Source organism: Lapillicoccus sp. (assembly GCF_039935575.1).
GTDB lineage: Bacteria > Actinomycetota > Actinomycetes > Actinomycetales > Dermatophilaceae > Lapillicoccus.
Genome location: NZ_JBDTKA010000111.1, coordinates 1 through 57362 on the forward strand (window position 1 = coordinate 1; position 57362 = coordinate 57362).

At 69.2% G+C, this 57362-nt stretch carries 56 protein-coding genes (1 of these 56 running past the window's edge); 37 read left to right on the forward strand and 19 right to left on the reverse strand.

The window, feature by feature from the left end; genetic code table 11:
- Nucleotides 1-705 precede the first annotated feature (705 nt).
- Nucleotides 706-1161 (reverse strand): ester cyclase, encoded by a 456-nt coding sequence (locus tag ABI385_RS13165; RefSeq protein WP_348104205.1) that lies wholly within the window; start codon nucleotides 1159-1161, stop codon nucleotides 706-708.
- 239 nt (nucleotides 1162-1400) lie between these two features.
- Between ABI385_RS13165 and ABI385_RS13170 the strand changes: the two genes are divergently transcribed.
- The 5 genes from ABI385_RS13170 to argF all read left to right on the forward strand — a co-directional run bounded on the left by ABI385_RS13170 (nucleotide 1401) and on the right by argF (nucleotide 8335).
- On the forward strand, nucleotides 1401-2378 hold the full coding sequence (locus tag ABI385_RS13170; protein WP_348104206.1) for a hypothetical protein: 978 nt from the start codon (nucleotides 1401-1403) through the stop codon (nucleotides 2376-2378).
- 68 nt (nucleotides 2379-2446) lie between these two features.
- Nucleotides 2447-4237, forward strand: coding sequence for a hypothetical protein (locus tag ABI385_RS13175; RefSeq protein ID WP_348104207.1), 1791 nt, complete (start codon nucleotides 2447-2449; stop codon nucleotides 4235-4237).
- Nucleotides 4234-5865, forward strand: a complete 1632-nt coding sequence (locus tag ABI385_RS13180; RefSeq protein WP_348104208.1) for a hypothetical protein — start codon at nucleotides 4234-4236, stop codon at nucleotides 5863-5865. The genes ABI385_RS13175 and ABI385_RS13180 overlap by 4 nt, the downstream gene beginning before the upstream one ends.
- Nucleotides 5862-6944, forward strand: coding sequence for a response regulator transcription factor (locus tag ABI385_RS13185; protein WP_348104209.1), 1083 nt, complete (start codon nucleotides 5862-5864; stop codon nucleotides 6942-6944). Before ABI385_RS13180 ends, ABI385_RS13185 begins: the two co-directional genes overlap by 4 nt.
- Before the next feature lie 389 nt (nucleotides 6945-7333).
- A complete protein-coding gene (gene argF / locus ABI385_RS13190; RefSeq protein ID WP_348104267.1) occupies nucleotides 7334-8335 on the forward strand; it encodes an ornithine carbamoyltransferase in 1002 nt (333 codons plus the stop codon).
- Nucleotides 8336-8388: 53 nt separating this feature from the next.
- On the opposite strand, the gene ABI385_RS13195 is transcribed toward argF, so the two are convergent.
- The gene (locus ABI385_RS13195; protein WP_348104210.1) at nucleotides 8389-9117 is read right to left on the reverse strand and encodes a VIT family protein; all 729 of its coding nucleotides are present in this window, start codon (nucleotides 9115-9117) and stop codon (nucleotides 8389-8391) included.
- Between the two features lie 73 nt (nucleotides 9118-9190).
- Here ABI385_RS13195 and ABI385_RS13200 point away from each other — a divergent pair, with 73 nt between their 5' ends.
- The 12 genes from ABI385_RS13200 (at nucleotide 9191) to ABI385_RS13255 (ending at nucleotide 22269) form a co-directional block, all read left to right on the forward strand.
- Complete coding sequence (locus ABI385_RS13200) at nucleotides 9191-9643, forward strand: (deoxy)nucleoside triphosphate pyrophosphohydrolase (RefSeq protein WP_348104211.1); 453 nt, start codon at nucleotides 9191-9193, stop codon at nucleotides 9641-9643.
- Nucleotides 9644-9655: 12 nt separating this feature from the next.
- Entirely contained in the window at nucleotides 9656-11566 is a 1911-nt protein-coding gene (gene typA / locus ABI385_RS13205; protein WP_348104212.1) for a translational GTPase TypA, read from the forward strand.
- 19 nt (nucleotides 11567-11585) lie between these two features.
- Complete coding sequence (locus ABI385_RS13210; RefSeq protein ID WP_348104213.1) at nucleotides 11586-13295, forward strand: ABC transporter substrate-binding protein; 1710 nt, start codon at nucleotides 11586-11588, stop codon at nucleotides 13293-13295.
- A gap of 179 nt (nucleotides 13296-13474) precedes the next feature.
- A complete protein-coding gene (locus tag ABI385_RS13215) occupies nucleotides 13475-14491 on the forward strand; it encodes an ABC transporter permease (RefSeq protein ID WP_348104214.1) in 1017 nt (338 codons plus the stop codon).
- Nucleotides 14488-14628, forward strand: a complete 141-nt coding sequence (locus ABI385_RS13220) for a hypothetical protein (protein WP_348104215.1) — start codon at nucleotides 14488-14490, stop codon at nucleotides 14626-14628. The genes ABI385_RS13215 and ABI385_RS13220 overlap by 4 nt, the downstream gene beginning before the upstream one ends.
- Nucleotides 14625-16364 (forward strand): ABC transporter substrate-binding protein, encoded by a 1740-nt coding sequence (locus ABI385_RS13225; protein WP_348104216.1) that lies wholly within the window; start codon nucleotides 14625-14627, stop codon nucleotides 16362-16364. The genes ABI385_RS13220 and ABI385_RS13225 overlap by 4 nt, the downstream gene beginning before the upstream one ends.
- 150 nt (nucleotides 16365-16514) lie before the next feature.
- Complete coding sequence (locus tag ABI385_RS13230; protein ID WP_348104217.1) at nucleotides 16515-17528, forward strand: ABC transporter permease; 1014 nt, start codon at nucleotides 16515-16517, stop codon at nucleotides 17526-17528.
- 19 nt (nucleotides 17529-17547) lie between these two features.
- Nucleotides 17548-18642 (forward strand): ABC transporter ATP-binding protein, encoded by a 1095-nt coding sequence (locus ABI385_RS13235; protein ID WP_348104218.1) that lies wholly within the window; start codon nucleotides 17548-17550, stop codon nucleotides 18640-18642.
- A 16-nt stretch (nucleotides 18643-18658) separates the two neighbouring features.
- Nucleotides 18659-19912, forward strand: coding sequence for an ABC transporter ATP-binding protein (locus tag ABI385_RS13240; RefSeq protein WP_407068275.1), 1254 nt, complete (start codon nucleotides 18659-18661; stop codon nucleotides 19910-19912).
- Nucleotides 19912-20793: an N-acetyl-1-D-myo-inositol-2-amino-2-deoxy-alpha-D-glucopyranoside deacetylase gene (mshB, locus tag ABI385_RS13245; RefSeq protein WP_348104219.1), complete on the forward strand. Its 882-nt coding sequence runs from the start codon at nucleotides 19912-19914 to the stop codon at nucleotides 20791-20793. The genes ABI385_RS13240 and mshB overlap by 1 nt, the downstream gene beginning before the upstream one ends.
- Nucleotides 20794-20887: 94 nt before the next feature.
- A complete protein-coding gene (locus ABI385_RS13250) occupies nucleotides 20888-21412 on the forward strand; it encodes a flavin reductase family protein (protein WP_348104220.1) in 525 nt (174 codons plus the stop codon).
- Nucleotides 21409-22269 carry an AlkA N-terminal domain-containing protein gene (locus ABI385_RS13255; RefSeq protein WP_348104221.1) on the forward strand — a complete coding sequence of 287 codons (861 nt, stop codon included), beginning with the start codon at nucleotides 21409-21411 and terminating at the stop codon, nucleotides 22267-22269. Before ABI385_RS13250 ends, ABI385_RS13255 begins: the two co-directional genes overlap by 4 nt.
- A 177-nt stretch (nucleotides 22270-22446) precedes the next feature.
- On the opposite strand, the gene ABI385_RS13260 is transcribed toward ABI385_RS13255, so the two are convergent.
- Both ABI385_RS13260 and ABI385_RS13265 read right to left on the reverse strand, forming a co-directional pair.
- Nucleotides 22447-23346, reverse strand: a complete 900-nt coding sequence (locus ABI385_RS13260) for a hypothetical protein (RefSeq protein WP_348104222.1) — start codon at nucleotides 23344-23346, stop codon at nucleotides 22447-22449.
- 290 nt (nucleotides 23347-23636) lie between these two features.
- A complete protein-coding gene (locus ABI385_RS13265; protein ID WP_348104223.1) occupies nucleotides 23637-24671 on the reverse strand; it encodes a GNAT family N-acetyltransferase in 1035 nt (344 codons plus the stop codon).
- A 128-nt stretch (nucleotides 24672-24799) separates the two neighbouring features.
- Between ABI385_RS13265 and fdxA the strand changes: the two genes are divergently transcribed.
- The 3 genes from fdxA (at nucleotide 24800) to ABI385_RS13280 (ending at nucleotide 27632) form a co-directional block, all read left to right on the forward strand.
- The gene (gene fdxA / locus ABI385_RS13270) at nucleotides 24800-25123 is read left to right on the forward strand and encodes a ferredoxin (protein WP_348104224.1); all 324 of its coding nucleotides are present in this window, start codon (nucleotides 24800-24802) and stop codon (nucleotides 25121-25123) included.
- A gap of 21 nt (nucleotides 25124-25144) precedes the next feature.
- On the forward strand, nucleotides 25145-26242 hold the full coding sequence (gene dapC, locus ABI385_RS13275; protein WP_348104225.1) for a succinyldiaminopimelate transaminase: 1098 nt from the start codon (nucleotides 25145-25147) through the stop codon (nucleotides 26240-26242).
- A 94-nt stretch (nucleotides 26243-26336) separates the two neighbouring features.
- Complete coding sequence (locus ABI385_RS13280; RefSeq protein ID WP_348104226.1) at nucleotides 26337-27632, forward strand: citrate synthase; 1296 nt, start codon at nucleotides 26337-26339, stop codon at nucleotides 27630-27632.
- 13 nt (nucleotides 27633-27645) lie between these two features.
- On the opposite strand, the gene ABI385_RS13285 is transcribed toward ABI385_RS13280, so the two are convergent.
- On the reverse strand, nucleotides 27646-28479 hold the full coding sequence (locus ABI385_RS13285; RefSeq protein WP_348104227.1) for a hypothetical protein: 834 nt from the start codon (nucleotides 28477-28479) through the stop codon (nucleotides 27646-27648).
- A gap of 91 nt (nucleotides 28480-28570) precedes the next feature.
- Entirely contained in the window at nucleotides 28571-29539 is a 969-nt protein-coding gene (dapD, locus tag ABI385_RS13290; protein WP_348104228.1) for a 2,3,4,5-tetrahydropyridine-2,6-dicarboxylate N-succinyltransferase, read from the reverse strand.
- 96 nt (nucleotides 29540-29635) lie between these two features.
- On the opposite strand from dapD, the gene dapE reads away from it, so the two are divergent.
- The 6 genes from dapE to ABI385_RS13320 are packed head-to-tail and all read left to right on the forward strand — an operon-like array spanning nucleotide 29636 to nucleotide 34124.
- On the forward strand, nucleotides 29636-30718 hold the full coding sequence (dapE, locus tag ABI385_RS13295; protein WP_348104229.1) for a succinyl-diaminopimelate desuccinylase: 1083 nt from the start codon (nucleotides 29636-29638) through the stop codon (nucleotides 30716-30718).
- Complete coding sequence (locus ABI385_RS13300; RefSeq protein WP_348104230.1) at nucleotides 30715-31524, forward strand: TIGR00730 family Rossman fold protein; 810 nt, start codon at nucleotides 30715-30717, stop codon at nucleotides 31522-31524. Before dapE ends, ABI385_RS13300 begins: the two co-directional genes overlap by 4 nt.
- Nucleotides 31521-31829: a DivIVA domain-containing protein gene (locus tag ABI385_RS13305; RefSeq protein WP_348104231.1), complete on the forward strand. Its 309-nt coding sequence runs from the start codon at nucleotides 31521-31523 to the stop codon at nucleotides 31827-31829. Before ABI385_RS13300 ends, ABI385_RS13305 begins: the two co-directional genes overlap by 4 nt.
- 5 nt (nucleotides 31830-31834) lie before the next feature.
- Nucleotides 31835-32293, forward strand: a complete 459-nt coding sequence (locus ABI385_RS13310) for an SRPBCC family protein (protein WP_348104232.1) — start codon at nucleotides 31835-31837, stop codon at nucleotides 32291-32293.
- A complete protein-coding gene (locus tag ABI385_RS13315; RefSeq protein WP_348104233.1) occupies nucleotides 32290-32880 on the forward strand; it encodes a DNA-3-methyladenine glycosylase I in 591 nt (196 codons plus the stop codon). The genes ABI385_RS13310 and ABI385_RS13315 overlap by 4 nt, the downstream gene beginning before the upstream one ends.
- A complete protein-coding gene (locus ABI385_RS13320) occupies nucleotides 32847-34124 on the forward strand; it encodes a hypothetical protein (RefSeq protein ID WP_348104234.1) in 1278 nt (425 codons plus the stop codon). Before ABI385_RS13315 ends, ABI385_RS13320 begins: the two co-directional genes overlap by 34 nt.
- A gap of 6 nt (nucleotides 34125-34130) precedes the next feature.
- Here the strand turns inward: ABI385_RS13320 and ABI385_RS13325 are convergent, their stop codons facing one another.
- A complete protein-coding gene (locus tag ABI385_RS13325; protein ID WP_348104235.1) occupies nucleotides 34131-34952 on the reverse strand; it encodes an enoyl-CoA hydratase-related protein in 822 nt (273 codons plus the stop codon).
- Between the two features lie 166 nt (nucleotides 34953-35118).
- Between ABI385_RS13325 and ABI385_RS13330 the strand changes: the two genes are divergently transcribed.
- The gene (locus ABI385_RS13330; protein WP_348104236.1) at nucleotides 35119-35292 is read left to right on the forward strand and encodes a DUF3117 domain-containing protein; all 174 of its coding nucleotides are present in this window, start codon (nucleotides 35119-35121) and stop codon (nucleotides 35290-35292) included.
- 90 nt (nucleotides 35293-35382) lie between these two features.
- On the opposite strand, the gene ABI385_RS13335 is transcribed toward ABI385_RS13330, so the two are convergent.
- Complete coding sequence (locus tag ABI385_RS13335; protein WP_348104237.1) at nucleotides 35383-36015, reverse strand: O-methyltransferase; 633 nt, start codon at nucleotides 36013-36015, stop codon at nucleotides 35383-35385.
- A 171-nt stretch (nucleotides 36016-36186) separates the two neighbouring features.
- Between ABI385_RS13335 and sigE the strand changes: the two genes are divergently transcribed.
- The 4 genes from sigE to ABI385_RS13355 all read left to right on the forward strand — a co-directional run bounded on the left by sigE (nucleotide 36187) and on the right by ABI385_RS13355 (nucleotide 39337).
- Nucleotides 36187-36855: an RNA polymerase sigma factor SigE gene (gene sigE / locus ABI385_RS13340; protein ID WP_407068276.1), complete on the forward strand. Its 669-nt coding sequence runs from the start codon at nucleotides 36187-36189 to the stop codon at nucleotides 36853-36855.
- Nucleotides 36852-37439, forward strand: coding sequence for a zf-HC2 domain-containing protein (locus tag ABI385_RS13345; RefSeq protein ID WP_348104238.1), 588 nt, complete (start codon nucleotides 36852-36854; stop codon nucleotides 37437-37439). Before sigE ends, ABI385_RS13345 begins: the two co-directional genes overlap by 4 nt.
- Nucleotides 37436-38884 carry a trypsin-like peptidase domain-containing protein gene (locus ABI385_RS13350; RefSeq protein WP_348104239.1) on the forward strand — a complete coding sequence of 483 codons (1449 nt, stop codon included), beginning with the start codon at nucleotides 37436-37438 and terminating at the stop codon, nucleotides 38882-38884. The genes ABI385_RS13345 and ABI385_RS13350 overlap by 4 nt, the downstream gene beginning before the upstream one ends.
- 78 nt (nucleotides 38885-38962) lie before the next feature.
- Nucleotides 38963-39337, forward strand: a complete 375-nt coding sequence (locus tag ABI385_RS13355) for a twin-arginine translocase TatA/TatE family subunit (protein WP_348104240.1) — start codon at nucleotides 38963-38965, stop codon at nucleotides 39335-39337.
- Nucleotides 39338-39376: 39 nt separating this feature from the next.
- Here the strand turns inward: ABI385_RS13355 and ABI385_RS13360 are convergent, their stop codons facing one another.
- Nucleotides 39377-40252: an LLM class flavin-dependent oxidoreductase gene (locus ABI385_RS13360; RefSeq protein ID WP_348104241.1), complete on the reverse strand. Its 876-nt coding sequence runs from the start codon at nucleotides 40250-40252 to the stop codon at nucleotides 39377-39379.
- On the opposite strand from ABI385_RS13360, the gene ABI385_RS13365 reads away from it, so the two are divergent.
- The gene (locus ABI385_RS13365; RefSeq protein WP_348104242.1) at nucleotides 40246-40758 is read left to right on the forward strand and encodes a TetR family transcriptional regulator; all 513 of its coding nucleotides are present in this window, start codon (nucleotides 40246-40248) and stop codon (nucleotides 40756-40758) included. The genes ABI385_RS13360 and ABI385_RS13365 overlap by 7 nt on opposite strands.
- Here the strand turns inward: ABI385_RS13365 and ABI385_RS13370 are convergent.
- From ABI385_RS13370 to ABI385_RS13405, 8 genes are all read right to left on the reverse strand, one after another.
- A complete protein-coding gene (locus tag ABI385_RS13370; protein WP_348104243.1) occupies nucleotides 40675-41817 on the reverse strand; it encodes an Mrp/NBP35 family ATP-binding protein in 1143 nt (380 codons plus the stop codon). The genes ABI385_RS13365 and ABI385_RS13370 overlap by 84 nt on opposite strands.
- 75 nt (nucleotides 41818-41892) lie before the next feature.
- Nucleotides 41893-43350: a sugar porter family MFS transporter gene (locus ABI385_RS13375; RefSeq protein WP_348104244.1), complete on the reverse strand. Its 1458-nt coding sequence runs from the start codon at nucleotides 43348-43350 to the stop codon at nucleotides 41893-41895.
- Between the two features lie 93 nt (nucleotides 43351-43443).
- On the reverse strand, nucleotides 43444-44013 hold the full coding sequence (locus ABI385_RS13380; RefSeq protein ID WP_348104245.1) for a DUF1003 domain-containing protein: 570 nt from the start codon (nucleotides 44011-44013) through the stop codon (nucleotides 43444-43446).
- Nucleotides 44006-45298, reverse strand: a complete 1293-nt coding sequence (locus ABI385_RS13385; protein ID WP_348104246.1) for a magnesium transporter MgtE N-terminal domain-containing protein — start codon at nucleotides 45296-45298, stop codon at nucleotides 44006-44008. Before ABI385_RS13385 ends, ABI385_RS13380 begins: the two co-directional genes overlap by 8 nt.
- A gap of 76 nt (nucleotides 45299-45374) precedes the next feature.
- A complete protein-coding gene (locus tag ABI385_RS13390) occupies nucleotides 45375-45914 on the reverse strand; it encodes a hypothetical protein (protein WP_348104247.1) in 540 nt (179 codons plus the stop codon).
- A 21-nt stretch (nucleotides 45915-45935) separates the two neighbouring features.
- Nucleotides 45936-46754: an alpha/beta hydrolase-fold protein gene (locus ABI385_RS13395; RefSeq protein ID WP_348104248.1), complete on the reverse strand. Its 819-nt coding sequence runs from the start codon at nucleotides 46752-46754 to the stop codon at nucleotides 45936-45938.
- A 45-nt stretch (nucleotides 46755-46799) separates the two neighbouring features.
- Nucleotides 46800-47009, reverse strand: coding sequence for a DUF664 domain-containing protein (locus ABI385_RS13400; protein ID WP_348104270.1), 210 nt, complete (start codon nucleotides 47007-47009; stop codon nucleotides 46800-46802).
- 53 nt (nucleotides 47010-47062) lie between these two features.
- Entirely contained in the window at nucleotides 47063-47911 is an 849-nt protein-coding gene (locus ABI385_RS13405) for an RIO1 family regulatory kinase/ATPase (protein WP_348104249.1), read from the reverse strand.
- Nucleotides 47912-48178: 267 nt separating this feature from the next.
- Between ABI385_RS13405 and ABI385_RS13410 the strand changes: the two genes are divergently transcribed.
- From ABI385_RS13410 to ABI385_RS13430, 5 genes are all read left to right on the forward strand, one after another.
- Complete coding sequence (locus tag ABI385_RS13410) at nucleotides 48179-51487, forward strand: CHAT domain-containing protein (protein ID WP_348104250.1); 3309 nt, start codon at nucleotides 48179-48181, stop codon at nucleotides 51485-51487.
- A gap of 87 nt (nucleotides 51488-51574) precedes the next feature.
- The gene (locus ABI385_RS13415; RefSeq protein WP_348104251.1) at nucleotides 51575-52426 is read left to right on the forward strand and encodes a caspase family protein; all 852 of its coding nucleotides are present in this window, start codon (nucleotides 51575-51577) and stop codon (nucleotides 52424-52426) included.
- Between the two features lie 4 nt (nucleotides 52427-52430).
- The gene (locus ABI385_RS13420) at nucleotides 52431-53282 is read left to right on the forward strand and encodes a uracil-DNA glycosylase family protein (RefSeq protein WP_348104252.1); all 852 of its coding nucleotides are present in this window, start codon (nucleotides 52431-52433) and stop codon (nucleotides 53280-53282) included.
- 4 nt (nucleotides 53283-53286) lie between these two features.
- On the forward strand, nucleotides 53287-54657 hold the full coding sequence (locus tag ABI385_RS13425; RefSeq protein WP_348104253.1) for an amidohydrolase family protein: 1371 nt from the start codon (nucleotides 53287-53289) through the stop codon (nucleotides 54655-54657).
- 96 nt (nucleotides 54658-54753) lie between these two features.
- Nucleotides 54754-55329 (forward strand): general stress protein, encoded by a 576-nt coding sequence (locus ABI385_RS13430; RefSeq protein WP_348104254.1) that lies wholly within the window; start codon nucleotides 54754-54756, stop codon nucleotides 55327-55329.
- A gap of 10 nt (nucleotides 55330-55339) precedes the next feature.
- Here ABI385_RS13430 and ABI385_RS13435 read toward each other — a convergent pair whose 3' ends face one another.
- Nucleotides 55340-56854, reverse strand: coding sequence for an aminopeptidase P family protein (locus ABI385_RS13435; protein WP_348104255.1), 1515 nt, complete (start codon nucleotides 56852-56854; stop codon nucleotides 55340-55342).
- 17 nt (nucleotides 56855-56871) lie between these two features.
- Nucleotides 56872-57362: the 3' portion of a hypothetical protein gene (locus ABI385_RS13440; protein WP_348104256.1), read on the reverse strand. It continues 1276 nt past the right edge of the window; only the last 491 of its 1767 coding nucleotides appear in the window; the start codon falls outside the window, past its right edge; its stop codon occupies nucleotides 56872-56874.

Here is a 57362-nt window from a genome sequence, read left to right on the forward strand (position 1 = left end):
GACCTGACCACCCGGACCTGACCAACCGGACCAGGCGTCGCGACCGAGCCGGAGTGTCGATGTGCGAGGGCATGGCGACCGCCCTGATTCCTGAGACCCCCGCAGTGCCCCCCGGGCCAGCTCCAGGGTCAACACCAGCAGACTGTTGGCCCGGGTAGCAACTTGCCATAGAGGGCGTTAGGGATCCTGTGCTTGCGACCACCATCGCCCGCGAGCTTGGTGGCTGGTGCTGGTCCCTGGCCGACCGCGGCAGAACCCTCGAAGCGACCGGTTGACAACAGAACGGGAGCCGATAGCCCGCGCCCGCACATCAGCATGAGGGGGGCGGTCGCCGGGTCGGGGTGAGTGGCTCTCACGAGGCGGTCTGGAGCACCTTCGAGACGCGCGCCCTATCTGGGCGGAGTGGGGCACGTCGACGCTGACTGATCCGCGCTGTGCGGCGGCAGGTGGAGCTCGGGGTAGTCCGGCCAGCTTTGTGACGTCTCCGAGAGGCCGGCAGGGAGGATCGCTGCCCTCAATCTGCCCAGACCAGCACGAGAATAGACCGCAACTGACCGCAGCGCACTCGGGTCGACCCCACACTGTTTCCGCAGTTCAGAGTCCATTTGGGGCAAAGAACAGCCGTGGGTCGGAGTGCATGTCAACGTTCCGCTTCAACGTCTAAAGCCCCAGGTCAGACACTGAGCCATAACAAGCCTCGGCAGTTCAGGGTGACGACTGGTTGGGTGTCGGAAACGCGCCTAGCTGCACCAGTAGGCCGAGGTCGTCACGACAGGCCCAATGCTCGGCAATCACCCCGTTGCTGACCCGGAACAGGTGCATAAAGGTCCAGACGATCGGCTTGCCGGTTGCCGGAACAGCACTCAACAGCGGAGAAGTCGACGCGGCGTGGGTCCCGACCAGATCAAGGTGGACCGACACCAGATCTCCAGAGGCGACCACGTGGTGGATGCGGATGTCCGGATTCCCGAGGTCGTGGTCGAGAACGAGCGCGATCTGCCGCATTCCTGCCCGGCCCTGAGGCGCCGCAGCATGTTGAATGAAATCCTCGGCCACCAGGTCGAAGGCCGCTTCCTCCCGTCGATGAAGGCGGGCGAAATACTCCTCGACAACGGCCTGTGGGTTGCGGATCTCCGAAGCGGATTCGGTGCTCAGACTCATACAGTCACCTTTTCCATGGATGGGCGAGCAAGAGGGACGCGGTGTCCCCGTTCGGACGGGCCTCGAACGCTATCGGAGGCAATGGCCAGGTAACAGAAGTTCGTCATCTGCCGCTCAACCCGCCGACGTGCCCTGCCCGACACGGTCAGTGCCACCCCCCCGTCGCATGGGCCGAGTCTGGAAAATGTTCAGTGCCAGCGCTCAGGTTCGGGGAACGACCGATCCCTAGTTTCGTTGGTATGACAACGAACCTGCAGCGCATCGCCTTCGTCAGCATGGGCCTGGTCGCCGCCGGATCGCTCACCGGGTGCGGCGGCGGATCCGGTGCGACGCCTGCGGGGACCTCCACCATCGCAGTCGGCGTGCCGTCCCCGGCCAGTCAGCAGATCCCGACCCCGATGCCTGGAGTCACCCCGTCGTCGTCCAGCACAGCAGCGGCGATCGCGCAGTCGGTCACTCTCGACGCGACCGGTTGGCTCGCCGGGTTCAAGGTGACGGTGAAGGTGGCGAGCCTCGACCCGAGGTCCAACCTCATCACCGTCGGGGTCACGCTGACGAACACCTCTCAGGTCGACCAGCGGCTCGGCCAGGTCGACCAGGAGATCAGCATCGACCCAGGAGACGGGTCCGGGCTGGTCCCGATCCAGCTGGTGACCCCCAATGCTCAGGTCGTCGCCGGAACCACGGCCACCTCGACCCTTTCCTTCGCGGCCCCGTCCAGAGCCTCACTGGGCAACGCGGTCCTCGTGCTCGGTAAGTCGGCGAACCACCAGTGGCTCATCCCGCTCCGGGCGGGCGCGTCCGGGTCGGGCGAGAGCCCCGTCACGCTGACGCCGCCCGTTCGGCTGACGACTCCCGGTCACGCCTATTACGAGATCACCTCGGCTCAGCTGCTGCCGTGGTCGTGCTCGGGTGTCCCAACGTTGACGGCCTTCATCCCGTCGGCGAAGTCGACCTCGGTCATCGCCGTGAACGGGACGGCAGGCGCCGGGTCGGTGGTCGCGGGCGGCAACACCATCGAGCAGCTGAGCATCACCGCCCCCGACGGCACGACGGCAGCGGTCATCACCCCGCCCCTCAGGGTCTGGCACACCGACCAGTCCACCGCGAACGAGCTGATGTGCGTACCGGTGCCCACGGGCCTCCCGGGGCGCTACCGTCTCGAGATCACCGACGCCCTCCGCACCTCCGCCACGGCAATGATCACCGTCCCGTGACCACCCGCACCGCGCTTCCGGGACGCACCAGCACACACGAGACGTCCGAAGCAGAAGGAGGTGCAGGTATGCGTCGTCTTCTGGACACCCGCCGGAACCCCGCCCTGCTCCCCGCACTGGCGGTCGTCGCAGTCGCCCTGATCGTCACCGGAACCGTTCTCATCGAGCGAAACTGGATGCGCGGCGCCACCTGGGAGGGCTACGACGCAGCCCTCGTCATCGTGCGTATGGTCGGCGGGGCTCTCGGACTTGGTGTCGGCTGGTGGTGGTGGTGGCGCGCTCCGGCCAACCCGACCGGCCGCCTGCTCTACCTGGCGGCCGCGTCGGACTGGCTCTTCCTCATCGGCTACTGCTGGCCGGGATCGCGCTGGGCCAACGACCTCACGTGGGTCTCCTTCCTCACCGAGCCCCTCGTCGCCGTCATCGTCCTCAGCTGGCCAACCGGGCGCCCGAGCCGACGCCTCGTGCGCATCGTGACCTGGTGGACCGTGGCCGGCGCCGTGCTCGTCCTCGTGGTGAAAGTCTTCAGCCGGCAACCGAACCCATCCGCGGACTGGCCAGGCCCGTTCGAGGCCCTCTTCGCCATCCCGACGGTGTGGCACGTCCTCGACCCCGTCCAGGCACTGGCCACCCAGGCTCTTCCGGCCGCCATCGTCCTGGTCGTCCTGGTGCGCCGGCGCCGGGCCGTGCCTCCCGCCGTCCGGCCGCTGATCACGCCCATCACGACGTCCGGCGTGCTCATCTGCGGTTCGCTGCTCATCGTGCACCTCGGCTTCCAGGTTTTCGGCGCCCTGCTCCGCTACGGTCCCGCCCTGACCGTGTGGCCGTTCCTCACACTCCTCGGCGGCTACTTCATGATCGGGTTCGTCGCGCTCGGGGTGCTGGTCGGGGCGCGTCGTCGACGCCGAGCCGTCTCCATGGGTCGTCAGCACCGCGAGGTGGATCTGCGGTCCGCACCGGCCGTCATCACTCCTTCCGCGGCTGCAGCGGCCATTACCGGCGATCCGACGGCGCTGGTCCGCTACCGGCGCCCGGACGGCACCTGGATCGATGCGGCGGGCGTCACCTTGCCCGAGGCCGCCGCCAGCCGCCGACTCCTGCCCGTCCTGGACGAGACGGGTTCGACGACGGCCGCGCTGGAGGTCGCCGCGTCAACACCGCTGTCGCCGTTACTCGCCGACCTGGCGGTCAGTCTCATCGCCGCGCGGTCAGCCAACGAGCGGGCCACCGCATTCGCGGACGCGCGGCGAGCCGAGGTACGGTCCCGTTCTCGTGAGCTGGTTGCGGCAACCGACAGCGGCCGACGCCAGCTGGAGCGCGACCTCCATGACGGGGCTCAGCAGCTGCTCGTCGGGCTCGCGCTGGTGGCGGGGCTGTCGGTCCGACGTCGTGCGCCCGGGGCGGACACACTCATCGATCAGATCGCTGGGGTGCGTCGCGAGATCCTCGCCCTCGTGGACCGGGCCACACCAGCGGCACTGGCGGACGGGCTCGCCGGCGCGCTGCACGCCCTCGCCGCGGTCTGCCCGATCCCCGTCCTCGTTGACGCCGATGGTGACCTGCCGGCCGATGACCCACTCGCGCTGACCCTCTACCTCGCCGCCGGCGAGGCGATCACGAACGCGGTCAAGCACTCCGGGGCGGGCTTGATCCGGGTACACCTGGGCATCTACGCGGGGGACGCAGACCTGCGCGTCAGCGATGACGGCATCGGTGATGTCGCCGACGTGCCTCCCAGCATCGCGAGCCGGTTGGCTGCCGTCGACGGCTCCGTCCGCGTAACGAGCCCACCCCTTGGCGGCACGGTGCTGGACATCCATATGCGTCGGTCGACCGATCCCGCGGCGGTCACGGCATGATTCGCCGACGCCTCGAAGTAGCAGCGCTGTGGGTCGGCGCCGTCATGGCCGTCAGTGCAGGCTGGTCCGGGATCGTCACGCGCGTCGGCATCGACCGGATCGACGGTGGGCAAGCGGTCTTCCTATCCCTGTGCGCTCTCGCCGCCCCCGCGCTGGCCACGGCCCTGGTGGTCCGGCATCCCGATGAGCCCATCGGTCTGCTGCTCGGCCTCACCGTACTCGCCACGATGCTCGCCGCCTGCCGCACCACGGACCTCGGGCCGGTGGCACCGATCGCCGGCTGCACCGCTCTTCTGACGGCGCCACTGCCAGCGGTCGTCGTATCCCGCTACTCCGCACTGACCTTCCCCCCGCGCGCCGTGCGCCTCGTGTCCCGCTGCTTCTGGGCATCGGCATCGCTCGGGGTCGTGCTGGTCCTCGTACTGGTCCTCGGAGGGTCCGTCCCGACCGCGCAGTGGTTCACGACGTCGCCCGGCCCCGTTGGAGGTCCGACGACGGTCCTGCTCGTCGTTCAAGCAGCACTGGTGTGCACGGGACCGCTCGTGCTCGCCGGCACCTCCGTGATCCGCCGGATGCCACGAGCCTCGAGAGTCGCGGCGCGCCCCATCATGTGGCCCGTCGCCTGTTGGGCACTCACCCTCACCGCCAGCGAGGTCTGGGGGGTCGCCAGCACCGTGGGTTCACCGACACGCGACCTGTCCGACGGCCTCGACGCAACGCTCTTCGTCATCCTGCCCGCCTTCCTGGTCGGGGCTCTCGCCGCTGGCATCGGCTGGATCGACCTGACCGTTCGCATACCGACGTCACCGTCCGGCACTCCCGCCCCCCGCACGACGACCATCGACGTTGAGCAGTACCTCTCACGGGCGCTCGCCGACCCGTCGATCCGGGTCCGCTATCCGGTCGACGGCGCGCAGAGCTGGGTGAGCGCCGCCGGTAGACGGGCCTCTCGCGAGACCGGAATCGTCGACCGCGCCACCACGGTCATCGTCCGCGGATCGCGAGTCATCGGACTCATCGACCAGGACGCAGCCAGCACCGCTCACCCCGACGCCGTCGAGCTCATTGCGACCGGCGCGGGGCTCATCATGGAGACCGAGCGCCTGCGGGCATCCGCCGCCAGCGACCTCGAACAGGCCCGGATACTGGCGGAGCGGCTGCTCGTCGCCTCGGACGAACCGCGATCGGACCTGCGCACGACGCTCGTGAACGGCCCGTTGGCCGAGCTCGACTCGATCGCACATGCCCTGGCGCGTGGTACGCCCGTTGCGGACGTCGTGGCGCGGCTCACCGCTGTCGCCGCCGAGGTGAGAGCCCTCTCGCACGGGGTTCTTTCCGCGTCCCTGGCGACCGGTGGGCTGCGCGCTTCGCTGGGCGGCCACCTGGTGCCGGATCGTCGCTACGCTCCGGTCATCGAGATGACGACCTATCTGGCAGCGCAGGCTGACCCGGCCTCGACGGTCGAGGAGACGATGGGTGACGATGGACCGTGTCTGGTGATCTCCACCGGCCCCGCGCCCGCTGCTGACGTGCGTGACCGCGTGACGGCCCTCGGTGGCACGGTGTCAAGCCAGGACGGTCGCTGGATCATCCGCGTCCCCCTCGGAGCCGGGCCGGACCACCCATGACGACGACGACCCTGCTGGCCTGGCCACGCGTCGCTCCCGGGCCGACACCGGCTGTACGCGCGCGGGTCGAGGAGCACGGCGGTCGGTTCCCGCACCGGGCCGGGCTGGCCCTGTTCACCGGGACGGCGGACGCCGTGGCGACGGCCATCGACTGGCAGCAGGCCGAGCAGGACCAGCCCGCGACATCGCTCGCGCTCCACGTGGCCGAGGTGACCTACCGGGCCGATGCCCCAGAACCCGCGTGTGTCGGGCTGGTTCGCGCGCTCGCCGAGCGCGGGCACCCGGGGGACATCCTGGCCACCGAGGTCGTCCGGATGCTCCTGCCAGCGCCGACCCCTGCCCACTGGTCGGACGATCTGGCCACGTCGATCGGGGAGCCCGCTCAGCTGGTCCATGCCATCAGGTGGCCGCGGAACGCCGATGCCGCGCCCATCACGGTCGTCGTCGCGGAAGACGTGGCGCTCATCCGTGCCGGACTGGTCAGCCTGCTGCGCGACGACGGATTCAGCGTCGTCGGTGAGGCCGGTGACTACGACTCGGTGCTGGCCACCGTGCGGGCCACGCGCCCGCGCCTGCTCATCACCGACGTCCGGATGCCACCCGAGCAGGGCGACGAGGGACTGCGCGCGGCGTCGTTGCTGCGGACCGAGCAACCAGGGCTGGCCGTGCTCGTGCTCAGTCAGTCGGTGCGGGCCAGCGCCGCCGCCAACCTGCTGACCGAACAGACCTCGGGCCTGGGGTACCTGCTCAAGGAGAGGGTCACAGCACTGGACGAGTTCCTCGACGCCGCCCGGGCGGTGGCCGCCGGTGGGACGGTCATCGACCCGCTCATTACCGACGAGCTCCTGGCCCGCCACCGCAACTGCGACCAGCTCGCTGCCCTCGCCGACCGGGAACGGTCCGTCCTGGAGCTCATGGCACAGGGGCTGTCCAACAGCGCGATCGCCGACCGGCTCACCCTGTCGGCGCGCACGGTGGAGTCCCACGTTCGCTCCATCATGACCAAGCTCGACCTCTGGGAGGACCCGGCCGGCAATCGCCGCGTCCAGGCGGTCATCCGGTGGCTTGACCAGTCCTGAGCCGCATCTCACGCTCCCAAGTGCGTGTGAACGTTCCGCCTCAATGTCTAACGGGTTCACAGTGGTGTAGCACCCAGTGCTGACGACTTCCACGGTCAGCGCGCACCATCACCGAGACGGCGCCCGGGACACCGAAAAGCCCGGTCCCACCGGGACCGGGCGTGGTGGCGGTTCACGTACCACAACGGGCCAACCGCCAAAGTTTTCGGGTGAAGCACTCCAGTTCGCGTCTTCAGTTCAAAGGAGCAACTTCAGTCTGAGGTGATACGTCGCCGCAGCGCGCGAGGATTGGCGCAACACGCCGCAGATATTGCGAAATTGTGACAACGCCGTGACTTCGGGGCGTCAGGCGTGGACCTTCTAGCATGGGCGACGTGACCGACACCGCCATCTCCATCGCTCTCCGCGGCCGGTCGTTCCTAAGGGAGCTGGACTTCACCCCACCGGAATGGGCCCACCTGGTCGACCTGACCCTGGACCTCAAGGCAGCCAAGCGGGAGCGCCGCGAGGAGCAGCGGCTGGTGGGCAGGTCGATCGTGCTGATCTTCGAGAAGACGTCGACCCGGACCCGATGCGCCTTCGAGGTGGCCGCCTACGACCAGGGTGCCCACGTCACGGTCCTCGACCCGTCGGGTAGCCAGATGGGGCACAAGGAGTCGATCGCCGACACGGCGCGCGTCCTCGGCCGGTTCTATGACGGCATCGAGTACCGCGGGGCCGACCAGTCGACGGTGGACACCCTCGCCGCGTATGCCGGGGTGCCGGTCTGGAACGGTCTCACCGACGACTGGCACCCGACCCAGGCGCTCTGCGACGCCGCGACGATGGTCGAGCACTGCGGGAAACTCGCACCGGAGATCTCCTTCGCCTACGTGGGGGACGCCCGGTTCAACGTGGGCAACTCGCTGCTCGCGCTCGGAGCGCTGATGGGCATGGACGTGCGGATCGTCGCCCCGGCGGCGCTGCAGCCGCGACCGGAGGTGGTCGCCGAGGCGCGCGCCGTCGCGGCCACGACCGGGGCCCGGGTGAGCGTCACCGACGATATCGACTCCGGTGTGCAGGGGGTCGACTTCGTCCACACCGACGTCTGGGTCTCGATGGGGGAGCCCAAGCAGGTTTGGGCCGAACGCATCACCCAGCTGTCGGCATACCAGGTCAACGCGGAGCTGTTGCGCCGCACGGGAAACCCGGATGTGCGGTTCATGCACTGCCTGCCTGCCTACCACGACCTCGGCACCCAAATCGGCCGCGACGTGTATGCGGCGCACGGGCTCACGGCGCTGGAGGTGACCGACGAGGCCTTCGAGGGCCCAGCATCGATCGTCTTCGACCAGGCCGAGAACCGGCTGCACAGCATCAAGGCGGTCCTCGTGGCGACCCTCGCCGACTGACCCGTCGCAACGCCCACATGTGAGGTTGTCGAGGCCCGCGGAACGGGCGTACCTCAGAGCTGGGTGCCTACCAGTGCGCCGATGGCGTAGGTCACGACCATGGCGAGCATCCCGCCGGCGACGTTGCGCGCCACCTGTCGTCCGGGTGTCGTCCCTCCGAGCCGAGCGCTGAGCAGGCCGGTGAGCGTCAGCGCGATGACCACGAAGAGGACGATCACCGGCACATGCCAGCTCGGCGAGCTGATCAGGGCGGCGACAAGCGGTAAGAGCGCGCCGACGAAGAAGGACCCCGTCGAGGCGAAGGCCGCATGCCACGGGCTGGTCAGGTTGTCGGGGTCGATCTGCAGCTCGATCTCGGCGTGTGCGGCGAGCGCGTCCTTGGCGCTCAGCTGCACCGCCACCTCGTGGGCCAGCTCCGGGTCGAGACCTCTGTTGCGGTAGAACCCGGCGAGCTCGGCCAGCTCGAGCTCCGGTGTCTCGGCGAGCTCCCGGCGCTCCTTGTCGAGCAGCGCCTTCTCGGTGTCGCGCTGGGTGCTCACGGAGACGTACTCGCCGACTCCCATGCTCAGGGCGCCGGCGACGAGGGCGGCGATGCCCGCTGTCAAGATGGCCCCAGGGGCGGTGGTCGCGCCGGCCACGCCCACGATCACGCCCGCTGTGGAGACGACGCCGTCGTTCGCGCCGAGCACACCGGCACGAAGCCAGTTCAGCCGAGCGCCCGAGTCGCCATGGGGCTCGTGCTGCGCCGCGATCTCCGCGAGGTCGGGGGTGTCGCCGTCCATGACCTCACTGTGGCGGTCCGACGGGGGATTGTCATCGAAGGACAGGCTCACCAAACCGCATACGGTGCAAGGCGTGCCTTTCGAACCCGAGCCGCGGCCGGTACGCGTGGTGGCGGCGGCGATCGTCGACGACCTTGCGCACCCGATCCGGCTGCTCGCCGCGAGGCGCACCGAACCGCCGACGCTCGCGGGCGGGTGGGAGTTCCCCGGCGGCAAGGTCGACCCGGGCGAGACCCGCGTGGACGCACTGCACCGCGAGATCCACGAGGAGCTCGGGGTGACGGTGGTGCTCGGCGACCCGATCCCGGCCGAGAGCGACGACGGGAGCTGGCCGCTCGGCGACCGCTACCGCATGGACATCTGGTTCGCCGTGGTGACGGAGGGCACACCACGGCCCCTCGAGGACCACGACGAGCTGCGTTGGCTGCAGGCCGGCGACCTGTATGCCGTCGGCTGGCTCGCCGCGGACCTGCCGATCGTGCGTCTGCTGGAGCGCCGGATGGTCGGGGACCGCCCGAAACCCTGAGAGAATTAGGGCATGGCTCCACGCACTCGCGACGACATCAGGAACGTCGCCATCATCGCGCACGTCGACCACGGCAAGACCACCCTGGTCGACAAGATGCTGTGGCAGTCGGGGGCGTTCGGCGAGCACCAGCACGTCGACGAACGCGCCATGGACTCCGGTGACCTCGAGCGTGAAAAGGGCATCACGATCCTCGCGAAGAACACCGCCGTCCACTACCAGGGCAAGGCGGCGGCCGACGCGGGTCTCGCCAGTGGCGTGACGATCAACATCATCGACACCCCCGGCCACGCCGACTTCGGTGGCGAGGTCGAGCGCGGGCTCTCCATGGTCGACGGGGTCGTGCTACTCGTGGACGCGTCCGAGGGGCCGCTGCCCCAGACTCGTTTCGTCCTGCGCAAGGCGCTCGCGGCGCACCTGCCGGTGATCCTGTGCATCAACAAGGTCGACCGTCCCGACTCCCGCATCGCCGAGGTCGTCGACGAGACCTATGAGCTCTTCCTCGACCTCGACGCCGACGAGCACCAGATCGAGTTTCCCATCGTCTACACGTCCGCCAGGGCCGGCCGTGCGTCGACGAACCGCCCGGAGAACGGCGAGATGCCGGACCAGCCTGATCTCGAATTGCTTTTCTCGACCATCCTCGACACCATCCCGGCGCCGGTCTACGACGACGAGCTCCCCCTGCAGGCGCACGTCACCAACCTCGACTCCTCCAACTTCCTCGGCCGCCTCGCGCTGCTGCGGGTGTTCAACGGCACGATCTCCAAGGGCCAGCAGGTCACCTGGTGCCGTCACGACGGCAGCCAGCAGAAGGTCAAGATCACCGAGCTGCTGATGACCGAGGCCCTGGAGCGCAAGCCGGCCGAGAGCGCCGGTCCCGGCGACATCATCGCGGTCGCCGGTATCCCGGAGATCACCATCGGCGAGACCCTGGCCGACGCCGACAACCCGGTCCCGCTGCCGCTGATCACCGTGGACGAGCCGGCCATCTCGATGACGATCGGCACCAACACCAGCCCCATGGTCGGTCGCGTCCGCGGTGCCAAGGTCACGGCCAGGATGGTCAAGGACCGGCTCGACCGCGAGCTCGTCGGCAACGTGTCCTTGAGGATCCTCACGACCGAGCGCCCCGACACCTGGGAGGTCCAGGGGCGCGGGGAGCTGGCCCTCGCGATCCTCGTGGAGCAGATGCGCCGCGAGGGCCACGAGCTGACCGTCGGCAAGCCGCAGGTGGTCACCCGGGAGGTCGACGGCAAGGTCGAGGAGCCAGTCGAGCGCCTCACCATCGACACCCCGGAGGAGTTCCTCGGGCCGATCACCCAGATCCTCGCGGCCCGCAAGGGTCGATTGGAGCAGATGACCAACCACGGCACCGGTTGGATCCGGATGGAGTTCCTCGTGCCGTCTCGCGGGCTGATCGGCTTCCGCACCGAGTTCCTCACCGAGACAAGGGGGACCGGCATCGCCCACCACGTCTTCGAGGACTACGAGCCCTGGTACGGCGCCATCACCACCCGGACCAGCGGCTCGCTCGTGTCCGACCGCAAGGGGGTGGTGACCGCCTACGCGATGGTCAACCTCCAGGAGCGCGGCACGTTGTTCACCGAGCCGACGACCGAGGTCTACGAGGGCATGATCGTGGGCGAGAACTCCCGGGCCGACGATATGGACGTCAACATCACCAAGGAGAAGAAGCTCACCAACGTGCGTGCCTCCTCCTCGGACAACTTCGAGAAGATCGTGCCGCCGCGCAACCTCAGCCTCGAGCAGTCGCTGGAGTTCTGCCGGGAGGACGAGTGCGTCGAGGTCACGCCCGAGGCGGTGCGGATCCGCAAGGTCGTCCTGGACGCCACCGAGCGTGCGCGCACAGCCGCCCGGGCGCGGTCGGCGGCGAAGTCCGAGCTGGCCGCGCGAGTCTGAGCGCGCCGGGTTGGCTCTGATGTCGCGGTCCAGAGCTCTGCGAGCGGATGGGGCGGCCGCCACCGCTCTCCTGCTCTGCGTCAGCTTCTTTCTCACCGGGTGCTCCACCAAACAGCTGGCCTCCACCTCGCCCACGGCGCGCGGCGGGACCCTCCACCTGCTGCTGGACCAGGACGTGGGCGCCTGGGACCCACAACGCATCGGCTCTGGCCCCGAGGGCTCGTTCGCGATCCGCACCTACCTGCGCACCCTGACGACCCACGCCCCGGCCGGGGTGGGGTTCCTCCCAGGACTCGTCGGAGACCTGGCGACGACCACCGGGACAGTTCAGGACGACGGGCGCACCTGGTCCTTCCCCATCGTTTCGGACGCCACCTGGCAGGACGGGCGGTTCGTCACCTGTGCCGACGTGAAGTACGGGGTGTCCCGCAGCTTTGCCAGGGACCGGATGACGGGTGGTTCGACGCAGGCCGTCCAGCTGCTCGACATCTCTGCGACGACCGCGTCCGACGGGACCCGCGTATCGGCATACCAGGGTCCCTGGTCGGGGGTCGGCCAGGACCTCTACGACAAGGCGGTCACCTGCACCGCTCAACAGATCACGTTCCACCTCAACAGCCCTCGGTACGACTTCGACGAGATCGTCTCGCTGCCCGCCTTCGGTCCGGTGCGCAAGGACCAGGACACCGACCGCTCGGACCGCTTTTCGGTGTTCTCCAACGGGCCGTACATGCTCGAAGGCGTCTGGCACCCGGGGGAGGGGGGCCGGTTCGTGCGCAACCGCAAGTGGGTCGGCCGCGACGACCCGGTCCGGTTGGCCTGGCCGGACGTCATCGAGGTCGAGGTCCTGCCCGCCGGCACGTCCGTCGTGCAGCAGATCGTCGACGACACCGGAGACGCGCATACGGCGGTCACCTGGGTGGAGGTGCCACCGGCGGTCTACCCGCAGCTCGAGGAGCCGAGCCTCGCCGCCCGGACCACGCGACCCGACTCCGGAGAGGTGGACGCGCTGCTGCCCAACCCTGCGTCTCCGGTGGGCTCGAACCCCCAGGTACGCCGGGCGCTGGCCCTGTCGACCGACCGGCAGGCCTATGTCGCCGCCGACGGGTCGGCCATGCAGCCGGTCACCTCCGCGCTCCCGCGCAGCGTCCCGGGACGGGCCGAAGACGGTTCGGTCGACGTGCCGACCTCCCCCGACGCCGCAGCCGCGAAGTCCGTGCTGCAGGCAGCCGGGCTGACCCTCCCAGTCCCTTTGCGGGTCGCCTATCCCGCGTCGGGAGCCACCGACCGGGCCGTACGCGCGCTCGCCACGACGTGGGCCAAGGCCGGCTTCGTCGTCTCACTCGTCCCAGTGGGGGCTGGAGTCACACCCGCAGCTACAGGGACGAGCAGCTACGACCTCACCTGGACCAGTCTGAGTGCCGCGTGGCCGAGCGGTGGAGCCGTGTTGCCGGAGATGGTCACGCGAGACGCGGCACCCGGTCGCGGTCCGGACCCCGCGCTCGTCGCCGAGGCGGCGGCCGCCGCAGGGACGCCGGACCTGGTCGCCCGCAACACGGCCTGGTCCGCGCTCGACATGCGGCTGGTGGCCGCCGGCGACGTCCTGCCGCTCGCGGCCCGCCAGCGGGTGCTCGTGCACGGGTCCGGCGTGGACGCGTATCAGGACAACGTGCTGCTCGGCGGCCGCGTCGACCTCGCCGCCATCCAGGTCGAGCACGGCGGGGACTGAACCGGGTTCAAGACCGAGAGACTTTTCACAGAGATGTCTCAGGACAGAGATGCTTCGGTCACGATCCGGCGACGTATCCGATACCGCGTCCACGCACTGGCGCCGCTGGTCTATGGTTTCGACGTTCGGGCACGGTGCGGGACCGTCCCACTCCACACTCAGGTGAGGTTGGTCGACGTATGACGGTTGCCCCCGGTCAAGAGGACCTCATCGAGGGGGTTCCCCTCGACCTCTCGGCCACGGATGGCGCGGTGGCCATCAAGGGGCGTTCACCGTGGCAGATCTTCGGGGCGCGGCTGCGGCGCGACAAGGTGACGATGATCGCGCTCGTGCTGTCGATCCTGTTTCTCGTCGTCGGAGCCATCTCCCCTCTGCTCGTGCGGTGGGGTCTTCTCAAGCCCGACGACCAGCACCCCGACCTCGTGCAGGACCTGGGCTCGATCCCTGGTGGTTTCGCTGGCGGGATGAGCGGGTCCCACCCGCTCGGTGTCGAGCCGGGAACCGGACGCGACCTGTTCTCCCGGATCATCACGGGAATGACGACGTCACTGTTGGTGGCCGTCCTCGCCACGTTGTTCGCGATCATCCTCGGCACGGCGATAGGGTTGATCTCCGGCTTCAGCGGCGGGGTTGTCGACACGATCCTCAGCCGCTTCATGGACCTCGTCCTCAGTTTTCCCAGCACCTTGATGCTGCTGTCGCTGCAGGCCGTCCTCGTGCACCGCATCGCGGTCGTCATGGGACAGGCGGACAGCGCGCCGGGCCCCAAGATCGCCTTCATGATCATCGTACTTGGCTTCTTCGGGTGGCCGTTCTTCGCCCGCATCATCCGTGGTCAGGTGCTGTCGCTGCGAGAACGCGAGTTCGTCGAGGCGGCCCGGTCGCTCGGCGCCCGTCGCGGACGGATCTATGTCAAGGAGCTGCTACCGCACCTCTGGGCGCCCATCCTGGTCTACACGACGCTGATCATGCCTCAGTTCATCTCGGCCGAGGCGGCCCTGGGTTTCCTTGGTGTCGGGATCAACCCGCCGACCGCGTCCCTGGGCGCGATCCTCAACGACTCGGTCAGCTACGCCTTGGCCGACCCTGCCTACTTCCTCTTCCCGGGCCTCACCGTTGTCATCCTGGTGCTGGCCTTCAACCTGCTCGGTGACGGCCTGCGCGACGCCCTCGACCCCAAGTCGGGTCGTTCATGATCAGCGTCCAGGCATCCCGGTCAGCCCCCCAGCCCGACGTCGCCGAACCCGGCTACGTCGTCACCTCCGCAGCAATCGCTGCGGGAATCACTGCCGCGTTGCTCGTGGTGGTCAGTGCATACAAGGAGAACGCATGATGCGCACGAAGAAGGGGGCGACAGCCGTCGCTCTCGGCGCCGTTGTGGCTGTTACTGCGGCTGCGTGCAGCAGCAGCGGCGGCGGCTCGACCACCTCGCCGAGCTCGGCTGCTGAAGGGGCCAAGGGCGGGACCTTGACCATGCTCAACCTCGGTCCCACCGAGCACCTGGACCCACAGCGGGTCTACATCGGCGCGGACATCCAGTTCGCCAGCCGCACCTACGCGCGCACCCTGACGACGTACTCGCCCGGTAAGGACGCGAAGCTGGTCCCCGACCTGGCGACCGACATGGGCACCATGTCCGACCAGGGCAAGACCTGGAAGTTCACCCTCGGCGACACCGCGAAGTGGCAGGACGGAAAGCCGGTCACCTGCGCGGACCTCAAGTACGGGGTGTCGCGAACGTTCGCCCAGGACGTCATCACTGGCGGCCCGAACTACATGATCACCTTCTTGGACATCCCCACCAAAAAGGACGACAAGGGCAACGACGTCTCTGCCTACGCCGGGCCTTACACCAAGGATGGTCAGGACCTGTTCGACAAGGCGGTGACCTGCGACGGTCAGACCATCACCTTCAAGTTCAGCAAGCCATGGGCGGACTTCAACGTCCAGACGGCTGCGCTGCTTGCGGTTGCCCCCTTCCGCCAGGACCAGGACAAGGGTGACAAGAGCGACTTCACGCCGTTCTCCGACGGTCCGTACATGCTCGAGGGCACCTATGACCCCAACAAGGGCGGCAAGTGGGTGCGCAACCCGAACTGGGACGCCGGCAGCGACAAGGTCCGCAAGGCCCTGCCGGACATCATTCAGTACACCAACGGCGTGCAGACGGAAACGATCTTCCAGCGCCTGATCGCCAACTCGGGCGACGACAAGAATGCGATCAGCGCTATCCAGGCGACTCCCTCCACGCTCCCACAGCTGGCCGGCAGCCCCGACGCGGTCAAGCGGTCCGCTACCGTCCCTGCCCCGTACACGGACTACGTCCAGCCCAACTTCAAGTCCAAGGTCATGTCCAACGAGAAGGTCCGTCAGGCGTTCGCCATGTCGACCAACCGCGATGCCTACGTCACCGCGTACGGCGGCTCGCAGGCCGAGACCCCGACCTATGCGATGTGCAACCCGACGCTGAAGTGCTTCAAGAAGTTCAACCCGTTCAACGCCCCGACAGCCGGAGACCCGGATGCGGCCAAGAAGGTCCTGGCGGACGCCGGCGTGGCCACCCCGGTCGCCATCACGGTTGCTTACCGGAAGCGGCCCACCGCGGACAAGGCGTTCGCGGCGATGAAGGAGACCTGGGACAAGGCCGGCTTCAACGTGACGCTCGAGGGCATCACCGACAAGTACTACGCGACGATCCAGGGCCCGGCCTATGCCACCAGGGACGTCTTCTGGGCTGGCTGGGGTGCTGACTGGCCGTCCGGATCTGCCGTGCTGCCCCCGCTGTTCGACGGCCGGGTCAACATCAGCGCGGGTGGCTCCGGTCAGGACTACGGGTACTTCAACGACGACGAGGTCAACAAGGCGATCGACGCTGCCTACCTCATCGCCGACGCCGATGCCCGTGAGAAGGCCTGGGGTGACATCGACGAGATGATCAGCAAGAAGGGCGGCGTGATCCCGCTCATCAACCAGAAGTTCACCTTCGCCTGGGGTTCGAATGTCAAGAACTTCGAGACCAACCCCCTCATGGGTGGCTACGTCGACCTGGCCAACATCTCGGTCAAGTAGTCCGGTAGCTCATAGGTAGCTCATAGGTAGTGCGGTAGCTCAGCGCAGGACGACCGTCGGCTGGTGCCGGGCGGGGAGGCAAATCCCCGTCCGGCACCAGCCGCACACCCCTGATCGAGAGGTAGGTGAAGCACCGACTGGTGCGAGCACATGTTCTTCTACATCGTCCGGCGGCTGATCTCCGTGGTGATCATGCTGATCGTCATCAGCATCACCACCTTTCTCATCTTCTTCGCCTCACCGGAGGACCCGGCGCGGCTCACCTGCGCGAAGAACTGCACGCCGGCTGTCATCGAAGGCAACCGCAAGGCCCTCGGCTTCGACAAACCCATCACCGTGCAGTACGCGTCCTTCATCAAGGGCCTTTTCGTCCCGCGCGACTTCCCCGACGACCCCGCTCTCAAAGCGTCCAACCCCGAGCTCGTCGTCACCTGCTCCGCCCCCTGCCTCGGCTACTCGAGGTTCAAGAACCAGTTCGTCACCGACATCATCAAGACCGGCCTTCCCGTCACCGCCTCGATCGCGCTCGGAGCCTTCGTGCTGTGGATGGTGTTCGGCATCGCGGGTGGCATCGTGGCCGCTCTGCGACGCGGCACGTGGGCCGACCGGCTCATCGTCGGGCTCGCGCTGATCGGGTTCTCGTTGCCGAGCTTTTTCATCGGGCAGATCCTGCTGTCCTTCGTCGCCATCAAGTGGCAGTTCGTCCCCGTGCCGGAGTTCACCGCGCTGACCGATAACCCGTTGCTCTGGGCCCAGGGGATATTCCTGCCCTCAGTGACCCTCGCCGTGATCTTCATGGCCAGCTATGTCCGCCTGACGCGCGCCTACATGCTCGAGACGATGGCGGAGGACTACATCCGCACGGCCCGCGCCAAGGGGGTGAAGAACTTCACCGTGATCCGCCGCCATGGTCTGCGAGCGGCGCTGACCCCGATCGTCACAGCCGCGGGCCTCGACCTCGGCGGTCTGCTCGGAGGCGCCATCATCAGCGAGCAGGTCTTCAACTTCCAAGGCCTGGGCTGGACCGCCATCCGGGCCATCACCGACACAGACCTACCGGTGATCGTGGGGATCGTCATTGTGGCGTCGTTCTTCATCGTGGTCGCCAACCTCATCGTCGACGTCCTCTACGGTGTCATCGATCCTCGGGTTCGCCTGAGCTGAGCGTGGAGGAGAACACCAGATGACGCCATTGCGAACGCGCAGCGGGCACACGCAGGTTGCCCAGGAGGTCGCTGCGCCCGGCGATACCCAGGGCAGCTATCTGCGGGTCGTCGACCTGAAGGTGCACTTCCCCACGGACGACGGTCTGGTCAAGGCCGTCGACGGGTTGACCTTCGACCTGGAAAAGGGGCAGACGATCGGAATCGTCGGCGAGTCCGGGTCCGGGAAGTCGGTGACCAGCCAGGCGATTCTCGGCCTGCACCGCAACACGAGGGCGCGTACCTCCGGCTCGATCTTCCTCGACGGGGAAGACCTCATGGGGGTGAGCAACGAACGGATCCGCACGCTGCGCGGCAACAAGATGGCGATGATCTTCCAGGATCCCCTCTCCGCGCTGCACCCCTATTACACCGTCGGCGCCCAGATCGTCGAGGGCATCAGGGTCCATCACAGCGATATGTCCAAGGCGGCGGCCAAGTCACGAACGGTCGACCTGCTCGGCCGGGTCGGGATACCCAACCCGAAGAAGCGTGCCGACCAGTACCCGCACGAGTTCTCTGGTGGCATGAGGCAACGCGCCATGATCGCCATGGCGCTGGCCAACGACCCCTCGCTACTGATTGCCGACGAGCCGACCACGGCGCTCGACGTCACGGTGCAAGCCCAGATCCTCGATCTCATGCGTGATCTGCAGGCCGAGTTCGGCTCGGCGATCATCATGATCACCCACGACCTCGGCGTAGTTGCCGAGATGGCCAACGAGATCCTGGTGATGTACGCCGGGAAGGCCGTCGAGCACGGCCAGGTCAACGACGTCTTCTACCAACCCGAGCATCCGTATGCGTGGGGCCTGCTCTCGTCGATGCCCCGGCTCGACCGGGTCCGGCAGAGCCGGCTGGACCCCGTGCCCGGCAACCCTCCCTCGCTGATCAACGTGCCGTCCGGTTGTGCGTTCCACCCGCGCTGTGCCTTCCGGGCCGAGGTGCCCGGTGACGCCTGCAAAACGGTCGTCCCCGGCCTGGAAGAAGCAAGACCAGGGCATCTGGCGAGGTGCCACATCCCCACTGAGCGCCGTGCGGAGCTCTTCGAGACCGTCGTCAAACCCCGGCTGTGAGAAGAGAGTCAACGCCATGACAGACCGTCCCTACTCCGACGGGCCGATCATCGGGCCCCAGTCAGGTCCGATCGACCGGGGCAACAACGAGTTCCGCGGACCCGGCGAGCAGGCCGAACGCCTCGTTGAGAACTCCAACGAGATTTCTGTGGATCTGACAGAACCCACGGCTCCAGTGTCCGGTTCGCAGGGCGGTGGCGCGACTGTGACACGGCCCGTCGCCTCCACCCGCCAAGACGGAAGCGTGGCCGGGGAGCTTCGCGACTCGCCGTTGCGGACAGGAACGCCGCTGCTGCGCCTGACCGGTCTGGAGAAGTACTTCCCGCAGTGGCGGCAGACACTGGTGCGGCGAGCGGAAGCGCCGGTTAAGGCCGTGGACGGGATCTCGTTCGAACTGTACCCGGGGGAGACAGTCGGTCTCGTGGGTGAGTCCGGGTGTGGCAAGTCCACGGCCGGGCGTACCCTGCTGCGCCTCCTGGAGCCGACGGGTGGGACGATCGAGTTCGCCGGCAACGACATCACCAAGGTCAGCGGTCCCGATCTGCGCCGGCTGCGCCGGGAGATGCAGATGGTCTTCCAGGACCCCTACGGATCGCTGAACCCGCGGCAGACCATCGGGTCCATCATCGCTGCCCCGTTCGATATTCAGCGTATCCACCCGGAGGGCGGGACGCGCAAGACAGTGCAGGGCCTGATGGAGCGGGTCGGCCTCAATCCGGAGCACTACAACCGCTACCCTCACGAGTTCTCCGGGGGTCAGCGACAGCGCATCGGGGTGGCCCGGGCCATCGCGCTCAAGCCGCAGCTGGTCGTCTGCGACGAGCCAGTCTCCGCGCTCGACGTCTCCATCCAGGCGCAGGTCATCAACCTGCTGGAGGACATCCAGGACGAGCAGAACCTCGCCTACGTCTTCATCGCGCACGACCTCTCGGTCGTGCGTCACATCTCCGACCGCGTCGTGGTGATGTATCTCGGTAAGCTCATGGAGGAGGCTCCGCGCGACACCCTCTACGAGCACCCACTGCACCCCTACACGCACGCGCTACTCTCGGCGGTGCCGACTCCCGATCCGAGGAAGGAGGCGAAGAAGAACCGAATCCTGCTCAAGGGTGACCTCCCCTCGCCGCAGAACCCCCCGAGCGGGTGCGTCTTCCGCACCCGGTGCCCGAAGGCCCAGCAGCGGTGCGCCGACGAGATACCCCTGCCGCTCGAAGTCGCACCCGGCCACCGGGTGGCCTGCCACTTCCCTGAGGAGCGCCAGGTCATCTGATGGCCCGGCTGCTCTTCGTCCACGCACACCCGGACGACGAGACGCTCACCTGCGGCATCACCATGGCGCACCACGTCGCGATTGGTGACGACGTGCATACCCTCACCTGCACGCTCGGTGAGGAGGGCGAAGTCGTCCCGCCGGAGCTCGCCCACCTGCAGGGCGCCGAGGGCGACCCGCTCGGGCCGTGGCGCCGCGAGGAGCTGCGCACAGCGATGGACCGGCTCGGTGTGCAGCACGGGGTGCTCGGCGAGGAGCGGGCCGACGGGGGCGACGGCGGCGGCACCTGGCGAGACAGTGGGATGGCCGGTATGCCGTCGTGGAACCATCCGCGAGCGTTCGCCCGGGCGGACGTCGAACGGGTCGGGTTCCAGGTGGCGGAGCACCTGCGCCGGCTTCGGCCCGACGTCGTCGTCACCTATGACGCCACCGGGGGGTACGAGCACCCCGACCACATCCAGACCCACCGGGTGACCATGGCTGCGCTGCGCCAGCTCGGGCCTGAGGAGCGGCCCGCCTCCACCTTCCACATCCACACCCCGCGGTCCTGGGTCGCCCAGGACCGGGCCTGGCTGCGCGACCACGTGCCCGAGAACCTGGGCATCGCCGTCCCGGCTGCCGACGACCCGCTGATCGCCTCGACGGTGGACGACGACGTGGTCACGCACGCGGTCGACGACCCGGTGCATGTTCCCACCCAGATCGCGGCGCTCGACGCCCACCGCACCCAGCTGCGGGTCTGGGACGGCTGGTACTACGCCCTGACCAACGACGTCGCCGCACGGCTCGCCGGTCGCGAGGCGTTCGTGCGCGTCGACCCTCTCACGGGCGCTCGCGCGCACACCGGCCCCCTGGCCTACGAGCTGATGTCGCGTAGTTAGGCTCGACGGTCGTGCATGACTATCCCGAGCTGAGGCTGAGGCTGAACGGTGATCTCGACGTGGGCTCTGGGACGGCGCTCGAGCAGGTCGCCGCGTGACCTTCGACGATGCGGACTCCTTCGGGTCCCTCGCGCTGCCCACGTCCGACGAGTACCGGCAGGCCATGGGGCGTCTGGTGAGCGGCGTGACCATCGTGACCACCAGAGCGGGCGGCCTCGACCATGCGATGACCGCCAACGCCGTGACCTCGGTGTCCCTCGAACCCCTGCTGCTGTTGGTCTGCGTCGAGCGCGAGGCCCGCTTCCACGACGCGATCATCGAGTCGGGCGTGTGGGCCGTGAACATCCTGCCCGGTTCGGCTCGGCCCGCGGCCGACTGGCTGGCCACCCGAGGCCGACCGCTGCATGGGCAGCTGGACCGCGTGGCCCATCACGCCGGCCCGCGCACCGGCGTACCCCTTCTCGACGTCGTCCTCTCGACCGTCGAGTGCCGAACCACCGAGCTGATAGTGGCGGGCGACCATACGATCGTCGTGGGGGAGGTCCTGTCGGTGGACCTCGCCGAGCACCCGGGAGATGCGCTCGTGTACTACCGCGGCAGGTACGACACTCTCTCGTGAACCGGCTGGGTGTGCAGGTACCCGAGTGTCTGACGCTGCCGGTGCCGTATGACGCGGCCTGGATGCGCTGGTACCTCGAGGCACACGCGGTGCCAGGCGTCGAACGGTACGACGCGGACGGCTACACCCGCACCGTGCTGCTGACCGGTGGCCCGGCCCTGGTGTCCCTGCGTCTCGGCGATGACGTCGGGGTGGGGCTGCGGTTGACGCAGCAGACCGACCGCGCCGAGGCGATCGCCACCGTTCGGCGACTGCTCGACCTCGACAGTGACGGCCGGGCCGCAGACCTCGCCCTCGGTGCCGACCCAGCTCTGGCCGTGACGGTCGCGCAGGCGCCGGGAGTTCGGGTCCCGGGTGTCGTCGACGGGTGGGAGCTGCTGCTGCGCACGATGGTGGGCCAGCAGATCTCCCTGGCGGCGGTGCGTACCCACCTCGGCCGGCTGGTGGTTTCGCTCGGACGGGCCGTCGGTGACCCCGCCGAGGGGTGGCGGCTGATGCCGACCGCGGAGGCGGTGGCCGAGCACGGCGCAGAGGTGCTGACGGGGCCGGGGCGCCGGGTGGCGGCGGTGGTTGGGGCCGCGGCGGCCGTGGCTGGAGAAGACCTCGTCCTCGAGCCTGACAGCGACCCGGTTGCGTTGCGGCGCAGCCTGATCGCGCTGCCCGGGATCGGACCGTGGACGGCCGACTACGTCGTCATGCGCCTCTGCCGAGACCCCGACGTCCTACTGTCGAGCGACCTCGTGGCTCGGCAGGGCGCCGCGGTGCTGGGAGTCGATCTGGCGGCGTCCGCCCGGTGGTCGCCGCACCGGTCGGTGGCGACGATGCACCTGTGGCGGGCGGCGCTCGCAGCCCGCTGAACCGCGGTCGCCTTGTGCACCGCCCGGGGTTGCGTCCGACCAAGTGGTGGCCAGGGCGACCGAAACGTCGGACGCAGCGCGCGCCTTCGGGGTTGCGTCCGACCAAGTGGTGGCCAGGGCGACCGAAACGTCGGACGCAACGCGCGCCTTCAACAGCGGCAACGCGCCTCTGCAGCACTACCGATCGCGTACGCCTGACCATCCTCGTGCTCGCAGGACGGCACCGACCCGGGCCATCGCTTCGTCGGGCCGAGCCCTCAGCGTGAGCACCGAGAGCTCGATGACCGTCTCGCCACGCAGCTGCAGGTCGATCGCGCGGAAGTTGTCCTTGAGGATCTGTTCCACTCGTCCGTGGCCGATCCCGTTGACCTCGAGGGCCACGCCGTACCGATCCCACGAGACGTCGAGATAGCACCGCCCCTCGGGCGTGCGGGCCACCAGCTGCCGAGTGGGCTCCGGCAGTCCGTGTGATCGGCACAGCGCGGCGAAGTCGAGCTCGTTGAGCGACTGTGCGCCGTCGATCACATCGCCCAGTGCTGCTCGAAGAACGGCCGCGTACCGGTGACGCTTCACGCGGCTCAGCTCGACTGCGACATCGGCGGCTCGGGCGATGCGCTGCTGGACGGGCATGACCAAAGCGAGTACCGCCTGTCGGGGGGTGGACGCCCACAAAGCCGCCTGGATGGTGGCAACCGAAGACGTCGACCTGCGAATGCCCGCCGGCATCACGTCGACCTCGTTCCACCGCCGCGTCTCGTGGACGACGATCCCGTTGGTCCGAACGACCCTGGACGACTTGCGAACCCAGATGTGCATCCGCTCCTCGCAGTACCCCTCCAACCCTGCTGCGTGCAGCGCCGTGATCCCTCCCAGTGCGGCATCGGTCCCGCTCACCGCGACGGCGGACCACCATCGCGAAAGCTGTTCGTCGTCGTGGGCCAGGAGCACACCCCGGTATGGCACGCAAGACCAGCGCCCGCCGGCCACCTGCGCGCGCTGACGACCTCGCGAGACGCCGAGCTCGCGTAGCTGGGCTACCCGGACCAGGCCTCCCTGTATATCGGCGAGTTCGGACACGGCTGAGTCGCGTCGCCGCTGACTCGCTTCTTTTCGTTGACCCATGAGGGCGATCGTGCTGGTTCATCGAGAGCGGCGCGGGTGGCGTCGTCGGCGCTGTGGACTGTGGGACAAACGCGTTGTGGGATGTGGAAAACGACCGCGTCCGGCAAAGTGGTGGCCAGGACTACCGAAACGTCGGACGCAACGCACCGACCGTTGGGTTGCGTCCGACGAAGTGGCGGCCAGGGCTACCGAAACGTCGGACGCAACAGGCGCGCTCGTGGGGCCTCCGCGCGGAGACGTGGGCCTCAGCGCGACAGGTAGACGTACGTGTGGTGGGTCGTGAACCCCACCGAGCGGTACAGCGCGATGGCCGCGTCGTTGTCCTGCTCTACCTGGAGGAACATCGACGGCATCCGGTTGTCCCGGGCCAGGGCCGCCAGGGCCTGGACCAGGGTCCGTCCCGTGCCGCGGCCCCGCCGATCCGGGTCGACCCACAGTGCCTGGAGGCCGCCCCAGCCGGGGTGCACCGACATCCTGGCGACGGCGACGACGCGCCCACCCTTGGCGGTGACCGACGCGAACAGCTGGCCGGCCGAGCTCGTGAGCAGCTGCTCCGTCACGCCCGGCACGATCGTTCGCTGCCGCGCGTATGCCTCGAGCCAGGGCATCGTCAGGCTCGCGTCGACGGTCACGAGGACGGACGACTCCGTCAGCGCGGTCACGTCGGAGCTTGCGCCGGTCATGACGAGGGTGGGCAGCCGGACGGTGTAACCGCGGCTCATCAGCTGCGCGCCCAGCGCCCCCTCTGCGGCCTCGCCACCGGCCGGGAGGGGCAACTGCCACTTCGGGGGAAGATCGCGGGCAGCATACCAGCGCTCGGCCGAACTGATCGCGGCGTCGAGGGTGCCGCCTGGCTCACCCAGGGACAGAACCGAGTTGCCGCGGTGCGTGAACCCGCTGGACGCGCGCAGCAGCCAGCCTCCCTGCCACTCCTCCTCGACCGCGCGCCACCCGTCGGACATCACGCGTTCGAGGTCGGTGGCCCCGATCGCCTGGTGCGGCCGCCCGCGTCGGACTGGAGCGGGCGGCACCGCCTTGACGGCGACGAAGTCGGCCCGGGCGACCACCACCTCGCCTCTCACGGTGGCGACCGTCACCGAGATGTCGTCGAGCGCAACGACCGTGCCGACGACGTCGGTCAGCGGGGGATGCGACCCGGCGGGTCGGCGGTGTCGGACGACCACCCGCTGGCCCACCCGCAGCGGGTTGTCCGAAGCGACGTGGCGGCCGCGCGAAGGGCCGTAGCGGTCCGCCGGGCCGCCGGTCGGTGGGGTGCTCATCGACGCTCCAGGTGGGGTCGGGAAGGCGGGGGACGACGCCCGCCGAAGCGGCCCCGCCCGCCGCGGACAGCGACGAGTCGGCATACTAGGTGGTGACACCGATCGCCCGGCAGGAGGACCACCGTTCCATGACCTACGTCATCGCCCAACCGTGCGTCGACCTCAAGGACAAGGCGTGCATCGACGAGTGCCCGGTCGACTGCATCTACGAAGGTGAGCGCTCGCTCTACATCCACCCCGACGAGTGCGTCGACTGTGGTGCCTGCGAACCGGTCTGTCCTGTCGAGGCGATCTACTACGAGGACGACGTCCCCGAGCAGTGGGCCGACTACTACAAGGCCAACGTCGAGTTCTTCGACGACCTGGGCAGTCCCGGTGGAGCCGCAAAGATGGGCGTCATCGCCAAGGACCACCCGATCATCGAGGCGCTGCCGCCGCAGGAGCACGAGTGACCCGATGACCGTGCTCGTCAGGTGATCTCGGCCCTTCCTGACTTCCCCTGGGACTCGCTCGCGGCATACAAGCAGATCGCCTCGCGGCACCCGGGCGGGATCGTGGACCTCTCGGTCGGTACCCCGGTCGACCCCACTCCGCTCGTCGTCCAGGAGGCGCTCGCGGCTGCCTCCGACGCGCCCGGCTACCCCCAGACCTGGGGTACGCCGACGCTCCGTGAGGCTGTCGCCGCCTGGTTCGCCCGGCGGCGCGGGGTGCCCGACGTCGACCCGGACGGGGTGCTGCCGACGATCGGCAGCAAGGAGCTCGTGGCGTGGCTGCCGACGTTGCTGGGGCTGGGTTCCGGTGACGTGGTGGGCATTCCCGCGGTGGCGTACCCGACCTACGACGTCGGCGCACGCCTCGCCGGGGCGCGGCCGGTCGTGGTCGATGGGTTCGCGGCATACGGTCCGCAGACCACGGCCACCCGTCCTCGGCTGCTTTGGGTCAACAGCCCGAGCAACCCCACCGGTCAGGTGCTCGGTGTCGCGCACCTCGCCAAGGTGGTCGCCTGGGCACGCCAGAACGGCGTCGTGGTCGCGTCCGACGAGTGTTACGCCGAGCTCGGCTGGGACGGCGAACCCGTCCCAAGCATCCTCGACCCGCGCGTCTGCGGCGGGAGCCACGAAGGGCTGCTCGCGGTCTACTCGCTGTCCAAACAGTCCAACCTCGCGGGTTACCGGGCAGCGTTCGCCGCCGGCGACCCTGCCCTGGTGGCCCGCCTGCTCGAGGTCCGCAGGCACGCGGGGATGATCGTCCCCTGGCCGGTGCAGTGCGCGATGGTCGCGGCGCTGGGCGACGACGGGCACGTGGTCGAACAACGGACCCGGTATGCGTCGCGGCGCGAGATCCTGCGAGATGCGTTGCAGCGCGCGGGCTTTCGGATCGACCTGTCGAGTGCCGGTCTCTACCTGTGGGCGACGCAGGGGGATGGCTGTTGGGAGAGTCTTGCCTGGCTCGCCGACCGCGGTGTGCTCGTGGCTCCCGGTTCGTTCTACGGCGCCCGAGGGGAGCGCCACGTCCGGGTGGCCCTCACAGCGACCGACGAGCGCGTCGCGTCGGCGGCGCAGCGCTGGTGACGGACTCCACATACTGCGGATACCTACTCTGGGGTAGCGTCGGGTCCGCGTCTGGCACTGTCGAAGTCGCCGGGCACCAAGGAGGAAGCCACCGATGACCACCCACGTATCGCAGGCCAAGCTCACCGTCGACGACAAGAGCCTCGTCCTGCCGGCAGTCCCGGCGACCGACGGCAGCGACGCCCTGAGCGTGTCCGCGCTGCTCAAGGAGACCGGCACCGTCACCTACGACGCCGGGTTCGTCAACACCGCGTCTTGCAAGAGCGCGATCACCTATATCGACGGCGACGCCGGCATCCTGCGTTATCGCGGGTACCCCATCGACCAGCTCGCGGAGAAGTCCTCGTTCGTCGAGGTCGCCTACCTGCTGATCTACGGCTCGTTGCCGACCCAGACGGAGCTGGCCGACTTCGAGGACCGGATTCGTCGACACACGATGCTGAACGAGGACCTCAAGGCGTTCTTCTCCGGGTTCCCGCGCGACGCGCACCCGATGCCGGTGCTGTCCTCGGCCGTGTCGGCGCTGTCGACCTTCTACCAGGACAGCCTCGACCCGTTCAACAAGGAGCAGGTCGAGCTCTCGACGGTCCGGCTGCTGGCCAAGCTGCCGACCATCGCCGCATACGCGCACAAGAAGTCGGTGGGGCAGCCGTTCCTCTACCCCGACAACTCGCTGTCGCTCACCGAGAACTTCCTGCGGATGACGTTCGGCTTCCCGGCCGAGCCCTACGAGCTGGACCCGACCGTCGTCAAGGCCCTCGACCTGCTGCTCATCCTGCACGCCGACCACGAGCAGAACTGCTCGACGTCGACGGTCCGGATGGTCGGTAGCGCCCAGGCCAACATGTTTGCGTCGGTCTCCGCCGGGATCAACGCGCTGTTCGGACCGTTGCACGGCGGCGCCAACCAGGCCGTGCTCGAGATGCTCGAGAGCATCAACCGTGCCGACTACGACGTGGACACCTTTATGAAAAAGGTGAAGAACAAGGAGGACGGCGTACGCCTGATGGGCTTCGGGCACCGGGTCTACAAGAACTACGACCCGCGCGCCGCGATCATCAAGAAGACCGCCGACGAGATCCTCGCCAAGCTCGGCAGCGACGACGCACTCCTCGACATCGCCAAGCAGCTCGAGTCGATCGCCCTGTCCGACGACTACTTCATCGAACGCAAGCTCTACCCCAACGTGGACTTCTACACCGGCCTGATCTACAAGGCGATGGGTTTCCCGACCAAGATGTTCACGGTGCTCTTCGCCATCGGGCGGCTGCCGGGCTGGATCGCCCAGTGGCGCGAGATGATCGAGGACCCGGAGACCAAGATCGGCCGCCCACGGCAGGTCTACATCGGCGAGACCGAGCGCGACTACGTGGACCTCGGCCACCGCTGACGCTCGCCACCCGTCAGGGCTGGACGCCGCCGAGCCGGATCGTCACCGTCGTGGCGGTGCCGCCCGCCGACATCGGCGCGCCGGACGTCCAGGTCCCCGGATCGTCGAGCCGGGACCACACCCGGTCACCCACCTGAACCCGGTCGACGCCGTAGGAGTCGGCCCGCGCGACTGCCCACTGCGCGGCGCCCCAGGCCTGTTCTGCTGAGGCCGCGGTCACGGTGAGAACGGCTCCGTCGACGGTCGAGGCGATGCCGTACTGGTTGCTCAGGTCGGCGGCCACCGCCGCCGAGTCGGACCCGGACTCGATGGCCCCCGGGTCGCAGACGAGTCCGGCGGGGGAGTGTCCGCGCAGTGTCGAGGCCAGGATCCGCCCCTCCTGCTCGTGGTCGGCATACGCGAGGGGGTAGGCAGATCTCTGGACTGCCTGCGCGACCTTGGTGATCTCCATCGACTCGTAGCCCTCGATCTTCACCAGCGCGTCGTAGAACTTGTTGGTCGAGTAGACCGGGTCGAGGACCTGGTCGCGGGTGCCCCAGCCCATGCTCGGGCGCTGCTGGAAGAGTCCGACCGAGTCGCGGTCGCCGAAGGTCAGGTTGCGCAGCTTCGACTCCTGGATGGCCGTCGCGATGGCGATCGTCGCCGCCCGCGCCGGCAGGCCGCGCTTCTCCGAGACGGCCGCGATGAGCGCGGCGTTAGCGGTCTGCTCGGTGCTGAACCGCACGGTCGCGCCAGCCGCCGTGGCCGAGCACGTGGACCCGCTCGCGCTCCGGCCCAAGGCGTTCACCGCCCAATAACCGGCCGCGCCGACCCCGGCGACGACCGCGAGGATCACCGCAACGCCCACCCAGCCACCGCGTCGGCGGCGACGGCGCGGCTGCCGTTCAGGGGAAGCAGGTTTGGGCACGGGAACGTCGGAGGGCAGGTTCCCGCGGTCCTCAGACGTTCGCATGGAGAGCGTCGTTCAAGGTAATCCCCGCGCCCGACCGGTCGCGCACCTCGACGGTCCCCGTGACCGAGTTGCGGATGAAGAGCAGGTTGTCGCGCCCGGACAGCTCCTTGGCCTTGGCCACCGAACCGTCCGGGAGGGTGACCTTGGTGCCCGCCGTGACGTAGAGACCCGCCTCGACGACACAGTCGTCGCCCAGCGCGATCCCGAGACCCGACTGGGCCCCGAGCAGACAGCGCTTGCCGACGCGGACCCGATCGGTCCCGCCTCCGGACAGCGTGCCCATGATGGACGCGCCACCGCCGATGTCGGAGCCGTCGTCGACGACCACGCCCTGCACGATCCGGCCCTCGACCATCGAGGCGCCGAGGGTTCCCGCGTTGTAGTTGCAGAAACCCTCGTGCATGACCGTAGTCCCGGGCGCGAGATGGGCGCCCAGCCGGACGCGAGCGGCGTCGGCGATCCGCACCCCGCTCGGCACCACGTAGTCGGTCATCCGCGGGAACTTGTCGACCGAGAGCACCTGGACCGGACCCCGACGGCGCAGCCGCATCCGGGTCTGCTCGAACCCCTCGACCGCACACGGCCCGACGTTGGTCCACACCACGTTGGGGAGCACGCCGAAAATCCCGTCGAGGTTGATCGTGTTGGGCTGCACGAGACGGTGCGAGAGCAGGTGCAGGCGCAGGTATGCGTCGACCGCACTCTGGGGCGCGGTGTCCAGGTCGATCTCGACGGTCACGGTCACGACGCGAACCCCTCGGTCGTCGTCGCGGGACTCCATCGCTCTCAGCTCTGCGGGCATCAGCCCACGGCCACCACCGGCGTCGTCAGTGCCGAGCCGCGGCTCGGGGAACCAGGCGTCCAGGACCCGAGCGGCGGCCCCGGGAGGGACACCGACGACCTGCTCCGTGGCCAGACCATGGCCCCAGGCGTGGCGCGGTCCCTCGGATGTCATGCCGGAAAGACTAACGGCGAGCGTCGAAGGTTCCGGCCCATCGGTAACCCCCTTGAGCGACCTCGGCGCATGCTCGCACCCCGGTAACCTGCGCTCATGCCACACCTCGACCTGGATCTCGACGTCGTCTCCCTGACCGCGGCCCTGTGCGACATCCCCTCGGTCAGCAGGGACGAGGACGCCGTGGCGACGGCGATCGAGGACGCCCTGGCGACCCTCACCCACCTCACGGTGACCCGGCACGGCAACACCGTGGTCGCCCGGACCGAGCTCGGGCGCGCCACGCGGGTCGTCCTCGCCGGTCACATCGACACCGTCCCGCTGACCGAGCCGCCCAACCTGCCGACGACGCGGACCACCCGAACGACTGTGGAGCCTGCGGAGCTGGTGGGGCGCGGCACCGTCGACATGAAGGGCGGGGTCGCCGTACAGCTGCGGTTGGCCCGACAAGTGACCGACCCGCACGTCGACCTCACCTATGTCTTCTACGAGGGTGAGGAGATCGACGGCGAGTTCAACGGGCTGGCCCACCTCGCCGCCGACCACCCCGACCTGATCGCCGGCGACTTCGCGGTGCTGCTCGAACCGACGAACGGCTCCATCGAGGGCGGCTGCAAGGGCACGCTGCGTGCCGACATCGCCCTGTTAGGTCTCGCCGCCCACTCGGCTCGGCCCTGGAACGGGCACAACGCGATCCACGACGCTGCCGTGGTTCTCGACCGCCTCGTCGCCCACCAGGCGCAGACGGTCACGGTCGACGGGCTCGAGTACCACGAGGCGCTGCAGGCGGTCGGCATCAGCGGAGGGATCGCGGGCAACGTCATCCCCGACCGGTGCGTCGTGACGGTGAACTACCGGTATGCGCCCGACAAGTCGGGTGCCGACGCCGTCGCCTACGTCCGCGGCGTCTTCGACGGGTTCGACGTGCAGGTGCAGGACAACGCGCCCGGCGCCCGGCCGGGTTTGGACCTGCCCGCGGCCAAGGCGTTCGTCGAGGCGCTTGGCGTCCCAGTCGGTCCCAAGGAGGGCTGGACCGACGTGGCCCGGTTCTCGGCCCTGGGTGTCCCGGCTGTGAACTTCGGTCCCGGCGACCCGAACCGGGCCCACGCCGACGACGAACGTGCCCCTCTACAGCAGTTCGTCGACGCCGAGCGGGCGATGCTGCGGTGGCTCGCGTGAGCGAACCAGCCGAGCCCAGCGAGCCGGACGACCGGCGCGAGCGGCAGACGGGCCCGGTCACCCTGCGCGGCGACCAGGTCCCCGCGACCACGACCGACCAGCGGCTGCTGGACAGTCGCCCGACGGGCCACGGCGCCGACTGGTTGCACACCGATCCCTGGCGGGTGCTGCGCATCCAGTCGGAGTTCGTCGAGGGTTTTGGCGCCCTTGCCGAGCTGGGGCCGGCCGTCAGCGTCTTCGGCTCCGCGCGGACGCGACCCGGCGATCCGGCATACGAGCTCGGGGTGCAGGTCGGTCGAGCTCTGGTAGAGGCGGGGTATGCCGTCATCACCGGCGGCGGTCCAGGCTCGATGGAGGCGGCGAACCGCGGCGCGCACGAGGCGGGCGGGACGTCCGTCGGGCTCGGGATCGAGCTGCCCTACGAGACCGGGCTCAATGAGTACGTCGACCTCGGCGTCAACTTTCGCTATTTCTTCGCCCGCAAGACGATGTTCGTGAAGTACGCCCAGGGTTTCATCGTGCTGCCCGGTGGGTTCGGCACGCTGGACGAGCTGTTCGAGGCGCTCACCCTGGTGCAGACCCGCAAGGTGACGTCCTTCCCCGTCGTCCTGATGGGAACGGCCTACTGGGGTGGGCTGGTCGACTGGCTTCGGTCATCCGCCCTCAGCCACGGCACCATCAGCCCGGCGGACGTGGAGCTGGTGCACGTCACCGACGACGTCGCCGACGCGGTCCGCACCGTGTCGACCTGGGACGACCAGGTCCGGCCATGGAACCCAGCACGGCGTGGGACCATCGACCGGTGATCTGGCTCGCCCTACTCGTCGCTGTGGTTCTGGTCGTGCTCACCGTCGCTGCCGTGCTCGGCCGCGTCGACGGGTCGCTCGCCGACGCCACGTCGACCATGAGTCATGTCCCGCTTCCCGATGATCCGTTGACCGTCGCCGACATCGAGGGACTGCGGTTCGACACCGCGTTCCGCGGCTATCGGATGAGCGAGGTGGACGTGGTCATCGACCGGTTGCGCCGAGAGATCAGCGATCTGTCGGCGTCGCCCGACCGGGTCCGACAGCTGGTCGCCCCACCCCTGCCCGAACCCACACAGGACTGACCGAGATGTCTGCCGTCCAGATCGAGCGAACCGTCCCGACGCCCGTCGACCGCGTATGGGCGACGCTCACCGACTTCGCCGCATACGGGGACTGGATCCCCCTCACGGCCATGCGGGTCGACGCCGCGCCGAAGCGGGTGGGGTGGGGGTTCGCCGGCAAGACCGGCCTCGGCCCGGTCGGGTTTCTCGACTCCATGCTGGTCACCCGCTGGCAACCGCCCGCCGACGGTGGCCTCGGGCGGTTCGCCGTGCGCAAGACCGGCCGGGTGCTGCGCGGCTGGGCCGACGTCACAGTCGAACCCGTCGCCAGCCTGACCCGGGTGACCTGGCGCGAGGAGATCGTGCCCCGACCCGAGCTCGTGGGCCGGATGGTCGCGCGCGTGACGGACCCCGTGACCCACCGGCTGTTCGCGGCCGCGCTGGACAAGATGCTCGTCGCGGCGGCGGACCCGCGGGCTGTATGAGCGACGGCCTCGTCGTCGGAGCCGACGGGTTGGCCCGGTGCGCGTGGGCGGGCTCCACGGCGGACTACCTCGTCTACCACGACGAGGAGTGGGGCCTTCCGGTCCATGGAGAGTCGGCGCTGTTCGAACGGTTCACTCTCGAGGCGTTCCAGTCGGGGCTGTCCTGGCTGACCATCCTGCGCAAGCGGGACGGGTTCCGGGCCGCCTTCTCGGGCTTCGGTGCGGACGAGGTCGCAGCCTTCGACGACAGTGACCGGGCGCGGCTGATGGCCGACGTCGCCATCGTGCGCAACTCCCGCAAGATCGACGCTGCGATCGGCAACGCCCGGGTCGTCGTCACCCTGCGCGACTCTGGCGGCCTCGACGCGCTCGTATGGTCGTTTGCTCCTGCGACGCATACCCCTCCGTGTGTCCTCGGAGACGTCCGGGCCACGAGCCCCGAGTCCGTCGCGCTCGCCGCCCGGCTCAAGCGGGAGGGTCTCGTCTTCGTCGGGCCGACGACCGCGTATGCAGCGATGCAGGCCTGCGGGCTGGTCGACGACCATCTCGCAGGATGCCACCGATCCAGCGTCCGGACGCCGGCGTGACCGAGATCCGGGAAGAGCGCGACGTCGAGCCGACCAGCCCCCTCGGCGTCCTGGGGCTCCAGCGCCTCGGAGGGTTCCTGCCCCGCCTGCTGCTGGCCTACGCCGCGTGTCGGGTGGTCAGTGGGGTGATCCTCGCGATCGTCGCCACCCGGCAGGTTCCGACCGGGTGGACCGGCCCCGTCGTCAGCTACCTGACCTTCACCGCGCAGTGGGACGGGCAGTGGTACCAACAGATCGCACTCGGCGGCTACCCGCATCGGCTGCCGGTCGACGGCGCCGGTCTGGTGCAGCAGAACGCCTGGGCGTTCTACCCGCTCTTCCCGCTGCTCAGCAGGGCGCTGATGGACCTCACCGGGCTCGACTTCTACGTCGTCGGTTCGACGGTGTCGCTGGTCGCCGGGTTCGTCGCCGCGGGGGCGATGGGGCTGCTGCTCCGACCGCGGCTCGGGGACCGCGCCACCCTCGCCGTCGTCGTCCTCTGGGCGAGCATGCCGGCGGCGGTCGTGCTCCAGGTGGGTTACACCGAGGCCCTGGCGATGGCCTTGCTGACCCTGTTCCTGCTTGCCCTGAGCAAGCGCAGCTGGTTGACCGCGACCGGGCTGGCGCTCCTGCTCGGGCTCGCCCGGCCGATCGCCGTTCCCCTGGCCGCGGTCACGCTCGTCGCCATCTGGCAGCGGTGGCACCGGCGTCGCGACGAGCCGATCGAGCGCAGTGAGGCCCTCAGCGCGCTGGCGGCGCTCGCCGGCTGCGGTGTCTCCGGGATCCTCTGGCCGGCGATCGCGGGGCTGTCCACGGGCCGGGCCGATGCCTACACGGCGACCATGTCGACGTGGCGCGGTAGCCGGGAGATCGTCCCGTTCACACCCTGGTTGGACATGTCGCGGTACTACTTCGGTGCCACCTGGGGCCCGGTGTGGCTGGTCACCCTGTTCGTCCTCATCGCGATGCTCGCCCTCGGTCCGTGGGCGGCTCGGCTCGGCGCCCAGCTGCGCACCTGGTCGCTGGCCTACCCGGCATACCTGCTCGTCGTGCTCGACCCCTTTACCTCGATCTTCCGTTACCTCATCCCGCTGTTCCCGCTCGGTGCCGTGCTCATCGGCGTGGGCGGACATCCGAGATGGTCCGGCTGGCAGCAGTGGGCGCGGGTCCGGTTCTGGGTGCTGCTCGGGGCGTTCGTGATCGGGCAGTGGTACTGGGTCGACGTCCTCTGGCGGTTCGTGCCGCCGAGCGACTACCCGCCTTAACCGACGTCAGCGGCCGGCAAACCGGGGGCGCTCCTTGGCGAGGAACGCGTGGACGGCGGCGCGGTGGTCCTCGCTGGCGCCGGTGGACGTCATCAGCTCGGCCTCGAAGGCCAGCGCGCTCGCGAGCCCGGACCCGGAGCCGTGGGCGACAGCGCGCCGGATCGCGCCGTAGGCCAGCGTGGGACCTGAGGCCAGCGTGCTTGCCAGCTCGGTGACGGCCGCCTCGAACTCCTGCGCCGGCACCACCCGGCTCACCAGCCCGAGGGCGAGACACTCGTCGGCCGGGACCGTCCGGGGCATGAGCAGCAGCTCCTTTGCCCGGGCCGTGCCGATGAGCCGGGGCAGCGTCCACGAGGAACCAGAGTCACAGGAGAGCGCGATGCCCGCGAAGGCGAGGTTGATCCCGGCCCCCGCCACCATCACCCGCAGGTCGGCTGCGAACGCGAACGAGGCGCCGGCGCCTGCGGTGACCCCGTTGAGCGCGGCGATCACCGGCTTGTCCATGGTAGCCAGCAGCGTGACAATCGGGTTGTAGTGCTCGACGACGGTCCGGCCGAGCCGCTCGTCGCCTCGCTGGAGCCCTGCTACGTGCTCCTTCAGGTCCTGCCCCACGCAGAAGGCGCGACCGCGGCCGGTCAGCACGACGCAGCGCACGTCCACGTCCTGCGCGACCTTTTGCAGAGCGGCAAGCAGCTGCTCCTTGAGCGCGAGATCGAGCGCGTTCATCGCCTCCGGGCGGTCGAGTGTCAGCGTGGCAACCCCGTGCTCCACGACGACGTCCAGCACGCCCCCGCTGGCGTCGGTGCCCTGGTCCGTCTGCGTCGACATCACGGCTCTCTTTCGCTGGTCTGCGTCGGTGGATGGTGCCCATCGTGCCCGACCGACGATTTCCCCTCGCCTCCCGGGGCAGGTGATAATGGTCTCCAACACTCGTCTGTCCCGCCGGTCGTCGGGGAAGCCCGGCCCGAGCGCGGATGTCCAAGGAAGGGAAACCATGGCGGCTATGAAGCCCAGGACGGGAGACGGACCTCTGGAGGTGACGAAGGAGGGTCGGGGGATCGTTCTTCGGATGCCACTGGAGGGCGGTGGCCGCCTGGTCGTCGAGATGACGCCGGCCGAGGCTGCCAACCTGCGCGACGCCATCGCGGGGTGTGCCGGGGTCTCCTGACCCGCGCCAGACAACCTCATAGCGACGCCCCCGGCCCACTCGGCCGGGGGCGTTTCGCCTCCCGGGCCGTGGCCTTTCGCCGGCCTCGGGTCAGCGCTTGACGCAGACCAGTAACCCATCGCCGACGGGCAGCAACGTCGTAAGGAACCGCTCGTCGTCGCGCAGGCTCTTGCCCAGGTCGCGAAGCACCCGCGTGACGTCGTCCCGCGCCGCGGGGTCGGCCACCTTGTCGTGCCAGAGCATGTTGTCCACGGCCATCGCCCCACCGGGCCGCAGTAGCCGGGTGGCCTCCTCGACGTAGGCGGGGTACTCGCTCTTGTCACCGTCGACGAGGACGATGTCGTAGGCGCCGTCGGTCATCCGGCCGAGAACGTCCAGACCCCGTCCGGTGATCACCCGGGTCCGCTGGTGGGTGACGCCGGCTGCGGAGTATGCCTCCCTGGCGGCGCGCTGGTGCTCGGCCTCGAGGTCGATGGTCGTCAGGATGCCGTCGGACGGCATACCGGCGAGCAGCCAGAGCCCGGAAACCCCGGCTCCAGTGCCGACCTCGACCACCGCCTTGGCCGCGAGCGTGGCAGCGAGCATGCGCAGGGCTGCGCCGGTGCCGACGCCGACCGGCGTACAACCGAGCTCCTGGCCACGGCGGCGGGCCGACTCGATGACCTCGCCCTCGGTCACGAAGTCCTCGGCGTAGCCCCAGCTCGCGGCCTTCTGTGCGCTCATGACCTCGACCCTACCGGCGGTCGCGTCGGGGGTCCGGTCAGGGAAATATCAGGGGGTCCCCCGATGGTTACCGTAGTGACAGCACGGGCACAGTAAACTCATCAACTCCTCGGGAACTCTGGGGTTGACCGGTTCGTCATCGAATCGGGATCCTCTCGAAAGGCCTACCTCGTGACCGACACCCTGACCGCTGGCAGTGCGGTCCATCAGGATGCGGCCCCTTCCACCGACGCCTGGACCCCGCCGTCCTGGGAAGAGATCGTCACCCAGCACTCCGCTCGGGTCTACCGGCTTGCCTACCGTCTGACGGGCAACCCGCACGACGCGGAGGACTTGACCCACGACGTGTTCATCCGCGTCTTCCGGTCGCTCAGCTCCTACACGCCGGGCACCTTCGAGGGCTGGCTGCACCGGATCACCACCAACGTCTTCCTCGACAAGATGCGTCGCAAGCAGCGGATCCGCTTCGACGCGTTGCCCGAGGACGCGGCCGGCCGGATGGCCAGTGGTGAGGCAGGGCCGGCCCAGACCTACGACGACACCCATTTCGACGATGACGTCCAGCGTGCGCTGGACGCGCTTCCGCCTGACTTCCGGGCCGCGGTCGTCCTGTGCGACATCGAGGGACTGTCGTACGAGGAGATCGCGACGACGCTAGGTATCAAGCTCGGCACGGTGCGGTCCCGGATCCACCGCGGGCGCGCCCTGCTGCGCGAGGCGTTGGCTCACCGGGCGCCGGTGGCTGCCCCGACAAACCAGGCCCCGGCGACCTCGCGGCCGTCCCGTCCGACCATCCGCCGACCGGCCGGCGCGTTCTCGGGGTTCACGGGAGCGCAGTGACGAGACACCTGGGTCTGCAGGTCAGCGCGTACGTCGACCGATGTCTCGACGCGCAGACCCTGCATGCCTTCGACCGGCACCTGGTGGCCTGTCAGGTATGCCGGTATGCCGCACAGGAGGAGTCGCGTCTCCTGGAGTCGCTGCGCACGGGATGTACCCCCGCAGTGTCGTCTGACCTGCGGCTGACCCTGCTGGCGCTCGCTCACCCGGCACCGGCCGAGATGCGGGTACCGTCTACCGGTGGAATAGCCGGACCCCCACCCATACCGGTGCCCGCCATACCCGTGCGCCACCTGAGGGTGCCGACCGTGGCCCCCGCCGCTCCCGCGATGCACCGGTCGCCGCGACGTGCGGCGATGGTCGCGGGCCTCGCCGCGGGGGCTTCTGCTGCGGCAGCCATCGGCCTAGCCGTCGTGGGGCCGGGGACGAGCGCGGCGTCGCCGCTGCGCCAGCCGGTCACCCGCATCCCCGTCTCGACGAGCCTGACCGCCTTGACGGCATCCTTCTCGGCCTCCTCGACCAGTGCCCTCACGGCGAGCTCGCGTGACCTGCTGCGCGACGCGGTGGAGCACCGCGGTCGATGAGCGAGACTCCACCGTCCCCGGGCTCCGGGGGCCAGCACCCCTTGCCGCCCGCCTGGCACGAGTTCGGCGTACCGCACGGTGGTGCACCGGAGCCGCCGGCCTACACGCCGGCGATGCGCGAGCGGACTCAGATGGGATCCCTGGTGACCGAGACGGCAACCCCTGCGGACACCGGCGTCGAGCAGACCCAGCAGATCCCGACGCAACAGACCGAGCAGATCCCTTGGTGGGGCGCGCCCCAGGCCGAGCCAGCGGCACCCGCTCCAGCTGCGGTAGCAGACCTGCTTGCGCACCCGGCCCCGACGGGGGAGCCCTACGCGCATCCGTGGGCCTCGGACCATGTTCCTGGCGCCGTGGGCGCCGTGGGCGCCGTGGGTGCTGGCGCCCGTCGGCTCGCCGGGCTCGCGGGGCTGGCTCTGGTCGCGGCGCTGCTCGGCGGCGGGGTCGTCCTCGCGGGCCAGCAGCTGCTCGATCGCGGCACCAGCCTCGGCTCCGCCGTGCCGGCTCCCGGCCCGGGGTCGACCTCAAGACCGGACGGCAGCATCGCCAAGATCGCCGCCGACGCCCTCCCGAGCGTCGTGACCATCCGGATCAAGACCTCGCAGGGTGAGGGGACCGGGTCAGGTTTTGTCATCGACAAGCAGGGTCACATTCTCACGAACAACCACGTCGTGGCCGCTGCCGGCGGGTCTAGCCAGATCAGCGTGGAGCTCAACAACGGCACGACGATCCCGGCGACCGTCGCGGGTGCGGACACGTCCTACGACCTCGCGGTCCTCAAGGTCGCCTCGACGGACATCCCCCCGCTCGAGTTCGGGGCCTCCAAGGACGTCGTCGTGGGTGACGGTGTCATCGCCGTGGGTGCCCCACTCGGGCTCGACGCCACGGTCACCAGCGGCATCGTCTCCGCCCTCAACCGTCCCGTCACCCCCGGCGACAGCAACGACCAGTCCTACATCAACGCGATCCAGACCGACGCCGCGATCAACCCCGGCAACTCCGGGGGGCCGCTACTCGACATGAACGGTCGCGTCATCGGCATCAACTCCGCCATCGCCCGGATCCCGGGCTCCGACTCCACCACCGGCGGCAGCATCGGCGTCGGCTTCGCGATCCCGAGTGACCAGGCGGCCAAGACCGCCCAGCAGCTGATCACCACAGGCAAGGCGGAGCACCCGGCGCTCGGGGTCCGGGTGGACCGGTCCTACGACGGCGACGGCGCCAAGCTCGCCACCGGGGGCGTCCAGGCCGGCAGCGCCGCCGACCAGGCCGGGCTCAAGGACGGCGACATCATCACCGAGTTCGAGGGCAAGAAGGTCACGGACGCCAACGCCCTGATCGTCGCGATCCGCGCGCGCAACGTCGGTGACACCGTCACGATGACGGTCCAGCGCGGTACCCAGACAGTCAACGCCAAGATGACCCTGCAGGCATCCAGCAGCTGACCGGTTCCGAATAGCATCTGGCTGACAGGGTCCGGTCTCGCCGGCAGACCAGACAGCAACCAGGCGCGAGGAGGCGACGTGTTCGACATCAACGGCTGGGAAGTCATCGTCCTGGCCATCGTGGGCATCCTCGTCCTTGGTCCGGAGCGCCTTCCGGAATATGCCGCCAAGCTCGCCGACCTGGTCCGTCAGGTCCGCGGCCTCGCGCAGAACGCCCGGACCCAGCTCAAGGAGCAGATGGGCCCCGACTTCGACGACGTCGACTGGAAGCAGTACGACCCGCGCCAGTACGACCCGCGCCGCATCGTGCGAGAGGCCTTGATGGACGAGCCCAGCCCGTCCGACGAGCCAGTCGAGCCTATGGATAAACCCCAGTCCGGCTCGATGGCCCCGGTGCCCCAGCCCCTCCACGACAGTGCCAAGCCGACCCCGTGGGACGCCGACGCGACCTGACCCGGGTGGCAGCGCTGCTGGGGCGTCTCGAGCCCGTAGCTAGGCCGATCGGCTGATGAGCTCTTCGGCGACCCATCGTGCGACCTCGGCGGGGTAGGGCGCCGGGAGCATGAGCACGATGTGGTGGAAGCCGGCCTGGAGCGCCTGGTCGATCGCGGCGCGGGTGTCGCCGGGCCGATCGTAGGAGACCGGCACGTTGGTCGAGCGGGTGATCGCCAGAGGGTCCCGACCGATCTCGGCGCAGAAGCCGTCCAGTACGGCGCCGCGACGGAGGCCGTCGGCCATGTCGCCGCCCTGGAAGTTCCACAGGTCGGCGTGCTCGGCCACCACCCGGAGCGTGGGAGTCGAGCCGCCACCGATGAGGATCGGCGGACGGGGTCGTTGCACCGGTTTGGGGTTGCAGAACGCTCCGGTCAGGTGGACGAAGTCCCCGTCGAAGTCGAACGGCTCGTCCGACGTCCACAGCCGCTCGATGACCGTGCAGGCCTCGGCCAACGCCCCGACCGCGTGAGCGGCGTCGTGGAAGGGCAGGCCGTGGGCCTCGTACTCGCGCCTGGCCACGGGGGCACTCGGACGAGACCCGGCACCGATGCCGAAGTCGAGCCGTCCGTGGGAGACGACGTCCACGGTCGCGGCGATCTTGGCGAGCATGGCGGGCGGGCGGAACCGGTTGCTCGTCACCAGCAAACCGAGCCGCAGCCGTTCGGTCTGAGCAGCCAGCGCGGACAACAGCGTCCAGCCTTCGTAGGCCGGCCCGTTCGGGTCGCCGCCGATCGGCATGAGGTGGTCGAACAACCAGGCATGCTCGATCTGCGGGATCGCGTCGGCCTCGAGCCAGACCCGTTGGACGTCGTCGTAGTCGACCTGCATCGGCGCGGTCATGATCCCGAAGCTCGGCTGGTGCCCCTGTGTCACGCGCCGACCTCATCGTGGCTGTCTACCGTCACCAGGTCGAGGCCTGCGCGGCAGCCGGCCCGGTACTGTCGGCGAACAGCGACAGCCCGTTCAGTGCGCTGACACGATGGATCGACCTCTTCGTCGACTTCCTGGTCACCAAACACGGCCTCGCCGCGGTCCTTCAGTCCGGCAACGCCGACTTCGAGACGCTGCACGACTACTTCCTCGACCGGCTGGTCCCGGTGTGCACCCTGCTGGTCGACGCCTCGGCCGAGGCCGGCGAGATCCGCTCGGACGTGGGCGCATACGAGCTGATGCGCGGGATCGGCAACCTGTGCGTGGGGGCCGACTCACGTGGCGACGACAGCTCCGAGACCACCGCTCGCTACGACGCGCGCCGCCTGGTCGACCTGCTGGTCGCCGGACTACGCAGCGTCAGGTCAGCGCCCGGTCGGGGTGAGACCGAGGGAGCGCCCCGCCAGGCCGCGGGCCCGCACGGACAGGGCACGGGCCACACCGCGTAGCGCCACCGCAGCGGGCGAGTCGGGCACACCGAGCACGACCGGTATGCCGCTGTCCCCACCCTCGCGGACGCGCGTGTCGAGCGGGATCTGCCCGAGTAACGGCACCGGCGCGCCGACCGAGCGCGTGAGCGAGTCGGAGACGGCCTGACCGCCGCCGGAGCCGAAGATCTCGTGCCGCGACCCGTCCGGCATCTCGAGCCAGGACATGTTCTCGACGACCCCGACCAGACGTTGGTGGGTCTGCAAAGCGATGGCTCCGGCGCGTTCGGCCACCTCGGCGGCCGCTTGTTGCGGGGTGGTGACGACGAGGATCTCGGCCGTGGGGATCAGCTGCGCCACCGAGATGGCGATGTCCCCCGTGCCGGGCGGCAGGTCCAGCAGCAGCACGTCGAGGTCACCCCAGAACACGTCGCCGAGGAACTGCTGCAGGGCCCGGTGGAGCATCGGTCCGCGCCACACCACCGGCTGGTTCCCGGGGACGAACATCCCGATCGAGATGACCTTCACGTCGTACGAGATGGGGGGCAGGATCATGTCGTCGACCTGGGTCGGACGCTGCTGCACACCGAGCATCCGCGGCACCGAGAACCCGTAGACGTCGGCGTCGACCACCCCGACCCGCAGCCCCTGGGCGGCCATCGACGCGGCGAGGTTGACGGTCACCGAGGACTTGCCGACGCCCCCCTTGCCGGAGGCGATGGCATATACGCGGGTGAGCGAGCCCGGTCTGGCGAACGGGATCTCGCGCTCCGCCTGCCCGCCCCGCAGCTGGGTCTTGAGCGTGGCGCGCTGCTCGTCGCTCATCACGTCGAGGGTGACGTCGACCGTGTCGACGCCCTCGACGGCGACCAGGGCGGCGGTGATGTCCTTGGTCAGCGTCTCCTTCATCGGGCAGCCGGCCACGGTGAGGAAGATCGTCACGGCTACTCGGCCGGCGTCGTCGACCGCGACGGACTTGACCATGCCGAGCTCGGTGATGGGCTTGCGGATCTCGGGGTCGTTCACACGCGAGAGCGCGGAGAGCAGCTCATCCTGGGTGGGCAGAACGCTGGTAGGCACGTTCTCCATGCTATGTCGGCTCAGGAGCAGCGGCTGACCCGTCGGCCGGGCTGCGGGTGTGACCCCGCGCACCCATCAGACCATGAGGTCGTCCATGTCCTCGAGCTCCTTGCCCTTGGTCTCCTTGACCCATCTGACGACGAAGATCAACGACAGCAGCGCCATTACGGCGTAGAAGCCGTACGAGAGGGAAAGGGAGATGTCCTTCATCGTCGGGAAGCTGACGGTGATCAGCCAGTTGGCCACCCACTGGGCGCCGGCGGCCAGCGAGAGCGCGGCCGCGCGAATCCGGTTCGGGAAAGACTCGCCAAGCAGAACCCAGACGACTGGGCCCCACGACATACCGAACGCGATGACAAAGACGTTCGCCGCGACCAAGGCGATCGGACCCTCGGCGCCAGTCAACACGGGGTTCACCGCACCCGCTGCATCCGTGGTGGTCTTGGCGACACCGAAGATCAACGCCATCACGCCGAGGCTCACCGTCATCCCGATCGAGCCGATGACGAGCAGCGGCTTGCGTCCGACACGGTCGACGGTGGCGATGGCGATCAGGGTCGTCACGATGTTGACGACCGCGGTGATGACGGTGATCTTGAAGGAGTCGGCCTCGCTGAACCCGACTGCCTCCCAGAGAATGTTGGAGTAGTAGAAGATCACGTTGATGCCGACGAACTGCTGGAAGACGGACAGCAGTATGCCGATCCAGACGATGGGCAGCAGCCCGCCCTTGGGTGCCCGCAGGTCGGACCAGGACGGTTTGGTGTCGGACTTGAGGGAGTGCTGGATGCGGGTGACCCGCTCCTCGGTGCCTTTGGAGCCCAGCATCAAGTCGAGCACGCGGCGAGCCTCGGGGATTTGCCGGTTCGCGATCAGGTAGCGCGGGGACTCGGGGATGAACAGCGACAGGCCCCCGTAGAGGACGGCGGGGACGATCATCGCGAGGAACATCCAGCGCCACGCGTCGAGCCCGAACCAGAACGGGCTGGAGGAGCTGCCCGCGACCGTCGCGAAGATGTAGTCGACAAGCAGCGAAAGGAAGATGCCCGTGACGATGGCCAGCTGTTGCAGCGAACCCAGCCGGCCACGCAACCGGGCGGGCGCGATCTCGGCGATGTATGCGGGGGCGATCACCGATGCGATGCCCACGCCGAGACCGCCGATGATGCGGAACACGATGAGCACGAGCAGGTCGGGGGCGAAGCCGGACCCGAGGGCGCTGATGAGAAAAAGCACGGCGGCGACCTGCATGACGCGCAGCCGGCCGAACCGGTCGGCAATCCGACCCGCCAACACAGCGCCGACGGCGGCGCCGAGCAGCGCGGACGCCACCGCGAACCCCAAGGCGCCGGACTCGACGTCGAACACCTTGCCGATCGCGCTGACCGCGCCGTTGATGACGGCGCTGTCGTAGCCGAACAGGAACCCGCCGAGCGCGGCGACCGCGGCGACCTTGATTGCTGGACCGATGGGGGCGTTCTCGTCGTCCTCGCCGAGTGGGCCTGTGCTGGGGATCGAGCTGGTGTCAGCCATCGGAACCGCCTCACGCGTCGTGGTGTTTGCGGTTCATTGTGTACCCGGGGAGTCGGGCGTGACCGGCACCGGCAGGCACAAAATGCACAAGTCTTATCGGCGCGGCTCGTCGTCGACGCTGCCCGACAGACCGCGCTCCTCCATCTCGTCCAGCAGCTGGCGCAGTTCGGAGCGCACGAAGTCCCGAGTCGCTATGTCTCGCAACGCGATCCGCAACGCCGCGACCTCTCGGGTGAGGAACTCGGTGTCGGCGAGGTTGCGCTCGTCCCTGGCTCTGTCCTGCTCCAACGCAACGCGGTCGCGGTCGGCCAGGCGGTTCTGGGCTAGCAGGATGAGGGGCGCCGCATAGGACGCCTGCAGCGACAGGATGAGCGTGAGCAGGGTGTAGTTCGTCGCGCGCGGGTCGAACTGATGTGCCTCGGGCGCGAAGGTGTTCCACACCAGCCAGGCCCCGACAAAGACGGTCATGCCGACGATGAACGAGGCGGTTCCCATCCCGCGGGCGAATGCCTCGCTCCACCGTCCGAAGGTCTCCGGTGAGAAGGACGGCGTGGGGACGAAGCGTCGCCGGAACTCCTGGGGCTGGTCGAGTCGGGGCGCGTCGTCCCGCCTGCGCCCAGACCGAACGACTCGCCGGTCCGCTCGGTCGTTCCGGTCAGCCACGGGTCACCTCACGCCCGCTGCGCCGGTCCTCGTGACGGTCCTCCCGCCAGTCCTCCGGGAGGATGTGGTCGAGGACGTCGTCCACGGTGACCGCGCCGAGGAAACGCCCGTCCCGGTCGACCACCGGGACGGCGACCAGGTTGTAGGTCGCAAGCATCCGGGTGACCTGCTCGAGCGGAGCGTCGACCGGCATCGGTTCTATTCCCTTGTCCACCACCGAACCCACTGAGGAGTGCGGCGGTTCGCGCAGCAACCGTTGGATGTGGACGACGCCGATGAACCTCCCCGTCGGCGTCTCCAGTGGTGGCCGGCATACGAAGATCGTGGAGGCGAGGGCGGGAGCCAGCTCTTCGCGGCGGACGACCGCCAGCGCCTCGGCGATCGTGGCCTCAGGGCCGAGGATGACGGGCTCGGTGGTCATCAGGCCACCAGCGGTCTTCTCGTCGTAAGCCAGCAATCGGCGCAGGGGCGCGGCCTCGTCCGGTTCCATCAGCTGCAGAAGCTGCTCCTGTTGGTCCGTCGACAGCTCGGCCAGCAGGTCGGCCGCGTCATCGGGCTGCATGGCTTCGAGGATGTCGGCGGCGCGTTCGGTGTCGAGCCCCGCGAGGATCTCGACCTGGTCGTCCTCGGGTAGCTCCTCGAGGATGTCGGCGAGCCGCTCGTCGTCGAGCTCGGCGGCGACCTGGGCACGCCGCTGCGGGCTGAGGTCGTGGATCATGTTGGCGAGGTCAGCGACCCGAAGGTCGTCGTAGCTCTCGAGGAGCTTGGCCGCGCTCTGGTCGCCCGAGCGGATCCGCAGGCCCTCGACGTCCTCGATGTCCACGAGCACGGTCTCGCCGCGCCTACGCAGCGTCAGTCCGCGGCCCTGGGAGCCACCATCCTTGCGACAGAACACCTTGGTGACGTTCCAGTTGCGACCGCGCGCCTCCATGGCGACGTCCTCGACAGTGCCGGGAAACGAGCCGTCGGGGGAGGTCACGGTGACGCTGCGCTCCAAGAGCTCGGCGAGGACGAGTGTCTCGTTGGTGCGCGACTCGAACCGGCGCATGTTGACCAGGCCGGTGGTGATGACCTGACCGGCGTCGAGCGAGGTGACCCTCGTCATCGGCACGAACACCCGGCGCCGTCCGGGCACCTCCACGACCAGACCGATGACGCGTGGCCGAGCCACCGTGCTGCTGAACGCCACGACGACATCGCGAACCCGACCGACCGGGTCGCCCAACGGGTCGAAGACGCGCAGGCCGGCGAGGCGCGCGACGAAGACACGGGAGGCGGGGCTCACGGGGCAAGGTTAGCCGCAGCGGTATGCGTCGCCCGGCCGCCGCGGCAGGTTCACCGGAACGGCTTTTCGGAACGGGTCAGCGAGTGCCGCGGCGCCGTTTGGGCCGCCCGAACAGGTGCCACGGACGCCACCGGCTGGTGGTGGCGCGGGATGCCGGGGGGGTCGCGGCGCCCGACCCGTCCGTGTAGCTGCCCGGACCTTCTACCGGGTTGCCGTACGGGGTCAGGGCCGTCACCGCGCACTCGTAACGCCAGCGGTCGAGGGCACCGGGCGGCGCGTTGAGTCGTCCTGCTGACAAGGCGGTGGTGGCGGTCTCCCACTGCGGTTCGGTGTCGGCGAGGACGCGGGTTCTGGCCCGCACGCGCAGGAGTCGGCCGCCGGTGTCCTGGCTGCGCAGCACGAGGACGACCTCCTCCGGTAGCCACGGCAGATGCTGCTCCCCGGGGCCGTTGACCACGTAGGCGGTCGGCGCGACCCAGGCGTGCCAGACCGGCCAGGCCCGGTCGCCCGGGACCTCGACCCAGATGATCCCCGACTTGGTCATCGCCTCGCCGACCAGGGCCGTGATGTTGGCGCCCTGGGCGGCGTCGACCTCCGGAGCGGGCTGCTCGGTCACGGTGCCGAGCGTAGGCGATGGTCAACCAGCCAGGTGTCGCGAGGCGAACGCGATCTGCGCCGGCACCGTGGTCCGCCAGTAGTCGTCGGTGTGGCCACCGGTGGCGAAGGTTCCCTCGGGCGGCTCGACGAAGCCCGTCACGAACGCCCGGTTGGCGACGATGAAGGGATCGGACGTCCCGCAGTCGACCCGCAGCGGGACTGCTCCGATGACGGTGCGCAAACCGAACACGTCGTGGTCCCGGAAGTCCTGGGCGTCGTCGAACGCACCCGGCGCACTCAACCCCGGTTGCTGCCACAGGGCGGCGCTCATCGTCGAGACCGCCCGGACCCGGCCTTTCAGGGTCGTCGCGCAGAGCAGCAGCGCGCCGTACCCGCCCATCGACCACCCCATCAGGGCCAGCCGGGAGGTGTCGAGACCGCGGGCCGCGAGCAGCGGGACCAGCTCGTCCGTCACCATGGCGCCGACATCGGTGCCGTCCTTGCGTCGGTGGTAGTAGCTGTCACCGCCGTCGACGCCCACCACGGCCAACGGCGCCACCATCGTCCCGGAGCGCATCAGGGCGCCGAGGTCGACAAGACCTTCGACGTCGCGGTGGCTCCCGCCCTTGCCGTGCAGGGCGACGACCACGGGCAGCGACGCATCGGTAGGGGAGTCGGGCGGGTAGAGCACGGCATACCCGGTGTCGACCCCGCCGCGCGCAGACGACCGGAACGACCCCTCGACCAGTCCTGGCGAGGGCGGCCGCAGCAGCGAGCACCCGGCGACGCTGCTCACGGCACCAGCGCCGGCCAGTCCCAGCGCACCCCGCAACACGGTGCGACGGCCGATGGTACCCACCGGGCGACCGTAGCGCGACTGACGGCGAACCCAGGCCGGATCCGGCTACTCGCCCGTCTCGCCGTCGATCGACTCCCGGACGAGGTCGGCGTGACCCGCGTGCCGGGCCGTCTCCTCGATCATGTGGAGAACGACCCAGCGCAACGAGACGTGCGAGCCGTTGCGCAGCGTCCCGACGGACAGGACCGCGAGGTCACCCGTCGCAGCCACGACCGCGCGGCTGCGCGCGCAGGCGTCGAGGTACGCCTGTTTCAGCTCGTCCGGCTAGGGGTCCGATGGCTCCTCCTGGCCTGGCTGTCGGTCATCGGTCACCACCTCGACGTCGCTGCCGCCATCAGGTCCCCGAAGAGCTCGCCGTCGTCGACGGGATATCCCCGCCGAGTGAACCAGTCGGCCATGTTCTTCGCGTCGCGCTCCAGGAACTCCGGTCCGTGCGGGTTGCCGATGATGTCGACGATCTGCGGCCAGTCGATCACCACGAGCCGCTCACCGTCGAGCAGCACGTTGTAGGGCGAGAGGTCCCCGTGCGCCCACCCACGCAACGCGAGCGTCGTCATGGTCTCGCGCAGCTGCTCGAACAGCTCGGGCAGCAGGTCGGCGGGGGGTCTGGTCTGGACCAGTCGAGGGGCTGCCTCGCCGTCCTGACCGATGAGCTCCATCAGCATCTCGGTGTCGCCCAGCTGGACGGGATAGGGCACGGGCAGCCCCATCTCCCAGAGCTTTCCGAGCGCGTCGAACTCGGCCATGGCCCACTGTCCAGTGATGAGGGCCTTGCCGAACTCGGTGCGACGTCCCATGGCCCGCATCTCGCGACTGCGCCGCACCCGTCGGCCTTCGAGATAGCCGGTGTCTCGGTGGAACATCCGGTGTTCGGCGCCGCGGAACCGTTTGGCGGCCATCAGGACGTCCTGGCCCGGCTGGTCGGGAACCCAGCGGCGCACGATGTGGACCTCCGCCTCCTTGCCGGACTTGAGCACGCCGAGGTCGGCATCGACCGCGCCGAGGGCGGTGACGACCCAGTCGGGTCGAGGTTTCGGGCCGTGCATCGACCCGTCCCACGAGGACCACTGGTCTCCTGCGGGCGGTCCGTCGGGCTTGCTGTCAAGCGCGAACGACGCGATGTCCCAGTCGTCGGCGGATGGTGTTGCAGGTGTCACTGTGGATCTCCAGAGCTAAGAGGAACGCGGGGCAGAACACACCCAGGACAGTCGTCGACATGTCACTCCTCCTCGGATCGATCGCAGCAGGGCTCGAGCGTCTCGGATCGCAGCTCTGGCGCGCAACCGCTTTTCCCAACCTGTGTATCCGCGTCTGAGCTACGACCTCCTTGTGACGAACCGGTTTTGCGCAATGTGCCGCTCTACACGCCGGTGAGGTGCACGCTAGGTGTCCTCACTGGCCTTCACCCCGGCAGGAGGCGACAGGTGGCGACGACGTCGTTCGCTCGCGGGCGGTTGCGTGTCACGCACCCGGTGACCTACCGCGCCACGAGCGTGCGCACGCGAAGCCGAGGGATCGACGGGACTACTCCCCAGGACGTCGATACGGTGGTCGTGAACACGTTGCGGGACAACGGGTTCAACCAGGTGCAGCGGGTCGCCATCACGTCGGGCACTGGTCGTGGTCTCGGTGACCGAGGGCTGCGGGCTCGTCCGCGCCCGGCCGCCGTCACGATCGCTCTGGACGTGGCCGATGACGAGGATGCCGTGGTCCTGCTCGAGACCGGTGGCTGTTACTCGTGGGTCCTCCCGACGCACGAACCGCGGCCCCGCAGCCGCGGCACGGACCGGGCGTTGTCCGGCCGGGTGGCGCGGTTCGACATCAGCATCGCACCGACCTCCGGGGCAGCCGAACGCACGCGAGTCCGTGACCTCGGCTGGCCGACCAGCAGTGCCGGAGCCCGTGCAACCGTGCTGTCGTTCGCGGCCGGCGCCCTCGGCGACGCCGCGATACGCCTGCTGGAGAGTCGGGTGGAGCCGGGGTTCGTGCACGTGACCTCCGCCGATCCGAGCGGGTGGACGCGCGTCGACGACCTCGCGGCCGTGGGTCTCGACGCCGCCCGCCCCAACCGCGTTCTGCTCCTGGTCCACGGAACGTTCGACTCGACCCTCGGCGCCTTCTCCGGCCTGGCCGCCACCGCAGAGGGGCGTGCCTTCCTCGAGGCGGCGGTCGAGGCATACGACGCGGTCGTCGGTTTCGACCACCGCACCCTCAGCGTCGACCCTTTGGCCAATGCCACCGACCTTGGGCAGCGACTCGTCGCCCTGGTCGCCACGGCGCCGGTGACGCTCGATGTGTTGTGCCACAGCCGCGGTGGGCTCACGGCACGAAGCTTCGCCGAGTCGGTGCTGCCGGGCCTGGCCTGGCGGGGTCGGGTGGACCGGGCAGTGTTCGTGGCTGCGACGAACGCCGGGACGCACTTCGCCGACGCAGATCGGTGGAAGGACCTCGCCGACCTCTACACCAACCTCGTCTCGGCGCACGCCCGAGCGCTCGCCGCCGTTCCCGGGGGCGGAGTGCTCGCCGACGCGGCCGTGTCGGCGATCAGGGGCATCGGCGCTCTCGTCAGCTGGCTCGCGTCCTACGCGACAGCGAGTGGGAGCGTCCCCGGCCTGGCGGCGATGAACCCCGACGGCGCGTTCGTCGAGACGATCAACCAGGACCAGCCTGGGCAGCCGCGTCCCGGCACCCCGTGGTTCGTCGTCTCGTCGGACTTCCATGCCACGACCGCCACCAGGCCCGAGGAGATCCCCGCCGAGGTTTTCAGCCGCCTCGTCGAGGGGGTCGTCGACAAGGTGTTCGACGGTCCGAACGACCTGGTCGTCGACGATGCGTCGATGAGCGCCATCGACCTGCCGCACGGTGGGGGATATGTGCGCGATACCCTCGCATTGGGAACGAATGCTGTTGTCTACCACACCAACTACTTCTCACAACCGGTTGTGGCCAAGGCCCTCCAGTCCTGGCTCGTCGACCGGCTCGACAGCCTCGACAGCCTCGACAGCCTTGACACAGCCTCGGCTGGGCCGCCTCCGAACCGTGTCGAACCACCTCTGGTCCCGCCTGAGCAACCGCACCAACGGGGGCCGGTCGCGGTCGAGGAGCGACTGCCGGACGGCTGGCAGCCCTCGTTCCCCACGAACGCCGAGCCGCCGGACGAGTCCGCGACGCCGACGGTCCGGGCGCGGCTGCGGGCCGAGATGCCCCTTCATCCGACGGTCGGCCTCAGCGTCTCGGTCCGGGTCCGGCTGTCACGCGGCCCACTCGACGCCGCCACAGGAACGGCCTCGCGGCAGACGGTGCTGACCATCCGGCCCGAGATCCCGGTGTCGATCCAGCTGGTGCCGTCGACGAACGCCGTCCTCGAGGACGAGGACCTGCGGCTGGTCCTGCTCCAGCCAGGCATCGCCTCGTCGGACGTCACTTTTGCGGTGCACGCAGTCGCGGTCGGGCCGGTACGCGTACGCGTTCTCGCCCGACAGGGAGCGGAGCTGCTCGGGACGCTCGAGCTGGCCACCGAGGCGGTCTCTGCTGCGGTCGCCGCGGCCGCCTCCGACGCACCGGGGGGACGACAAGCGGTGACCCGCGGTCAGGTCGAGATCGCGAGTAGCACCTCGCCAGTGCTGGCCGACACACCGTGGCTCGAGATCTCGCAGATCCAACGCGGTGGCCAGACCCACTTCCAGTACGAGCTGCGCATGCCCGGCGCCGACCTCTCTTCCACCGACCATCGGCTCACATACGAGTCCGCGGACATCGGTGACCCCGAGGCGTTCGTCTCGAACCGGATCAAGGAGGTGATGGCGCTGTGGTTCGACTACTCGACGGCACCGCGGACCTACCTCGCCAAGCTGCAGGACCTCGGCGCCGCCCTGTTCGAGCAGCTCTTCCCCCAGGAGATGCAGCGGTTCCTCTGGACGAACCGAGGCAGGCTCGAGGGCCTGTTCCTCCTCACCGACGAGCCGTTCATCCCCTGGGAGCTCGTGCATCTGAAGCCCGCCACCGGCCCACGCCAGAAGGCGCCGAGGTTCCTCGGCCAGCTCGGGCTTGTCCGGTGGCAGTTCACGCCTTTTCCGGCGACGGCGACCCTGCGGGCCCGGCCCGGGGAGGTCTTCGCAGTCTGTCCGGACTACGCCGACGACCGGAACGACCTGGACCAGGCCGGGCTGGAGAGGGCCTTCCTCACCGCCACCCTCGGCGCGACCGAGGTCACGGCGACCGAGGCCAAGGTCCGCGCGCTGCTGCGGCGCCGGGGGAGCTTCGACCTGTTGCACTTCAGCGGTCACGGCGAGGCCGACGCCACCAACATTGCCGACGCGCGGATTCTGTTGGCCGGACGCCGGGTCGGGGACGCCCTGGTGGCCGACTACCTGTCGTCGACGACCGTCGCGGAGAACGCCCGCTTGTCCAGACGCGACGGTCCTGGACCGCTGGTCGTCCTCAACGCCTGTCAGGTGGGCCGTTCGGGGGAGGAGCTGACCTCCCTCGGCGGGTTCGCACGTGCCTTCCTGGAGGCGGGGGCCTCCGCGTTCGTCTCCTGCCTGTGGTCGGTCAACCAGGTGCCGGCACAGGCCTTCGCCGAGACCTTCTACCGTCAGCTCCTCGACGGACGGACGGTCGCCGAGGCGGCCCTCGCCGCACGCAGCGCTGCCCGGAACGGCGACCGCGGCGACGCGACCTGGCTGGCCTACGTCGTCTACGCGCGCCCCGACGCTGTTCTCGTCCGGGACTGACCTCGGCAAAACCACTGCACCACACAGCTGTTCAAAAACTCAGTCATTCGGCTGCTCAGAAGCACGACTACACCGGAAGGACCCATCATGACTGCTCGCGCCCTCTGTGTCGGGATCAACGAGTTCGCCCACCTGCCCACCTCGAGCTGGCTGAACGGGTGCGTCAACGACGCGAACGACATGTCCGCGCTGCTGCTCACCCAGCCGGGCTTCACCCGCCGCAACGTCACCGTGCTGGCGGATGCCGCGGCCACCAAGGCCAACGTCATGACGGCGCTGACCGACATGGTCGGCAAGGCCAAGGCCGGCGCCCTGGACCACGTCGTCTTCTCCTTCTCCAGCCACGGAACGCAGGTGCCCGACACCAACGGCGACGAGAAGGTCGACCACGTCGACGAGGCGTTCGCCTGCCACGACATCGCCCAGAAGGGTGACGACTGGGACCGCGACACCGTGATCGTCGACGACGAGCTGAACGTCCTCCTCCAGGACATTCCCAAAGGCGTGCTCGTCGAGGTGGTCCTCGACACCTGCCACAGCGGGACGGGCCTGCGCGACATCGACCTGCTGTCGGGGCGGCGCCCTCGGTTCCTTCCTCCGCCCACCCGCAAAGGCATCCTGCGTCTGGCCCCGAAGTCGGACCCCAAGGGCCTGCAGGAGCTGGTCAGGTCGACGCCCGCGGCCACGAGGGCGGTCCTGTATGCCGCCTGTCGCGCGGACCAGACCTCGGCCGACGCCTACTTCGACGGACGTTACAACGGCGCGTTCACGTACTACTTTCTCGAGGCGGTCAAGGGCGGCGGCTATCCGTCCCGGTCTGCTCTGATGACCGCCGTCAGCCAGGCGCTGCGCACCGGTGACTTCGAACAGCGCGCCCAGCTCGAGGCGTCTCAGAGGGCCAAGCGGTCCGCTTTCGGTGCACTGCCGGACGGGTCGTGACCCGATGCCGCTCCTGAAGCACGCGTTCTGCCCGGGGTACCCGCCACCGTTCGACTCCCTCGTTGCGGACTACCCGGGTGAAGACGTATACCCGCAGAAGGACTTCCGCACCGAGTGGGGCCCGATCTTCCACCGGGGCCGTCTCGACGGCTCCGCCGTGGTGCTGGTCCTCGGGCAGGACCCCGCGACGCACGAGAGCGTCAGTCGCCGCATCCTCGTGGGTGAGGCGGGACAACGCGTGCAGGGGCTGCTCGCGAAGCTGGGGGTCGCCCACTCCTACACGATGGTGAATACGTTCCTCTACAGCGTCTACGGTCAGGGTGGCGGCAGCCGGCACGAGCACGACGAGCACATCGCGGACTACCGGAACCGTTGGCTCGACGCGCTTCTGGACGGCACCCGCGTGACGACCGTGATCACCCTGGGCATGCTCGCGGCGTCGGCTTACCAGTCCTGGCTGGGCTCCCGCCCGCAGCTGGCTGCGGGACTACAGCACACCGCCCTGCGACACCCCACCTATCCCGAGAGCGCTTCGGCCAGTGGCCAGAAGACGCTCGCCGCGGCCACCGAGATCCTGCTCTCCGACTGGAACGCCCACCTGCCCGAGCTGAGGTCACACGTCCAGCCAGACTTCCCTCCAACTGCGACGGTCTATGGAAACAGCTGGCAGGAGGGCGATCTCGCCCGGATCCCCCAGGCAGACCTGCCGCCCGGTTCGCCGGACTGGTGGTTCGAGCTGGCGGCGTGGGCCTCACGGACGGGCAAGGACACCCAGCTGAAACGCGCGACCATCCAGGTGGTCGTCCCCACCCGGGCGCGCACCTGGCCCGTCCTCACCCCGACCGGCGGGAGCTGACGCGATGGCTTCCACCGGAACGTTCGAACGCGCATACAAGCGCGGCGTGACGCGGCGGCAGGAACCTGCGCCGCGCCGCCCCCGGGCCTTGCCCCCTGCTCCGTTCTGCCTGCACGGCGCGGTGATCACGCCCGATGAGGCGTGGCCGAGCGGTTACGTCACCGTCGAGAACGGGGTCATTGCGACCGTCGGGAAACGCAAGCCGACCGGTGTCACGGTCACCGAGACCGACGGCGTGATCCTGCCCGGGCTGCTCGACCTGCACGGACACCCGGAGTTCAACGTCTTCGCGGCCTGGGAGCCACCGAGGCTTTATGCCAACCGGTACCGCTGGCGCGCAAGCACCCCGTATCGCGTCCTGGTCCGGGACCCGCAGAACACCATTCTCAGTACCCTGCCCCCGCAGACCCAGAGCCGGTATGCCGAGATCCGCGCCTTGACCGCCGGCGTGACGGCGATCCAAGGGGCCTCAGGAGCCAGCACCGCTACGGCAGAACCGTTGGTACGCAACGTGGATCTCTTCGTGTTCGGTGACCACCGTGCCCGGGCCATGATCGACCTGCCCACGGGTTCGAGCCGCGACATGCCTCGGCTCAAGAAGATCGTGGCCGACATCGGCACCGGTGATGTCGACGCCTTCTACCTGCACCTGTGCGAAGGCGTCCCGGGCGACGAACGCAGCGCCACGGAGTTCGCGAGCTTCCTGCACGCGGGCGCAGCCACCCCAGCGACCAACGTCATCCACGGTTCGGCGTTGTCCGAGACCGACCTGCACACGCTCGCCGACGCGGGGTGCCGGCTGGTCTGGTCGCCGCAGTCCAACCTGCGGCTCTACGGCGCGACGACATCCGCGGGCGTTGCGCGGCAGGCCGGTATGCAGGTGGCGCTCGGAGCCGACTGGTTGCCGTCGGGGTCGACCAGCCTGCTCGCCGAGATGAAGGTGGCGCGACGCCAGCTCGCCCTCCAGGGCCACCCGGTCACCGCGGCCGAGCTCGTAGCGATGGTCACCTCGGTGGCGGCGTCGGTCGCGGGCCTGTCAGCACATCTGGGAGCGGTTGCAGTGGGCCGGCCGGCGGACTTGTTGGTGCTCGAGCGCCATCACGCCGACCCCTACGAGAACGTCTGCCTGGCGGACCCGTCGTGGGTGGAGCTCGTCTGCATCGGCGGCGACATCACCTACGCGCGGCAGGACTGGTTCGAGCGGCTGTCCGGCAACGCGCAGAGCGACACGATCGAGTCGCTGCTCGCATGGGGAAAGCCGATGCGGCTCGACAACGGCTATGGGTCGGGCCACCAGTCGCCGACCCCGTCGCTGTCGCAGATCCGGACCTTGCTCACGACCACCTACCCGCAGGTAGGTCCGATCTACGCCTGACCTCTCTCACCACAGCACGCCTGATCGGGACGGAACCGTGACCTGGGGGCCGGGTCCGCGTCGCCGCCGCTGCGGGTGAGTCTGAGACAATCAGGCATGAGCACGCAACCGAACGGTCTCCGCACGGTCCGATCCCGCCTCGCGCTCGAGTACCCGATGTCGCTGGGTATCTTCGAGAAGTACGAGGAGGCCCAGAAGACGGTGGACACCCTCTCCGACGCGGAGTTCCCCGTGCAGAACTGCCTCATCGTCGGCACCGAGCTCAAACAGCTCGAGCGGGTCACCGGACGGCTCACCTGGGGGCGCGTGCTGCTCGGTGGCGCGCTCTCCGGCATCTGGCTCGGTCTGTTCATCGGCCTGATCTTCGCGCTGTTCACCTCGCAGGGCAGCCCGGTCGGGATCGTCGTCGCGACGGTGCTCTTCGGCGCCCTCTTCGGTGTCATCTGGGGCGCCATCACCTACTCCCTCACCGGCGGTCGGCGCGACTTCAGCTCGGTGAGCCTCACCGTACCGAGCAAGTACGAGGTGCTCGTGGAGCACAAGCACGCCCAGCGGGCCCGCGAGATCCTCGGCGCCGGCGGCCTCGGCGGGGCGTCTGCCTATGCCGCGCAGCAGGTCACGACGCCGGCCGCGGCTCCCGAGCAGGTGCCCCCGCCCGCCGGCTCGATCTGAGCGAAAGGGCTCAGCGGCCCCAGATCCGGGCGATCCAGGCCTCGACGTCGTCAGCCGTGCGAGGCATACCGGCTGAGAGGTTCTCGAACCCGTCGGCGGTGATGAGGACGTCGTCCTCGATCCGCACGCCCGTCCCGCGGAACGCCTCGGGGACCAGCTGGTCGTCGGCCTTGAAGTAGAGACCGGGCTCGACGGTCAGGATCATCCCCGCCTCGAGCACGCCGTCCTTGTACTCCTCACGCGTCGCCTGGGCGCAGTCGTGCACGTCCAGGCCCAGGTGATGGCTTGTGCCGTGCACCATCCAACGGCGGAACTGCTGGCCGTGCTCGGTGTCGAGGGCTGCCTCGACGTCGACGCCTTCGGGGAGAAACCCCCACTCGTGCAGGTGCTCGGCGATCACCCGGATCGCGGTGTCGTGGATCTCGCTGTACTTCACGCCCGGCCGCATCACCTGCATCGCCGCCTGCTGGGCCGCGTAGACGGCGTCGTAGATGGTGCGCTGCGTCTCGGTGAAGGTCCCGTCGATCGGAAGCGTGCGGGTGATGTCGGCGGTGAAGAGGGAGTCCACCTCCACGCCGGCGTCGAGCAGCAGCAGGTCACCCTCCAGCACGTCACCGGTGTTCTTGACCCAGTGCAGCGTGGTCGCGTGGTCACCGCTGGCGCAGATGGATTCGTATCCGATGCCGTTGCCACTGTGCCGGGCGTGCAGGCCGAAGACACCTTCGACCCAGCGCTCACCACGACCGCGGGCCAGGGCCTCGCGCAGCTCGGCGATGACCGCCTCGAAGCCTTCCTGGGTAGCGGCCACGGCCTGACGCATCTGCTCGATCTCGTACTCGTCCTTGACGAGCCGCAGGCTGGACAGGGCCGAGGCGAGCGCATCGTCCGCCTCGACGCGGGTCTGCTCTGCCGCCTCGACGGACTCCTCCGACTCCTCCGTCGCGGTGCTGCGGACCTCGTCGAGGGTCGCGGTGAGGTCCCGGTCGGCGTCCCGGACGACGCGAACAACGAGGTGTCCGGCGTCCTTGGCGACCGCGTCGGAGAAGTCGTCGATGTGGCGTGCGGTGATGCCGAACTCGGCCTCGATGTCCTCGAGCGTCGGCCTCGGACCGACCCAGAACTCCCCGTAACGCGAGTCGCTGAAGAACTCGTCCGTGTCGCGACCGCCCCAGGGCCGGAAGTAGAGGACGGCGTCGTGACCGCCCTCCTCGCGGGGTTCGAGGACGAGGACGGCGTCGGGTTCCTGGTCACCGCCGAACCCGGTCAGGTGAGCGAACGCGCTGTGCGGTCGGAACACGTAGTCGCAGTCGTTGCTGCGCACCTTCAGGCCCCCGGCGGGGATGACGAGGCGGTCACCGGGGAACCTGGCGCTGATCGCCTCCCGACGGGTGGCCGCATACGAGGCGACCTCGGCCCGCTCCGGAAGCGTGGTCGAGCGCGGCGACCAGCCTGACGAGACGAAGGACCGCAGCTCGTCGGTGGTCGGACGGGCTCCGTTGAGGCTCTTCTTCTGTTCTTCGCTCACGGTCTCCATGGTGCCACTCAACCACCGCCGGCGGTGATGACGACGGCTTGGCGCACGGTCCGACCGCCCGCCTCAGGGCCGGCCAGCACCGTCGTCCGACCGGAGCCGAGGTCCTCGGTCACCAGCCGGTCGCCGTCATCGGCGCAGCGCGTCCCGCCGTAGGAGGCGACCCCGTCGACGACGGTGTTGAGCACGAGGCCTGCGGCAACCGGTGGCAGCGTAGCCGAGCGAACCGTCCCGTCCGGGCCGATGTCCGTCAGGCTCGTCGAGCACGCGTCGCCACCGCGCAGGACCGTGGTACCGATCGGTGAGGGCCACGCGTCGGAGAAACCGGCGCCGCCCACGGGTCGGGCGGCGGACCCGTCCAGGGGGCTGACGAACAGACGCCCGCCCGCCGACCTGCAGGCCAGCAGGACCTCGCCCCGGGACCACGAGGAGCGCGGCGTGCACCCTGATGCGCCGGCGGGCGGAGGCAGGGTGGCCACCGCGTCGGTATGCAGGTCGACGA

Excerpts from the sequence above, each read along its gene's own strand:
- ABI385_RS13235 (WP_348104218.1), top strand. The coding sequence starts at position 17,548 with ATGACGCCATTGCGAACGCGCAGCGGGCACACGCAGGTTGCCCAGGAG.
- ABI385_RS13330 (WP_348104236.1), top strand. The coding sequence starts at position 35,119 with ATGGCGGCTATGAAGCCCAGGACGGGAGACGGACCTCTGGAGGTGACG.
- ABI385_RS13420 (WP_348104252.1), top strand. The coding sequence starts at position 52,431 with ATGCCGCTCCTGAAGCACGCGTTCTGCCCGGGGTACCCGCCACCGTTC.
- ABI385_RS13350 (WP_348104239.1), top strand. The coding sequence starts at position 37,436 with ATGAGCGAGACTCCACCGTCCCCGGGCTCCGGGGGCCAGCACCCCTTG.
- ABI385_RS13215 (WP_348104214.1), top strand. The coding sequence starts at position 13,475 with ATGACGGTTGCCCCCGGTCAAGAGGACCTCATCGAGGGGGTTCCCCTC.
- ABI385_RS13170 (WP_348104206.1), top strand. The coding sequence starts at position 1,401 with ATGACAACGAACCTGCAGCGCATCGCCTTCGTCAGCATGGGCCTGGTC.
- ABI385_RS13335 (WP_348104237.1), bottom strand. The coding sequence starts at position 36,015 with ATGAGCGCACAGAAGGCCGCGAGCTGGGGCTACGCCGAGGACTTCGTG.
- ABI385_RS13185 (WP_348104209.1), top strand. The coding sequence starts at position 5,862 with ATGACGACGACGACCCTGCTGGCCTGGCCACGCGTCGCTCCCGGGCCG.
- ABI385_RS13325 (WP_348104235.1), bottom strand. The coding sequence starts at position 34,952 with ATGTCGACGCAGACGGACCAGGGCACCGACGCCAGCGGGGGCGTGCTG.
- ABI385_RS13210 (WP_348104213.1), top strand. The coding sequence starts at position 11,586 with ATGTCGCGGTCCAGAGCTCTGCGAGCGGATGGGGCGGCCGCCACCGCT.
- ABI385_RS13430 (WP_348104254.1), top strand. The coding sequence starts at position 54,754 with ATGAGCACGCAACCGAACGGTCTCCGCACGGTCCGATCCCGCCTCGCG.
- ABI385_RS13320 (WP_348104234.1), top strand. The coding sequence starts at position 32,847 with ATGCCACCGATCCAGCGTCCGGACGCCGGCGTGACCGAGATCCGGGAA.
- ABI385_RS13240 (WP_407068275.1), top strand. The coding sequence starts at position 18,659 with ATGACAGACCGTCCCTACTCCGACGGGCCGATCATCGGGCCCCAGTCA.
- ABI385_RS13180 (WP_348104208.1), top strand. The coding sequence starts at position 4,234 with ATGATTCGCCGACGCCTCGAAGTAGCAGCGCTGTGGGTCGGCGCCGTC.
- fdxA (WP_348104224.1), top strand. The coding sequence starts at position 24,800 with ATGACCTACGTCATCGCCCAACCGTGCGTCGACCTCAAGGACAAGGCG.
- ABI385_RS13225 (WP_348104216.1), top strand. The coding sequence starts at position 14,625 with ATGATGCGCACGAAGAAGGGGGCGACAGCCGTCGCTCTCGGCGCCGTT.
- ABI385_RS13315 (WP_348104233.1), top strand. The coding sequence starts at position 32,290 with ATGAGCGACGGCCTCGTCGTCGGAGCCGACGGGTTGGCCCGGTGCGCG.
- dapD (WP_348104228.1), bottom strand. The coding sequence starts at position 29,539 with ATGACATCCGAGGGACCGCGCCACGCCTGGGGCCATGGTCTGGCCACG.
- ABI385_RS13310 (WP_348104232.1), top strand. The coding sequence starts at position 31,835 with ATGTCTGCCGTCCAGATCGAGCGAACCGTCCCGACGCCCGTCGACCGC.
- ABI385_RS13165 (WP_348104205.1), bottom strand. The coding sequence starts at position 1,161 with ATGAGTCTGAGCACCGAATCCGCTTCGGAGATCCGCAACCCACAGGCC.
- mshB (WP_348104219.1), top strand. The coding sequence starts at position 19,912 with ATGGCCCGGCTGCTCTTCGTCCACGCACACCCGGACGACGAGACGCTC.
- ABI385_RS13415 (WP_348104251.1), top strand. The coding sequence starts at position 51,575 with ATGACTGCTCGCGCCCTCTGTGTCGGGATCAACGAGTTCGCCCACCTG.
- ABI385_RS13230 (WP_348104217.1), top strand. The coding sequence starts at position 16,515 with ATGTTCTTCTACATCGTCCGGCGGCTGATCTCCGTGGTGATCATGCTG.
- ABI385_RS13265 (WP_348104223.1), bottom strand. The coding sequence starts at position 24,671 with ATGAGCACCCCACCGACCGGCGGCCCGGCGGACCGCTACGGCCCTTCG.
- dapE (WP_348104229.1), top strand. The coding sequence starts at position 29,636 with ATGCCACACCTCGACCTGGATCTCGACGTCGTCTCCCTGACCGCGGCC.
- ABI385_RS13425 (WP_348104253.1), top strand. The coding sequence starts at position 53,287 with ATGGCTTCCACCGGAACGTTCGAACGCGCATACAAGCGCGGCGTGACG.
- ABI385_RS13280 (WP_348104226.1), top strand. The coding sequence starts at position 26,337 with ATGACCACCCACGTATCGCAGGCCAAGCTCACCGTCGACGACAAGAGC.
- ABI385_RS13220 (WP_348104215.1), top strand. The coding sequence starts at position 14,488 with ATGATCAGCGTCCAGGCATCCCGGTCAGCCCCCCAGCCCGACGTCGCC.
- ABI385_RS13195 (WP_348104210.1), bottom strand. The coding sequence starts at position 9,117 with ATGGACGGCGACACCCCCGACCTCGCGGAGATCGCGGCGCAGCACGAG.
- ABI385_RS13175 (WP_348104207.1), top strand. The coding sequence starts at position 2,447 with ATGCGTCGTCTTCTGGACACCCGCCGGAACCCCGCCCTGCTCCCCGCA.
- typA (WP_348104212.1), top strand. The coding sequence starts at position 9,656 with ATGGCTCCACGCACTCGCGACGACATCAGGAACGTCGCCATCATCGCG.
- ABI385_RS13375 (WP_348104244.1), bottom strand. The coding sequence starts at position 43,350 with ATGGCTGACACCAGCTCGATCCCCAGCACAGGCCCACTCGGCGAGGAC.